23 protein-coding genes and 1 pseudogene are annotated in these 47,939 nt (G+C 62.3%); 13 read left to right on the top strand and 11 right to left on the bottom strand.

What is annotated here, in order from left to right:
* Positions 1-748: 748 nt before the first annotated feature.
* From VNV36_RS10735 to VNV36_RS10710, 6 genes are all read right to left on the bottom strand, one after another.
* Positions 749-1,711: an alpha/beta hydrolase gene (locus VNV36_RS10735; RefSeq protein WP_325717739.1), complete on the bottom strand. Its 963-nt coding sequence runs from the start codon at positions 1,709-1,711 to the stop codon at positions 749-751.
* A 66-nt stretch (positions 1,712-1,777) separates the two neighbouring features.
* A complete protein-coding gene (locus VNV36_RS10730) occupies positions 1,778-14,092 on the bottom strand; it encodes a non-ribosomal peptide synthase/polyketide synthase (RefSeq protein ID WP_325717738.1) in 12,315 nt (4,104 codons plus the stop codon).
* A 13-nt stretch (positions 14,093-14,105) separates the two neighbouring features.
* A complete protein-coding gene (locus VNV36_RS10725; protein ID WP_325717737.1) occupies positions 14,106-21,929 on the bottom strand; it encodes a non-ribosomal peptide synthetase in 7,824 nt (2,607 codons plus the stop codon).
* The gene (locus VNV36_RS10720) at positions 21,926-25,327 is read right to left on the bottom strand and encodes a non-ribosomal peptide synthetase (RefSeq protein ID WP_325717736.1); all 3,402 of its coding nucleotides are present in this window, start codon (positions 25,325-25,327) and stop codon (positions 21,926-21,928) included. Before VNV36_RS10720 ends, VNV36_RS10725 begins: the two co-directional genes overlap by 4 nt.
* Before the next feature lie 188 nt (positions 25,328-25,515).
* Positions 25,516-26,499: a TauD/TfdA family dioxygenase gene (locus VNV36_RS10715; RefSeq protein ID WP_325717735.1), complete on the bottom strand. Its 984-nt coding sequence runs from the start codon at positions 26,497-26,499 to the stop codon at positions 25,516-25,518.
* A 39-nt stretch (positions 26,500-26,538) separates the two neighbouring features.
* Positions 26,539-27,279 (bottom strand): thioesterase II family protein, encoded by a 741-nt coding sequence (locus VNV36_RS10710; protein ID WP_325717734.1) that lies wholly within the window; start codon positions 27,277-27,279, stop codon positions 26,539-26,541.
* 105 nt (positions 27,280-27,384) lie between these two features.
* Between VNV36_RS10710 and VNV36_RS25915 the strand changes: the two are divergent.
* A pseudogene (locus VNV36_RS25915) lies at positions 27,385-27,523 on the top strand (cupin-like domain-containing protein); the annotation flags it as partial.
* Positions 27,524-27,774: 251 nt separating this feature from the next.
* On the opposite strand, the gene VNV36_RS10700 reads toward VNV36_RS25915, so the two are convergent.
* Positions 27,775-28,953, bottom strand: coding sequence for an MFS transporter (locus tag VNV36_RS10700; protein WP_325717733.1), 1,179 nt, complete (start codon positions 28,951-28,953; stop codon positions 27,775-27,777).
* A gap of 232 nt (positions 28,954-29,185) precedes the next feature.
* Between VNV36_RS10700 and VNV36_RS10695 the strand changes: the two genes are divergently transcribed.
* The 5 genes from VNV36_RS10695 to VNV36_RS10675 all read left to right on the top strand — a co-directional run bounded on the left by VNV36_RS10695 (position 29,186) and on the right by VNV36_RS10675 (position 34,650).
* Positions 29,186-30,190: a family 2 encapsulin nanocompartment cargo protein terpene cyclase gene (locus tag VNV36_RS10695; protein WP_325717732.1), complete on the top strand. Its 1,005-nt coding sequence runs from the start codon at positions 29,186-29,188 to the stop codon at positions 30,188-30,190.
* Positions 30,191-30,279: 89 nt separating this feature from the next.
* A complete protein-coding gene (locus VNV36_RS10690) occupies positions 30,280-31,080 on the top strand; it encodes an SDR family oxidoreductase (RefSeq protein ID WP_325717731.1) in 801 nt (266 codons plus the stop codon).
* On the top strand, positions 31,073-32,899 hold the full coding sequence (locus VNV36_RS10685) for a glycoside hydrolase family 15 protein (RefSeq protein ID WP_325717730.1): 1,827 nt from the start codon (positions 31,073-31,075) through the stop codon (positions 32,897-32,899). The genes VNV36_RS10690 and VNV36_RS10685 overlap by 8 nt, the downstream gene beginning before the upstream one ends.
* Before the next feature lie 391 nt (positions 32,900-33,290).
* A complete protein-coding gene (locus VNV36_RS10680; protein ID WP_325717729.1) occupies positions 33,291-33,680 on the top strand; it encodes a hypothetical protein in 390 nt (129 codons plus the stop codon).
* Between the two features lie 82 nt (positions 33,681-33,762).
* The gene (locus VNV36_RS10675) at positions 33,763-34,650 is read left to right on the top strand and encodes an alpha/beta fold hydrolase (RefSeq protein ID WP_325717728.1); all 888 of its coding nucleotides are present in this window, start codon (positions 33,763-33,765) and stop codon (positions 34,648-34,650) included.
* On the opposite strand, the gene VNV36_RS10670 is transcribed toward VNV36_RS10675, so the two are convergent.
* Entirely contained in the window at positions 34,619-35,602 is a 984-nt protein-coding gene (locus tag VNV36_RS10670) for a GlxA family transcriptional regulator (protein WP_325717727.1), read from the bottom strand. The genes VNV36_RS10675 and VNV36_RS10670 overlap by 32 nt on opposite strands.
* 89 nt (positions 35,603-35,691) lie before the next feature.
* Here VNV36_RS10670 and inhA point away from each other — a divergent pair, with 89 nt between their 5' ends.
* From inhA to VNV36_RS10650, 4 genes are all read left to right on the top strand, one after another.
* Positions 35,692-36,378, top strand: coding sequence for an isonitrile hydratase (gene inhA / locus VNV36_RS10665; protein WP_325717726.1), 687 nt, complete (start codon positions 35,692-35,694; stop codon positions 36,376-36,378).
* A 227-nt stretch (positions 36,379-36,605) separates the two neighbouring features.
* Complete coding sequence (locus VNV36_RS10660; RefSeq protein ID WP_325717725.1) at positions 36,606-37,397, top strand: CPBP family glutamic-type intramembrane protease; 792 nt, start codon at positions 36,606-36,608, stop codon at positions 37,395-37,397.
* 102 nt (positions 37,398-37,499) lie between these two features.
* Positions 37,500-39,065: a methyl-accepting chemotaxis protein Aer gene (aer, locus tag VNV36_RS10655; RefSeq protein WP_325717724.1), complete on the top strand. Its 1,566-nt coding sequence runs from the start codon at positions 37,500-37,502 to the stop codon at positions 39,063-39,065.
* 294 nt (positions 39,066-39,359) lie between these two features.
* Positions 39,360-39,581 carry an EF-hand domain-containing protein gene (locus VNV36_RS10650; protein ID WP_325717723.1) on the top strand — a complete coding sequence of 74 codons (222 nt, stop codon included), beginning with the start codon at positions 39,360-39,362 and terminating at the stop codon, positions 39,579-39,581.
* Positions 39,582-39,854: 273 nt separating this feature from the next.
* On the opposite strand, the gene VNV36_RS10645 is transcribed toward VNV36_RS10650, so the two are convergent.
* A complete protein-coding gene (locus VNV36_RS10645) occupies positions 39,855-40,208 on the bottom strand; it encodes a DUF6124 family protein (RefSeq protein ID WP_325717722.1) in 354 nt (117 codons plus the stop codon).
* A 593-nt stretch (positions 40,209-40,801) separates the two neighbouring features.
* Here VNV36_RS10645 and VNV36_RS10640 point away from each other — a divergent pair.
* Together VNV36_RS10640 and VNV36_RS10635 are read left to right on the top strand one after the other, a co-directional pair.
* On the top strand, positions 40,802-41,038 hold the full coding sequence (locus tag VNV36_RS10640; protein WP_325717721.1) for a hypothetical protein: 237 nt from the start codon (positions 40,802-40,804) through the stop codon (positions 41,036-41,038).
* A gap of 6 nt (positions 41,039-41,044) precedes the next feature.
* Positions 41,045-41,464, top strand: coding sequence for a type II toxin-antitoxin system YafO family toxin (locus tag VNV36_RS10635; protein ID WP_325717720.1), 420 nt, complete (start codon positions 41,045-41,047; stop codon positions 41,462-41,464).
* Positions 41,465-42,180: 716 nt separating this feature from the next.
* On the opposite strand, the gene VNV36_RS10630 is transcribed toward VNV36_RS10635, so the two are convergent.
* Both VNV36_RS10630 and purL read right to left on the bottom strand, forming a co-directional pair.
* Positions 42,181-42,492: a YqfO family protein gene (locus VNV36_RS10630; protein ID WP_095050948.1), complete on the bottom strand. Its 312-nt coding sequence runs from the start codon at positions 42,490-42,492 to the stop codon at positions 42,181-42,183.
* Between the two features lie 5 nt (positions 42,493-42,497).
* Positions 42,498-46,394 carry a phosphoribosylformylglycinamidine synthase gene (gene purL / locus VNV36_RS10625; RefSeq protein ID WP_325717719.1) on the bottom strand — a complete coding sequence of 1,299 codons (3,897 nt, stop codon included), beginning with the start codon at positions 46,392-46,394 and terminating at the stop codon, positions 42,498-42,500.
* A gap of 288 nt (positions 46,395-46,682) precedes the next feature.
* Here purL and mltF point away from each other — a divergent pair.
* Positions 46,683-47,939: membrane-bound lytic murein transglycosylase MltF (gene mltF, locus VNV36_RS10620; protein ID WP_325717718.1), on the top strand; the 1,257-nt coding region annotated here is incomplete at its 3' end.

The following is a 47,939-nucleotide window of genomic DNA, read 5'->3' as shown; positions in this document are numbered from 1 at the left end:
ACCAAAAAGGCTTTGCCCCGGCGTACGGCCCGCTCGCTGGGGCTCGGGGTACCTTCGTTACGGGACCGATCCGGGCGCAGCGGCTCCGGTTGGCTTCGCTGCACCTACACTCGCTGTGTACGACTGCGTCGTACGGTCGCTGCGCTCCCACCCCCGGATCGGTCCCGTAACGAAGCCTGCCGAAGGGGCAAAAGATCAAAAGCAAAAGCCAAAGCAGAAGCCAGATCAAAAGATCGCAGCCTTCGGCGGCTCCTACAGTTGGATCGCGTGAATTCGATAGGAATTGGTTGCCTTGCATATCGCCATCGCGAGCAGGCTCGCTCCTACAATTGGATTGAATACATCAGCGAGAAACAGGTCGGCTGTCAGGGCGCCTTCGCGAGCAGGCTCGCTCCCAAAAAAAGCAGAATCAAAAGATCGCAGCCTTCGGCAGCTCCTACACAATGAGCGTTAGCTCGCGTGCTTTTGATCTTGATCCACGGGCGACGTCGGAAGGCTGAGTGGAGGGATTGATCCGGGGGTGGGAGCGCAGCGACCGTACGACGCAGTCGTACACAGCGAGTGTAGGTGCAGCGAAGCAAACCGGAGCCGCTGCGCCAGGATCGATCCCGCAGCGAAGGAACCCGAGCCTGCGAGGGCCGAACGCAGGAGCAAGCGTTTTTTTGCTTACTTTTTTTAGGCGTTTGTAAAAAAAGTGAGTCGCCGTAAGGGCGAAACCGCCAGCAGCAACACCAAAAAAAACGGATATTCACCCAATCCAAAAAGCCCGCGCAAGCGCCCCACCAACCCGCGAATAAACATCCAGAACCCCAGGCACCACCGCCCCCAACCGCAACAAATCATGGGTCAACCCGGCACAAACCTCGACCTCGACCCCCACCCCCTGCCCGCGCAGCTTGTCGACATAGGCCTGCCCCTCATCCAGCAACGGATCAAACCCGGCCAATACCACAATGGCCGGCGCAACCCCGCGCACATCCTCCGCCAGCAACGGCGAAAAGCGCCAGTCGAGATAATCCTCCGGCCCACGCGCGTAGTGCTGATAAAACCAGTCCAGCGTCTCGTTCTCCAGCAAATACCCCTCACCAAACAACAGCCGCGAATCATGCACCCGCGAAGCATCGGTCACCGGATAACACAACAACTGCGCCTTCGGCGCGATGGCCACCGTGTGCGGCTGCAGCACCGCCTGAATCGCCAGCACCGTTGCCAGCGTGGCGCCCGCGCTATCCCCGCCGAACGCGACTCGCGAACAATCCAGCCCCAGACTCGCCGCATTTTCGGCCAGCCACGACAAAGCGTCCTCGCCATCCTCCAGCGCCGTGGGAAAACGCTGCTCCGGCGCCAGCCGATAGCCGACCGAGAGCACCGCACAAGGCGTGCGCTGGCAAAACTCGCGGCAGACACCGTCGTGGGAATCCAGACTGCCAACGACAAATCCGCCGCCATGGAAATACACCAACACCGGCAGCGGCGATTCAACACCGGCAGGCCGATACAAACGCAACGCCAGCGCCGCGCCGTCCCGGGCCAGTGTTTCAATCTCGGTGACTTCAAGATCCTGCGGCGCTGGCCAGCGCAGTTGCGCGGTGGTCTGCTCGAATGTGGCGCGGGCCTCGCTCGGGCTCAGCTGGTGCATGGCCGGCAGGCCGGCGTCCTGGCTGTCTTGAGCCAAGTCCAGAAAAGCTTCCAGATCAGGGTGTAACGACATCGATAAGATCCTTTATCCGCAATAACCGGGCGCGCCTCGGCAGCGCCCGCACAAAAAACCGAGCGATCAACCCACCCGGGCCATGCAATGCTCGATCAACGCTTCAAGCTCTCGCTGGTAATCGCTCATCAGCGCATCCATGGTGCCGGCCCGGTAGCGCTGGCTGCTGTAAATGCAGCGCAAGGCCAGTTGACCGTCATAGACCTGACCGACGATTTCCAGCCAGTTGCCCAGGTTCGCCTTGAGGCTGTAGTTGTCGCCGGTTTCTTCCAGCGCCGGCACCAGCAACGCCTGTTCATCGAAGCTCTGGTCGAACTGCCCGAGATAGTTGAACGTCACCCGCGCCTGCGGCAACCCGGCCAGTTGCGCCGAGATCTGCGGGCCGGCCAGATGACGCAGCACGCCGTAGCCGATGCCCTTTTGCGGTACGGCCGCCAACTGCGCCTGCACATCGAGAATCGACTGACCAATGTCCTCGCTGTGCGGACGCAGACGCACCGGGAACATGCTGGTGAACCAGCCGAGGCTGCGGCTCAGGTCGATCGATTCGAAGAGGTCTTCGCGACCGTGCCCTTCGAGCAGGATCAGCGCTGACGGTTGCTGGCTCCAGCGGCACAGCGCGCGGCTGAGCGCCGACAACAGCAGGTCGTTGATCTGCGTGCCGTACACCGCCGGGGCCTGTTTGAGCAGTTGCTCAGTGTGCTCGCGAGACAGCTTGAGCCGTGCCTGCGCCTGTTGCCGCACGAGGTTCTTGCCGCGCGGGTTGTCGCACGGCAGGTCGACGCCCGGTTGATCCAGTTGCCCCAGCCAATAGCTCAGCTCCTGCTCGGCAATCACCGGCGCCTGCACCTGCAAGGCTTCGGCAAACGAGCGGTAACTGCTGGTGCGAATCGGCAGCTGCGGTGCCAGCCCCTGCACGCAAGCCTCATAAGCGACTTTCAGATCGTCGAGCAGAATCCGCCACGACACGGTGTCGACCACCAGGTGATGAATCACCACCAGCAAGCGCGCCTGGCCGTCCGGCAAGGCCACATGCATGACCCGCCAGACCGGGCCGTCATCGAGCGTGAGGCTGCGCTGCGCGAGGTTGGCCAGGGCCTCGACCTCGTCGCTGTTTTGCGCTTCACGGCGCCACAGCACTGCACCGTCTGACGCGCTGCTGCTGTAGCGCTGCAGCCAGCGCCCGCCGTCATTGGAGAAGCGCAGGCGCAGCGAATCGTGATGTTGCTCGATCAAGGCCAGTGCCTGTTCCAGTGCATCCAGATCCAGCGGCTGACGCGCACTGAGCAGCAACGACTGGTTGTAGTGGTGCGCCTCGGCCATGCCTTCGGCGAAGAACCACTCCTGGATCGGCAGCAGATTGAACGCGCCCTCTGCTGCCACTTGAGTCAGGTCCGGCAGCAAATGACCAGCGCCCTCCTTCGCCACTTGCTGCTCGACGATGCCGGCGATGGTCTGATATCGCATCAGGTCGCGCAGCTTCAGCTCCATTTGCAGCGTCGGGTGGTTTCTCACCCGTGAAATCACTTGCAGGCTGAGGATCGAGTCGCCGCCCAGTTCAAAGAAGTTATCGCTGATACCCACCTGCTCGACCTGCAGCACTTGCGCCCAGATTTCCGCCAGCAGGCTTTCCTGCTCAGTGCGCGGGGCAAGATATTCGTCGCTTTTGAACTCCGGTTCCGGCAGTGCCTTGCGGTCGAGTTTGCCGTTGGGCGTGACCGGGAACGCGCTGAGGCAGACGATCTGCGCCGGCACCATGTATTCCGGCAGCGAGGCGCGCAGCCCGGCCTTGAGTTCATCGCCGATGTCTGCACCGCTGGCGGTGACCACGTAGCCAATCAGTTGTTTGCCGGAAACATTGTCGCGAGCGATGACCAGCGCGTCAGTGACCGTCGGCAACTGACGCAGGCTGGCCTCGACTTCGCCCAGTTCGATGCGGAAGCCGCGCACCTTGACCTGATGGTCGATGCGCCCGACGTAATCGACGACGCCATCGGGGCGGCGGCGCACCAGATCGCCGCTGCGGTACAGGCGTTCGCCGGGGGCAAACGGGTTGGGCACGAAGCGCTCGGCGGTCAGATCGGGGCGCCCGTAGTAACCGCGAGCGATACCGTAACCGCCGATGTACAACTCACCGGCAAAACCTGGCGGCAGCGGGTTCAGATCGTCGTCGAGCACGTACAGCGAACGCGCACCGACGGCGCGACCGATCGGCGCGTACGCCGCTTCGCAGTGCTGGCTGATGGCGACTTTCCAGAGCATCGGCGTGACCACGGTTTCGGTCGGGCCATAACCGTTGGTGAAGTATTGCGGACGCAACGCTGCTTTCACCTGTTCGAAAGTCTGCTCCGGCACCGCATCGCCACCGAAGCAGTAGATGCGCACCGCTGGCGGCGCGATGCCGCTGGCTGCCGCGTACTCGGCCAGTTGCTTGAGGTAGGCCGGCGGGAAGCAGGCGATGGTCACACCGTAATCGTGCAGGGCCTGATAAGTCTGCTCCGGCGTCCACAGGCAACCGTCGCGGATCACCAGACGTCCGCCGCTGTACAACGTACTCAGCCAGCGTTCGTGGGCACCGTCGAAGGCGAACGACATGAAGTGCAATTCGCAACTGCTGGCATCCATTTCGTACAGCTCGGCGATCGCCTGGCAGTGCATGCTCAGCGGGCCTTGGGTGACGGCCACGCCTTTCGGCCGTCCGGTGGAACCGGAGGTGTAAACCAGATAGGCCAGACTCTGCTCGTGAACATGGCAGATCGGGGCAGCATCGCTGTAGAGACTGCGATCGAGCTGATCGATTTCCAGACGCAGCACGCCTTGCGGCGCCGGCAATGTCGTGCGCAGGCTGGTTTGCGTCAGCAGCAGGGCCATGCGCGAATCTTCGATCATGTACGCCAGACGCTCCGGCGGATAATCGATGTCCAGCGGCACGTACGCGGCACCGCTCTTGAGCACGGCGAGGAAGCTCACCAGCATTTCCAGCGAACGCGGCAACGCCACGCCGATCACCACTTCCGGCCCGGCACCGTGGGCGATCAGGCACTGCGCCAAACGATTGGCCTGCCGCTCGAGTTCGGCGTAGCTCAGGCTCTCGCCGGCGCATTGCACAGCGATCGCGTCGGGTTGCCGGTGCGCGTGGCGGCTGATCAGCTCCGGTAACAGTTGCGGCGCGTGACGGTGCGCCGGCTCGGCACTCCAGGCCTGCGCCGCGTGCCATTGTTCGGCGGACAACCGCTGCAGATTGCCCAGCCGTTCATACGGCGCGGCCATCATCGCCGCAAGGGTGTTTTCCAGGGTCAGGCGAATGCCTTGCACCGCTTCGGCGCTGAAGTGGCTGCGCAGGTACAGGTACTCGATCGACAACTCGTCGCCGAGCATCACCGCCAGGTCCATCGGCACGTTGGTCACGCCGTGGCCGATGGATTTGCCGAAGGTCAGCTCGGTGTCGGTTTCTTCCTGCAAGCGCTCGTCGATCGGGAAGTTTTCGAACACCACGATGCTGTCGAACAGCGCCTGACCGCCGAGGTTCGACCAGCGCTGCACATCCGCCAGCGGTGCCTGAGAGTAATCGCGGATGTCGAGGTTGTAGGCCTGCACTTCGCCCAGCCAGTCGGCCAGGCGCTGATCGGCCTGCGGGGTCTGAATGATCGGCAAGGTGTTGATGAACAGGCCGAGCATGTTGCCGACGTTCGGCAGACTTTCCGGACGCCCCGATACGGTGGCGCCGAAGGTCACCGTCTGCTGCCCGGTATAACGCTGCAACAGCAGCAGCCACGCACCCTGAATCAGCGTGTTGGGGGTGATGCGCAAGTCGCGGCAGAACTCCAGCAGACGCGCCGTTTGCGCCTTGTCCCAGTTCGAATAGAGCGCATCGTGACCGGTAACATCGGCGCTGTGGCGCGGATGCATCGCCTGGCTCAGCGCGGTCGGTTCGTTGACCACCGCCAGACGCGCCCTCCAGAACAGCTCTTGCGCGTCCTGATCCTGTGCCTGCAACCAGGCAATGAAGTCGCGATAGCGGCCGTTTTCGCCAGTCACCTGGCCCGTGGAGTAATACTGCAAGACCTCGCCGAACAGCCGCGAACTGCTCCAGCCGTCCATCAGAATGTGGTGGCTGGTCCAGATCATCTGGTACTGCTCGTCGCCCAGGCGCAGCAAAGTCACCCGCTGCAAACGCGCCTCGGACAAATCGAAACCCAGCGCACGGTCGGCGCTGGCGAACTCGGCAATCGCCGCTTCGCTGCAGTCCTGCTCACGCCAATCGAGCACCTGCATCTGCAACGGCGCATGGCGATGCACGACCTGCAACGGCTTGGCCAGCCCGTCCTGCCAATGGAAACTGGTGCGCAGGATCGCCTGACGGACGATGACGAATTCCCAGGCCTGGCGGAAGCGCTCCACGTCGAGGCCGTTGATTGGCAGGCTGACCTGTTGCACGTAAAGGCTGCTGCCGTTATCCGACAGCGTATGGAAGAGCATGCCTTCCTGCATCGGCGACAGCGGATACACGTCTTCGATCAATTCGGCCGGCACCGGCAATGCATCGAGCTGCGCCTGATCCAGTTGCGCCAACGGATAGTCGACAGCGCTGGCGGATTGCGCGTCTTCAAGCGAAACCACCGCTGCCAGTTTTTGTACGGTCTGCTGCTGGAACAGGTCTTTGGGCGTGAAGCAAATGCCCTGCTGGCGCGCGCGGCTGACCAACTGAATCGAGATGATCGAATCACCGCCGAGGGCGAAGAAGTTATCGGTCACCCCGACCCGCTCAAGCTTGAGAATGTCCTGCCAGACCTCGGCCAGTTGCTGTTCCAGCGGCGTCGACGGTGCCACGTAATCGCGTTGCGACTGGCTGGCGTCCGGCGTCGGCAAGGCCTTGCGATCGAGTTTGCCGTTGGGCGTCAGCGGCAACTGCTCGAGGAACAGCCACTGCGCCGGCACCATGTATTGCGGTAATTCAGCCTTGAGCGCGGCTTGCAGCCCGGCACTCAGCTCATCCAGTTGCGCGAGGCTCTGATCGGCTGCGACCGGCACCACATAGGCCACCAATTGCTGACCGCCAACGCCGTCCACCGCCAGCACCACGCTTTCGCGCACGCTGGTTTGGGCCAGCAGACGCGCTTCGATTTCGCCCAGTTCGATGCGGAAGCCGCGCACCTTGACCTGATGATCGATACGCCCGACGTATTCGATACGGCCGTCATCCAGGAAACGCGTCAGGTCGCCCGTGCGGTACATACGCTCGCCGTTGTTGGACTGCGGGTTGGGCACGAAGCGTTCGGCGGTCAGGCCCGGGCGCAACAGGTAGCCGCGGGTGATGCCGTCGCCGGCCAGATACAGTTCCGCTGCGACGCCCAGCGGCGCTGCCTGCAACTGTTCGTCGAGCAGGTAGGCAGTGGTGTTGCGCAGTGGCCGACCGATATTGGCCTGGCCAGCGGCTTCGCGACGGGTCCAGGTCGAATACGTGGTGTCTTCGGAAGGCCCGTACAGATCGTAGACGTGGGCCACCGAGGTCTCGCGGTACAGCGTGTCGACCAGCGCCTGCTTGAGCGGCTCGCCGGCCAGATTGATGATGCGCACACCAGGCGGGATCTGATCGATGCGGTGCAATGCGGCAATCGCCGACGGCACGGTGTTGATCAGGCGTACCTGATCGCGCTCGGGCAAGTCCGGCAGCTCCAGGGCGTTGCGCGCCATGACGATGGATCCGCCACGCGCGAGGGTGACGAAAATCTCCCACACCGACAGGTCGAAGCACACCGACGTCGAGGCCAGCACGCCTTGCAGGTCGTCTTCGCTGTAGACCTCGGCGGACCAGTGAATCAGCGCTTGCACGTTGCGGTGAGCAATGGCCACGCCTTTCGGTTTGCCGGTGGAGCCGGAGGTGTAGATCACGTAAGCCAGATTGCTCGAATCGGCGCGCGCCGGCAGGTTATCCGGCACCTGCGCGGCGAACGCCTCACCGCCAGCCTCGACCAGCACCAGCTGTGCTTCGGTGGCCGGCAGTTGCGCCAGCAACCCTTGCTGGGTCAGCAGGACTTTCGCCTGGCTGTCGTCGAGCATATAGGCCACGCGGTCGGCCGGGTAATCCGGGTCCAGCGGCACGTAGATGCCACCGGCCTTGAGCACCGCCATCAGGGCGATCACCAGTTCCGCCGAACGCGGCAGCGCCACGCCGACGCGCACTTCGGCCGTAACACCAAGCGTCAACAAATGTCGGGCCAATTGGTTTGCACGCCGATTCAGTTCGCCGTAGCTCAGGGCCACGCCGGCATGACTCATCGCCAGTGCCTGCGGATGCGCCGCCACCCGTGCTTCAAAGCTCTGCGAGATCAGGCGCTCGGCCGCATAAGCCGCATGATTGTCGTTCCACTGCGCGAGGATTTGCCGCTCGGCGAACGGCAGCAGACCGATCTCACCGAGTGCCCGCTGCGGCGCTTCGATAAATTGCTCCAGCACCTCGCGCAGATGCGCTGCCAGACCCAGCACACTGCGCTCGGCAAAGTGCTCGGTGAGGTAGTTGAAGTCGAGGTTGAGCACGTCGCTGGCGCCAGCGATCAGGGTCAGAGCGTAGTTGGTCTGCTCGCGATGCTCCAGGCCGGAGAAACGCAGCCCGCCCGGATTGGCCTGCAGCGCTTCGGAGACCGGGTAGTTCTCGAACACCAGCAAGGTGTCGAACAGCGCTTCGCCGCTCAACGCGGCCAGACGCTGAATATCCTGCAACGGCGTCTGTTCGTAGTCGCGCAGCAGCAGGTTCTTGCCCTGCACGCTGCGCACCCAGTCACCGACACTGAGGGCGGCTTGCGGGCTGGCGATCACCGGCAAGGTGTTGATGAACAAGCCCAGTTGTTCCTCGATGCCCGGCAGATCCACCGGACGCCCCGACACGGTGGCACCAAACGCCACGCTGGCCTGACCGGTGTAGCGCTGCAGAACCAGCAGCCACGCGGCTTGCACCAGACTGTTGAGGGTCACCTGTTGTTGTCGGGAGAAGTTGTTCAGACGCTGGGTAAAGGCTGCATCGAAATGCAAACGATGCATCTGTTTGCCCGGCCCCGGCACGGTGCGCCCGTGGCAGGCCGACGCCAGTCGGGTCGGTTCGTCGAGCTCGGCCAGTTGCCCGCGCCAGAAGTCCTGCGCGGCAGACTTGTCCTGGCCTTGCAGCCAGACCAGAAAATCCCGATAGCGACCCTGCGCGCTCGGCACCGGCTGACCGGCGTAATCCTGCAACACCTCGCCGAACATCCGCGAGTTGCTCCAGCCATCCATGAGGATGTGGTGGCAAGTGAAAATCAGGCGATGGCGATCGTCGGCAGTGCGCAGCAGGCAGAGGCGCAACAGCGGTGGATTCTGCAGATCGAAGCCGCGTTCACGGTCGGCCTGCGCCCGCGCTTCGAGCACCGCCGGCAGATCGGCGGCATCGCGCACATCGATTTCCGGCATTTCCAGGCTCAGCTGACGATTGATCACCTGCAACGGCGCGTCGAGGCCATCACGGCCCCAGATGAATCCGGCGCGCAGCACTTCATGGCGATCGACCACGCGCTGCCAGGCTTGCTGGAACCGCGCGACGTCGAGGCCGTCGATGTCCAGCAGCATCTGATAGACATAGGCGCTGGCGTACGCGTCGTACAGGCTGTGAAACAGAATGCCCTGCTGCATCGGCGCCAGCGGATAGATGTCCTCGATGCGCTGGGCGGCGATCGGCAGGCTGTCCAGATGCGCCTGGGACAAACCGGCCAGCGGCACATCGGACGGCGTGAGGCCGCCGGAATGACTGAGGCAGTGGTCGATCAACTCACTCAGCGCCACTTCGTAAGCACGGGCCAGAGCGGTGATGGTTGCCTCTTCAAAGACATCGCTGCTGTAGGTCCAGGTCAGGCTCAACTGGCCCTGATAAACCCGGCCATCGATGGTCAGCCAGTTGGCCATCGGTGCGTTTGCGTCCTGACCGGCGCCCTTGTCCTCGGTGGCCGGCCGCCACAATGCGTCTTCGTCGAAGTTGTTGTCGAACTGGCCGAGGTAGTTGAACGTCACCTGCGGTTGCGCCAGTTCATGCAGCGCCGCTTGTGCGTCGGGCGTGCCGAGATAACGCAGCAAACCATAGCCGATGCCCTTGTTCGGGATCGCGCGCAGTTGCTCCTTGATGCCTTTGATCGAGGTTTCCAGACTCGCATTGGGCGTCAGGCGCACCGGGAACATGCTGGTGAACCAGCCTACGGTGCGGCTCAGGTCGATGTCATCGAAGAGGTCTTCGCGGCCATGGCCTTCAAGCTGCACCAGCGCACTGTCACTGGCGGTCCACTCACACAAGACGCGGGCCAGCGCGGTCAGCAGCAGGTCGTTGACCTGGGTGCGATAGACCGCCGGGGCCTGTTGCAGCAACTGGCGGGTGCGTTCGGTGTCCAGACGCGTGTCGACGCTGCGTTCGAAGCGGTTGTTCAACTGGCCCTGCGGATTGTCCAAGGGCAAACCGACCGGGGCGTCGCGCAACTGCTCGCGCCAGTAGGCCAGTTCACTGTCCAGCGCCGCGCTGCGGGCATGGGCTTGCAGGCGCGAACCCCAATCCTTGTAGGCGCTGGTCTTCGCCGGCAGGCGCACGCTCTGCCCGCTGCTGATCTGCTGATAGGCACTTTGCAGATCCTCCAGCAGAATGCGCCACGACACGCCATCGACCACCAAGTGATGAATCACCAGCAGCAAGCGCTGACTGGCGTCCGGTAAATCGACCAGCGCCGCGCGGATCAGCGGGCCGTTTTGCAGATCGAGGCTGCGTTGCAGGTCCAGGCACAGCGCTGGCAATGCCGCGCTGTCGTCCAGGGTAAAGGTGCGCAACAAGTCCAGAGGCTGATCCGCCGCACCATGGCTTTGCTGCCAACCCTGCTCGGTCTGGCGATAACGCAGACGCAAGGCGTCATGCTGTTTTTGCACCTGCGCCAAGGCCTGTGCCAGCGCAGCAGCTTGCAGAGTTTTCGTCGGGCTCAGCAGGATCGACTGGTTCCAGTGATGCCGCGTCGGGATGTCACTGTGGAAAAAATACTGCTGGATCGGCGTCAGCGGCGCTTCGCCGAGCACCGCACCCTGCTCCGTTTGCACGGCGTCGCTCTGTTGCGCGACGGTCGCCAGACGCTGCACGGTCTGGTGCTGGAAAATGTCCTTGGGCGTGAAGCGAATGCCAGCCTGCCGGGCGCGGCTGACCACCTGAATCGAGATGATCGAATCACCGCCCAGCTCGAAGAAATTATCGTGAAGGCCGACCCGTTCGACCTTGAGCACGTCCTGCCAGATTTCGGCCAGACGCTGTTCCAGTTCACTGCTCGGCGCCGCGTACGCCTCTTGCACTTGCGCAACGTCCGGCTGCGGCAGTTGCTTGCGATCGAGCTTGCCGTTGGCGGTCAGTGGCAGCCGTTCGAGGAACGCCCAACTGACCGGGACCATGTAATCCGGCAGGGTTTCGCGCAGGTGCGCCTTGATCGAATCGCGCAGAGCACCCTGCTCGTGCGCATTCAAGGTCTCGACGGGCACGACCCAGGTCGCCAGTTGCTGGCCGCTGAGGCCGTCCACCGCCAGCACCACCGCTTCGCGCACCTGCGGGTGCTTGAGCAGTTGCGCTTCGATTTCGCCGAGCTCGATGCGGAACCCGCGGATCTTCACCTGATGGTCAATGCGACCGATGTACTCGATCACCCCGTCGCCGCGCAGCCGTGCGAGGTCGCCGGTGCGGTAAAGACGCTGGCCGGCCTTGCGGTTGAACGGATCGGGCACGAAGCGGGTGGCGGTCATACCCGACTGATTAAGATAACCACGAGCCAGACCGGCGCCGGCGATGTACAACTCGCCGATGCAACCTTGCGGCACCAGGTTGAGCGAGCTGTCGAGCAAGTACCACGACAGGTCGACAATCGGCGCGCCGATCGGGCTGCTAAGGCTGCTGTGCAGATCGGCCAACGACAACGGCCGGTAGGTCACGTGCACGGTGGTTTCGGTGATGCCGTACATGTTGATCAGCCTCGGTGCGCAATCACCGAAACGCTCGAACCACGGACGCATGCTTTGCACTTCCAGCGCTTCACCGCCGAACACCACGTAACGCAGGGCGTTGCTGCGGGTCGACTCACAGGCCACCTGCATCAAAGGCTTGAACGCCGATGGCGTCTGGTTCAACACCGTGACGTTTTCATCGCACAGCAGGGTGTAGAAATCGTCCGGCGAACGACTGACGTCGTGGGGCACGACCACCAGTTTGCCGCCGTACAACAGCGCGCCGAAAATCTCCCACACCGAAAAGTCGAAGGCGTAGGAATGGAACAGCGTCCAGCAGTCCTGCGGGCCGAAATCGAACCAGTGCCCGGTGGCGCTGAACAGGCGCATGACATTGCTGTGCGGCAACAAGGCGCCCTTGGGTTTGCCGGTGGAACCGGAGGTGTAGATGACGTAGGCCAGATTGTCCGGCGTGGTCAGACACGGCGGATTGCTTTCGATAGTGTGTTGGGGCGCTTGATCCAGATCGAGGCACACCAGCCCCGGCGGAATCGGCAATCGCCCGAGCAAGTGGCCCTGGATCAACAGCAACTGAATACCGCTGTCGTCGATCATGTAGCGCAAGCGGTCATCCGGGTAGCCCGGGTCCAGCGGCACGTAGGCACCGCCGGCCTTCAACACCGCGAGAATAGCGACGATCATCTCCAGCGAACGCTCGACCGCAACGCCGACCCGCACGTCCGGGCCGACGCCCTGCTCGATCAGCGTATGCGCCCACTGATTGGCGCGGCGATTGAGCTCGGCGTAGCTCAGGCGCTGTCCGGCGCAGGTCACCGCCACGGCATCTGGATGCCGAGCGGCCTGAGCCTCGATGGCTTGCTGGATGCACTGCGTCAGCGGCTGCTCGACCGACACTGGATTCCACTGGTCCAACAGTTGTTGCTGCTGATCGACATCGAGCATCGGCAACTGGCCAATGCGCTGGGTCGGCTCGGCGACGATCGCCTGCAACAGCGCAGTCCAGTGTTGCGCGAGGCGCTCGATAGTCGCCGCGTCGAACAGGTCGGTGGCGTACTTGAGCACCGCTTCGATGCCGTGGGCCTGTTCGGTGGTGTTGAGGGTCAGGTCGAACTGCGCGGTCTGGCTCTGCCATTCCAGCGGCGCAATGTTCAGGCCGTTCAGGCGTGTCGCGACGCTCGCGCGGCGCTCGGCCTGGTGGTTGAACATGACCTGGAACAGCGGACTGTGACTGAGGCTGCGGCCTGGTTCCAGCGCTTCGACCAGTTGCTCGAAGGGCAAGTCCTGATGCGCCTGCGCCTCCTGCGCGGTCTGTTTGACCTGACGCAGCAGCTCGACAAATGGCAACTCGGCGTCGACATCCGCCTTGAGCACCTGGGTGTTGACGAAGAAGCCGATCAACCGCTCGATTTCCACCCGGCCACGGTTGGCCACCGGCACACCGACACGAATGTCGTTCTGACCGCTGTAACGGTGCAACAGCGCCTGGAACGAGGCCAGCAGCAACACGAACAGGGTGACGTTTTCCTGCCGGGCAAAGGCCTTGAGGGCATCGCTAAGCGCCGGGTCGAGAATCAGGTTATGGCTGGCGCCGGCGAAGCTTTGATCGACCGCTCGCGGACGATCCAGCGGCAGCTCCAGTACCGGTTGTTCGCCGCCGAGTTTTGCCTGCCAGTAGGACAGTTGTCGCTCCTGCTCACCAGCCTCCATCCATTGGCGCTGCCACAAGGCGTAGTCGGCGTATTGAATCGGCAATGCCGGCAGACCGGCATCGTGACCGAGGTTGAAACCGGCGTAGAGCTGCACCAGTTCCTCGATCATCACTTGCAGCGACCAGCCATCGGAAACGATGTGGTGCAGGGTCAGCACCAGCACATGCTCAGCGGGGTTGACCTGTAGCAACGCGGCACGCAGCAACGGGCCGTGCTGCAGGTCGAAAGTCTTCTGGCTCTGGGTCTGCACGAAGGCCTGGATCGAAGGTTCCGGGTCGTTCGCCGGCGCAGTGCCCAGCTGATGAATCTCGAGAGCAAAAGGTCCTGCGGGCAGGACCACTTGCAAGGGTTGTGCACTGTCTTGAGTGAATACGGTGCGCAAGGTTTCGTGGCGTTCGATCAGCGCCTCGATGCTGCGTTCCAGTGCCGGCACATCCAGCGGTCCCAGCAAGCGCAGGGCCGTCGGAATGTTGTAGGCGGCGCTGTGCGGTGCCCACTGCCAGAGGAACCACTGGCGCTGCTGAGCGTAGGACAGCAGCAACGGCTCTTCAGCCGTGCGCTTGAAAACCGGGGCAATGTCAAAGAGGTTGACGCCTTTCTGCTTGAGCAGAACCGCCAGAGCCTTTCTTTGCTTAGCCGAAAGTTGTCCTACCGACTCGATTAACTCTTGCACGCGTTTTTCCCTCTCAAGAAATCAGTTTTTCCAGATCATCGAGGGATAGACGTTTGAGGGCCTCCAGTGATTTAGCCAATTCATCCTGAACGGGCGACATTTCGACGCGCAGTGCTTCGATCCGCGCACAGAAATCCTTGAGGGTGTCGGTTTCGAACAGCGCCTTGAGCGGCACCTTGTCGCCGAGGCGCTCCTGCACTCGGGTCACCACCAGCGTCGCCAGCAACGAATGCCCGCCGAGCTGGAAGAAGTTGTCCGCCAGCCCTACCCGCTCGATTTCCAGCACCTCCTGCCAGATCGTCGCGACCTCCCACTGCAGATCGCTTTGCGGCGCCTGGTATTGCTCCTGTGTCGGGGCCTCGCCCAAAGCCATCAGGGCCTTGCGATCGAGCTTGCCGTTGGGGGTCAGCGGGATAGCGTCGATCAGGTGCAGGTGCCCCGGCACCATGTGCGCCGGCAAGCGACTGGCCAGTGCATTGCGCACTCGCTCGGTCAGGGTCGACCGCTCGCTGTCCGGCGCGGCGACGAGGTAGGCATGCAGGTGTTTGCCAGCGGCGCCCTCCTGCGCCAGTACCACCGCTTCGCCGATATCGTCGAGCTCCAACAGGCGCGCCTCGATCTCGCTGAGTTCGATGCGGAAGCCGCGAATCTTCACCTGATGATCGGCGCGACCGATGTATTCAATGTTGCCATCCTCGCCCTGGCTCACCAGATCGCCGGTGCGGTACAGACGCTCGCCATTGCTCGCGTACGGATTCGGCACGAAGCGTTCGGCGGTCAGCCCGGCGCGCCGCAGATAACCGCGCGTCACCCCGGCCCCGCCCAGATACAGCTCGGCCGGCACGCCCGCGGGCAGCACCTGCAACTGACTGTCGAGCAGGTACGCCACGGTGTTGTCCAGCGGCCGGCCGATGTTCGCCCTGCCCTGCGACGTGCGCAGGGTGAAGGTCGAATAGGTGGTGTCTTCCGACGGCCCGTACAGGTCGTAGACCTGCTGCACCTGGGTACTCGCGTAGAGACTGTCGACCAGACCCTGCTTGAGCGGTTCGCCGGCGAGATTGATGGTGGCGACCGAAGACGGAATCTGCCCGGCTCGCTGCAACGCGGCGATCGCCGACGGCACGCTGTTGATCAGCGTCACTTGATCGCGGGCCGGCAAGTCGGCCAGTGCCAGGGCGTTATCGGCCAGCACCAGACAGCCACCGCAGGCCAGGGTGACGAAAATCTCCCACACCGACAGGTCGAAGCAGATCGAGGTCGAGGCCAGCACACCGCGCAATTGTTCTTCGCGGTACACACTAGCCGACCACTGAATCAGTGCCGACAGGTTGCTGTGGGTGATGGCCACGCCTTTCGGTTTGCCGGTGGAGCCGGAGGTGTAAATCACGTACGCAAGGTTGTCCGCGGCGAGGTTGACCAGCGGCGCAGTGGACGGGCATTCGCTGGCGGCGCTCTCATCCACCAGCAGCACCTGCGCGCCCAACGACTCGGGTAGCATCGCCAAGGCCGCTGGCTCAGTGAGCAGCACGGCGGCGCGGCTGTCGTCGAGCATGTGCAGCAAGCGCTCCTGCGGATAATCCGGGTCCAGTGGCACGTAGGCGCCGCCGGCCTTGAGGATCGCCAGCAAACCGACAAGCATCTCCGGCGTGCAGCGCATGCACACGCCCACGCGCACCTCCGGCCCGACGCCCATGCCTTGCAGCTTGTGCGCCAGACGATTGGCCCGGGTATCGAGGCTTTGGTAGTCGATGGACTGCTCAGCGAACAGCACCGCGCTCGCTTGTGGCTGTCGCTGCACCTGCGCAGCGATGTGCTCGAGCACCGTGCGTCGATCCGGCGCGATAACCGGCGCCTCGCCCCATGCGATTGCCTGCTGGCGTTGCGGCTCGGCGAGCAGTTGCAGCGCGCCCAGCGGTTGCGTGGCGTCGGCGAGGAACTGCTCGAGCAGGCCTTGCAACTGCGCACTCAACGCACTGATCGCTGGAGCGTCGAAACTGGCCTGATCGTAACTCACGCCCAGGCTGAGCTCGCGCCCGGTGACCGCCACCAGCGTCAGCGGATAGTGGGTCTGTTCCTGACGACGGATCGCCGAAAACTTCAGGCCAGTCTGCGGGCCCTGCGCCAGCGCTTCGGCCATCGGATAGTTTTCGAACACCAGAATGCTGTCGAACAACGCCCCGGCACCCGTCCCGGCCCAGCGCTGAATGTCATACAGCGGCGTGTGTTCGTGCTCGCGCAAGGCCAGGTTGAGGTCCTGCACATTTTGCAGCCATTGGCTGACGCCGATCTCCGCCGATGGCGCTGCGACCACCGGCAAGGTGTTGATGAACAGGCCGATCTGCTGTTCGACGCCCGGCAGATCGGTGGGCCGCCCGGCCACGGTGGCGCCGAACGCTACGTGATCCTGGCCGGTGTAGCGCTGCAACAGCAGCAGCCACGCTGCTTGCACCAGCGTGTTGAGGGTAACTTTCTGTTCGCGGGCGAAGCGGTTCAGTTCGGCCGTCAGCTGTTCGCTGAACACATGCTGGTGATCGGCATAACCGCTGGCCGCGTGCCTGACCGGCAAGGCGCTGGCCAGTCGCGTCGGCTCTTCGAGATCCGCCAGCGCCGTGCTCCAGAACTGCCGACTGGCCTGCTGATCGCGCTGCCCGAGCCATTCGATGTAATCGCGATAACGCCCCGGCCCTGCGCTCGGCGTGATGCCGGCGTAGCGTTGCAGCACTTCGCCGAACAATCGCGAAGTGCTCCAGCCGTCCATGAGGATGTGATGACAGGTGTAGATCAGGTGATGAGTGTTCGCATCGGTGCGCACCAGCGTCACGCGCAACAGCGGTGCCTCGAGCAGATCGAAACCGTTGTGCAGGTCTTCAGTGGCCAGATGATTTAGCGCTGAATCGAGGCCATCGCGACCGCGCCAGTCATGCACTTGCCACGGCATCTGCACACGGCTGCGCACCACCTGCACCGGCGCGGCGGCATCCTGCGGCCAGACGAACGCCGTGCGCAAAATGTCGTGAGCCTCGAGGATCTGCTGCCAGGCCTGGCGGAAACGCTCGGCGTCGAGCTGCTCGACGTCTACGCGCAGCTGATTGGTGTAGGCCGGGCTGTCCGGCTCGCTGCGGCTGTGGAACAGAATGCCCTGCTGCATCGGCGACAGCGAGTACAGATCGACGATGTCACGCGGCGCAATCGGCAGCGCCGACAGCTGCGCTTGCGTGAGATTCGCGAGGTTGAAGTCCGACGGTGTCACACCACCCACGCCGCTCTCGCAGCAATGTTCGATCAGGCGTTCCAGTTCGCGGCGATAGGCCTCGGCCAGCGCCTCGATGGTATCGGCGCGGTACATGCCGGTGCCGAAGGTCCAGCTCAGTTCCAGCTCACCATTGAACACCTGACCGTCGACACTCAGCCAATTGCCCAGCGGCGCCTGCTCATCCTGGTTGGCGCCGCTGCTGTCGGCGCTTGGCACGAATAACGCGCCTTGCTCAGCACTGAATGCGCCGTCGAACTGCCCGAGATAATTGAAGGTCACCCGGGGTTGCACCAGCGCCTGCAACTCGGCGCAACGAGTGAGGTAACGCAGCACGCCGTAACCGATACCTTTGCCCGGTACCGCGCGCAGTTGCTCCTTGACGGCACACAGCGAGGCACCAGGGTTCGCCTCAGGCGTCAGGCGCACCGGAAACAGGCTGCTGAACCAGCCGACCGTGCGGCTCAGGTCGATGTCGTCGAACAGATCTTCACGACCATGGCCTTCGAGCTGGATCAACACCGAAGGCTGCTCGCTCCAGGCACACAGCACCCGCGCCAGCGCGGTCAGCAACAGGTCGTTGATCTGTGTGCGATACGCCGCCGGGGCGACTTTCAGCAGCTTGTCAGTGAATGTCTGGCTCAGACGCGTACTGGCACGAGCGGCCTGTGCGCGGGTCTGGCTGTCCACGGCAAAATCCCGTGGCAGTGACGCATCACCCGCCGCCAGGGTCTGACGCCAGTAATCAATTTCGCCGGCCAGCGCATCACTGTGCACATAGCGGTGCAATTGCTCGGCCCAGTGGTGCAGCGAGCTGCTTCGGCCCGGCAGCAGCGGCGTCCTGCCTGCCGCCAATTCGCGGTAAGCCTGCTGCAGATCTTCGAGCAGAATCCGCCACGACACGCCATCGACCACCAGGTGATGAATGACCAGCAACAAGCGCTGCTCGGCGTTTGGCAGATTGACCAGCACCGCCCGCAGCAAATGCCCGCGTTGCAGATCGAGGCTGCGTTGCGCCGCGTCGGCCAGCGCAGGCAAGGCATCGAGACTTTCCAGCTCACGGACCCAAAGCAGTTCTGCATCGCGCTGAGTCTGCGGCAACGCCTGCCAGCTATCGCCCGACTGCACGAAGCTCAGGGCCAATGCCTCGTGCTGCTCCACCAACGCTGCCAGCGCCGTACGCAGATGCACGGCGTCCAGCGCCAGGGTCGGTTGCAGCATCACCGACTGATTCCAGTGCTGGCGCTGGGCAATCGGCGTGTCGAAGAAGCGCACTTGAATTGGCAGCAACGGCAAAGGCCCGCGTGCCGCTGGTGCGGCGACAGCCGCCGGTTTGGCGTCGATCAGTTTGGCCACGGCGGCCAGTTGGCCGATGGTCTGTTTTTCGAACAACTGCTTGGGGCTGAGCTTGATGCCCTGGCGCTTGGCCCGGGCGATGATCTGCAAGCTGAGGATGGAATCGCCACCCAGTTCGAAGAAGTTATCGCCGCTGCCGACCTGCTCGAGCTTGAGCACCTCGGCCCAGATCGCAGCGAGTTTCTCTTCTATCTCGCCGACCGGCGCGACGAATTGCCGGGTGACCACGCCCGGCACCGGCAAGGCGCGCTTGTCGAGCTTGCCGTTGGCGGTCAGCGGCAAGTGTTCAAGCAACAGCAACTGCGCCGGCACCATGTAATCCGGCAGGCGCGTCTGCAACTGTTCGCGCAACTCCTGCGCATGCACGTTCGCGCTTGCCACCGGCACACACCACGCCAGCAGTTGCAGACGCGCCGGATCGTCGTCCAGCGGCAACGCGAGCACGGCGGCTTCGCTGACGCCATCGAGGCTGAGCAACACCCGCGCGACTTCCGCCGGCTCCACGCGATAGCCGCGTACTTTCACCTGATCGTCGGCACGACCGATGAATTCCACAGTTTGCTGGCGGTTGCGGCGTACCCGGTCACCGCTGCGGTACATTCGCGCGCCGGGCGTCCCAAACGGATCCGGCAGGAAACGCTCGGCGGTCAGCCCCGGCTGATTCAGGTAGCCAATGGCAACGCTGTCACCGCCGATATACAGCTCACCGGCGACCTGATCGGCCACCGGGTTGAGCACATCGTCGAGCACATGGACATGGGCACCGGCCAGCGCCGTGCCCACCGGCACGCTGCGCGCTTGCGCGGCAAGCGCTGCGACCTCATGGGCCAGCACGCCCACGGTGGTTTCGCTCGGGCCATAGTGGTTGATCAGGCGGCAGCCCGGTTTGAGCTGGCGTACGCGTTCGACCAGCGCCGGCGAACAGGCTTCGCCACCGACGATCAGCGCATGTTCCGGCAGCACGTCGGCTGGCTTGGAGGCCTGCAACAGCGCGGCGAGATGCCCGGGGACGATTTTCAGCACGCCGACGCGATGGCGGGCCATGTATTCGGCAAACCGGTCCGGGTCGAAACCGAGCTCTTCCGGCAGCACATGCAGCAGTCGGCCGGAGCACAACGCGCCGAACAGCACGGTGAAGCCGAGATCGGCGGCAATGGTCGAGACCAGCGCCATGCTCGCCTGCGGCTCTAGCGCCAGACGCTCGAGTACGCCGCGCACATAACTGCTCAGCGCAGCGTGGCTGACCAGCACGCCCTTGGGTTGCCCGGTGGAACCGGAGGTGTGAATCACGTAGGCCGGCGACTGCGCATGCAGCGTCAGCTCTGGCGCGGACGTCGGCAGCGACTGCCATTGCCCCGGCGCAAACTCCAGCCCCTGACAGCCCTCGACCGCCAGTTCGCAGACCCGCGCGTCGCCTTCAGCACCGATCAACGCCCGGGCCTGCGCAGCGCCGAGCATCGGTTGCAAGCGCGCGCTCGGCGCCTTGACGTCGAGCGGCATGTACACCGCGCCGGCCTTGAGAATCGCCAGCACGCACGTCAGCCAGTCCAGCGAACGTTCCAGCAGCACTGCCACCGGTTCGCCGACGTTGATGCCCTGCGCACGCAGATAATGAGCGAGACGATTGGCTTCTTGGTCCAGTGCCTGGAAAGTCAATGTCTGCTGGAGATCACGAGCGGCCAGCGCTTGCGGCTGCCGGGCCACTTCCCGCGCCCAGTGCTGCAACACGGTCAACGCCGGCTCGCGTTGAATGGCGAGCGCAGCAGGCCGTTGCGTGGCGACCGTGTGCAGCGGCGCCTGCGGCGCATCAAGCAATTGGCCGAACAGGTCGAGCAACATCGGCACGAAAGCGGCGACGGTTTCCGCCCGGTAGAGATCGCTGGCGTAGGTCATCTGGCCGTGGATCAGCGCGCCGTCATCGGTAATGTCCAGCGCCAGATCGAAATGCGTGCCGTCCTTGGTCAGCGGATATTCACTGACGCTCAGGCCGGGCAAGGCCATCGAGCGCTGTTTCTGCATGCCGACGTTCTGGTTGAACTTGGCCTGGAACAGCGGGTTGTGGCCCAGCGTACGTTCGGCCACCAACTCTTCGACCAATTGCTCGAACGGCAGCTCCTGATGCGCCTGCGCACCGAACGCCGCTTCGCGCACCTGCGCCAGCAGATCCGCGAAACTGCCGCGCTCATCGACCTGGCAGCGCAGCACTTGAGTGTTGACGAAGAAACCGATCAGCCCTTCGACTTCGGCGCGGCCACGGTTGGCATTCGGCACGCCGACACGAATGTCGCGCTCGCCCGCCAGACGCGAAAGGAACAGCGAAAAACCGGCGAGCACCAGCATGAACAGGCTGATGCCCTGGCTGCGGGCAAAGGCATTCAGTTGTCGCGACAGGTCGGCGCCGAAATCGAAGCTCAGGGTCTGCCCTGCGAAGCTCTGCGTCAGCGGCCTCGCAAAGTCCGGCGCCACTTCCAGCAGCGGATGCTCGTCACCCAGTTGCTGACGCCAGTAGTCGAGTTGCCGTTCGCCCTCGCCGGCCTCCAGCCAGCGCCGCTGCCAGATCGCGTAGTCGGCGTACTGCAACGGCAACGCCGGCAATTGCGGCTCGCGCTCCAGGCTGAAGGCCTGATAGCACTGCACGAATTCCTTGACCATGACGTCCATCGACCAGCCGTCAGAGACGATGTGATGCATGCTTACCACCAGCACGAATTCGTCTTCGGCCAGGGCAAAAAGACTGGCGCGTAACAGTGGGCCCTGGCGCAGATCAAACGGTTGCGCGGTGACGTCCTGCACGTGTTGCGCGAGCACTCGCTCGCGCTCATGCGCCGCGACGCCGGTCAGATCGAAGCGCTCCAGCGCAATACTCTGCTGCTCGAGAATCACCTGATGCGGCTGATCGCCGTCAGTGTGAAATACCGTGCGCAACACTTCATGACGTGCCAGCAAATGATCGAAAGAGCGGCTCAGCGCCGACTCGTCGAGCCGGCCTTTGAGACGCAAACCGGCGGCCATGTTGTACGCCGCGCTGTGCGGTTCCAGCTGCCAGAGAAACAGCAGGCGCTGCTGGGCGAACGACAGCGGAATCTGCGCGCAGGCGTGGCGACTGACCGGCAGCGGCAACAGGCTGAAATCCTTGCCCTCCTCGCGCAGTTTGGCGAGAAACAGCCGACGCTGTTCCAGCGGCAGGCCGACGAATCTTTGCGCAATACGTTCCGCCATCGTGCCGCTCATACTTCTTCTCCTTGCAAAGCATTCATGAACTGGTCCATGTCGGACCAGTCGTCGTCGCTGCCGGCCTCGGCCAGTTGCGCCAGCACCCCGGCCAGATCCGCCAGCAGCGGTTTTTCGAACAGACTGCGCAGCGGCAGCACCACGCCCATCTGCTCCTTGATCCGCGCGATCACCTGCGCGGCGAGCAGCGAATGGCCGCCCATCTCAAAAAATTGATCGTCCAGGCCCACACGCGGCACCTGCAGCACCTCGGCCCAGACCTGCGCCAGACATTGCTCGGCCGGCGTCTGCGGAGCGCGATAGTCGCCCTGCAACTGCGCTGGATCCGGAGTCGGCAAGGCTTTGCGATCGAGCTTGCCACTCGGCGTCAGTGGCAGATTGGCCAGCAACAACAGATGCCCCGGCACCATGTAATCCGGCAGGCTGGCTTGCAGCGCGGCGCGGGTCTGCTGACGGAACGTCGCCTGCGTCGCTGCACTGGCGAGCACTGCCGGTTCCGTCAGCACGTAGGCGACCAGTTGCGCACCGCCAGCGAACGGCACCGCCAGCACCACCGCCTCACGAACGCCCGGACATTGCTGCAGGCGCGATTCGATCTCGCCGAGCTCAATGCGGAAACCGCGAATCTTGACTTGATGATCGACCCGGCCGACGTACTCCAGCGCGCCATCGCCACGCAGTCGCGCACGATCGCCGGTGCGGTACAGGCGCTGGCCGTCGGCGAACGGGTCGGCAATGAAACGTTCGGCGCTGAGGCTCGGCTGATGTTGATAACCACGGGCCAGCCCCGGGCCACCGATGTACAACTCGCCCACTGCGCCTTGCGGCAGCAGATTCAGATCATCGTCGAGCACGTACAGGCGTCGCGCCGCCAGGCCCTTGCCAATCGGCATGCCGCGCCACGACACGTCCTGCGCCGCCAGCCCGGTGCAATCATGAATCGTCGAGACCACCGTGGCCTCGGTCGGGCCGTAAGTATTGAGCAGGCGCACATGGCCGAGCCCGGCCTGTTGCCACAAGCGCAAACCGTCCACGGCCATGGCTTCGCCGCCGACATGAATCTGCCGCAGCGCACCAAAACTCGCCGGGGGCTTCGCCGCGTATTCCTGCACCAGCCAGTACCAGTAGGCCGCGGGCAGGTCGGCCAGGGTGATGCCGTGATCGATGATCACCTGATGCAACGTCGCGCTGTCCCATAGCGGCGCATCGCGTATGACCACGCTGGCGCCATGGCACAGCGGAGGGAAAAACTGCTCGACGAAACCGTCGAAACTGCTGGTGGCGAACTGCAGAACCCGGTCGCGTTCGCGCAGATCGCTGTAATCGATGGCGCGGGCGATGAACTCGCTCAGCGCGCCATGGCTGACCGCCACGCCTTTCGGCCGCCCGGTGGAGCCGGAGGTGTAGATCACGTAAGCGAGGTTGCCTGGATCGACAGTGACCGGCAGGTTGTCGCTCTGCCCGCTGTCGGGCAATTGCTCCAGACACAGGCACTCGATGCCGTCGAGGGGCGGCAGGCTGGCGAAGCTTGCACGGTCGCTGAGCAACAATTTCAAACCGCTGTCATCAAGCACATGGCGCAAGCGTTCGGCTGGGGTTTGCGGGTCGAGCGGCACATAGGCACCGCCGGCCTTGAGCACGGCCAGCAGCGCCACCGCCAGTTCCAGCGAGCGCCCCAGTGCGACGCCGACCAGCACGTCCGGGCCGACACCCTGTGCGCGCAACTGATGGGCCAGGCGATTGCTGCGAGCGTTGAGGTCGTTGTAATTGAGTGAGGGCGAAGGCGCGCTCGCCAACAGCACCGCCTGCGCCTGCGGGGTGCGCGCAACTTGCGCTTCGAACAGGTTTTGCACGCTGCAGAACCGAGGCGTTGGCGCAGTGGCTTGAATCAGCCCATGGCGTTCGCTGTCGGCGAGCATCGCCACGTTGCCGATCAACTGCTGCGGGTCGCGGCACACCGACTGAAGAATGTTGCGCCAGTGCCCGGCCAGCGCGGCGATGGTCGCGGCGTCGAAAATATCCGTAGCGTAGGTGAACGCGGCAAAGAGTTGCTCGCCCTCCTCGCGGGTATCGAGCATCAGGTCACTGGTGGCCGCGTGTTGCCGAGCGCTGCCGGCCAGTTGTTCTTCACTCAGATAACCCACGCGCAAGCCTGAAGCCAGTTGCACCTGCTGCAAGTCAGTCACCAGCGGCTGGTGGTTGAACATCACCTGAAACAGCGGATTGTGGCTCTGGCTGCGCGCCGGTTGCAGCGCCTCGATCAAGGCGTCGAATGGCAGATCCTGATGGGCCTGAGCGCCAAGTGCGGCCTGGCGCAGGCTCTGCAACAGCTCAGTGAACGGCGTCTGCGCAGTGACCGCGCTGCGCAGAATCTGGGTGTTGACGAAGAAGCCGACCAGGCCTTCGGTTTCACTGCGGGTGCGGTTGGCGATCAGCCCGCCGACACGAATGTCGGTCTGGCCGCTGTAGCGATGCAACAGGGTCTTGAACGCCGCCAGTAACACCACGAACAACGTCACGCCCTGGCGCTGGGCGAGGTTTTTCAGCTCATCGCGCAGGGCTGCATCAATCACCGTTTCCAAACGTGCGCCCTGATGGCTGGACTGCGCCGGATAGGCGCGGTCGGTGGGCAATTCCAGCACTGGATGCTCGTCGCCCAGTTGCGTGCGCCAGTAGTCCAGTTGCCGCTCACGCTCGCCAGCCTCCAGCCAGCTGCGCTGCCACAGCGCGTAGTCGCGATAGTGCACGGTCAGCGGCGCCAGCGTCGGTTCGCGCCCGGCCACCAGCGCATCGTAAGTGCGCATGAACTCGTCGATCAGAATGTTCATCGACCAGCCGTCGGCAATGATGTGATGCAAAGTCAGCAGCAGTACGTGTTGCTGCTCGGCCAGGCGCAACAGGCGCAGACTCAGCAGCGGGCCGTTTTGCAGGTCGAAGGCCTGGGTCGCCTCGGCCCTCATGTGCTGCTGCGCCACTGACCAGCGCTGGGCTTCGGGCAACACGCTCAGGTCAGTGACAGGCAATTTCAGTGGCTGCGGCTCGGCCACGCGTTGAAAAGCGCGTTCACCGTCCTGGCCGAACGTGGTGCGCAAACATTCGTGACGCGCCGCCAGACGGCCGAATGCCTGCTCCAGTGCCTCGACTTGCAGCTCGCCATCCAGACGCACTGCCATCGGCAGGTTGTAGGCTGCGCTGCTCGGCTCCAGTTGCCAGAGAAACCACATGCGCTGCTGGGCGTAAGACAGACCGTCACGCTCGGCGATGCCGTCGCAGGCGGTCATGGGCAACTGCGCAAAATCGATGCCTTCGCGGGCCATGCCGGCGAGAAACAAACGGCGTTTGTCCTGGGGCAATTCGATAAAGCGGCGGGCTAGTTTCTGTGCGTCTGCGGCATTCATGCGTGGAGTCCTTGCTGATCGGCGGCGTGACCTGGAGACCCGGTCGTATCAACAAGAACGAATGGCCCGCGCAACGATTTAGCACGCCAGCGGCAATCGCGGCCCGACGGTACGAACGCCAGACAGACAAATGCCGAAGCCCGGTACAGGTCCGGCTTCGGCATTCAAATTGAAGCGTTGCGATCCGCTCAGCGCGCGTCCTGCGAATGCCCCTCGGCCATCGCCACGATGACTTTGCGCGGCCCTTCGAACGGTGAGCGCGCATGGGCCGACAGCATGTTGTCGAGCATCAGCACGTCGCCCGCCTGCCACGGAAAACTGATCGCACAGTCATCGAGCACCGCACGAATCTGCGCCAGCACTTCGTCTTCGATCGGTGAGCCGTCGCCGTAGTAGACGTTACGCGGCAGGTCTTCTTCATCGACGATGTCGAGCAGGCTTTCGCGCACTTCCGCTTGCAGGTTGGAGATGTGAAACAGGTGCGCCTGATTGAACCAGACGTGGTCGCCCGTCACCGGGTGCACCGCCACCGCCTGACAGGTCTGGCGGGTGCGCAGCTCACCGTCGTCCTTCCACTCGCAGACAATGCCGTGAGCCTGGCAATAGGCTTCAACAACCTCGCGATCGTCGGTGTTGAATACGTCTTCCCACGCGACATCGAGGCCGTTGCCGAAGTTGCGCACATACATCAGGCCTTTGCTGACGAAGCGCTCGCGAATCGCCACCGGAATGCGTCGATAGACTTCGCGACTGTCGGCGATCGGCGTCTCGCCACCGGACTTCGCTGCGATCATGCTGTAGAACCAGATCTTCATCGGCCAGTCGCGGGAATAGGCCTGCTCGTTGTGCAGGGGAATGCTCTGGTGCGCCGGGTATTCGGTGGAGGTGTACACCCCTTGGGTGACGTTGGTGCGCGGCGTCGAGCCAAATTCGTAGTTCAAAAGCGGATGGCCGAAACTCGCGGCGAACTGGCGGAACTGCTCGGCGCCGTCGAGGCGAAAACCGCGAAACAGTACGCCACCGTCGCGCAGCAGATGCTCGTCGACCAGCTCTTTCAACTCATCGAATACCGCCAACAGACCGGTCTCGGCATCGGTCGCCTCGACCAGCAGCGGCAAGCGCCCGCGCTGCGGCATTAGTGGCCGAACGGAAAATCCCAGAGCAACAGCCATGACTGGCCTCCTGACTATGCGTGATAGATGAATCGCGTCTCAGAACGCCGGTTGCGCCGCCTGCGCAAGGCGCCGGTGATGCACTTCCAGATGGGTCTTGATCGTGCGGATGACCCGGGCTTCGTGCTCATGAATGAAGAAATGCCCGCCCGTCATCATGTCCACCGAGAAACTGCCCAGGGTCTCTTTGCTCCAGCCGATCAGTTGTTCGGTGGTGGCACGGTCTTCCTTGCCGCCGAGCACATGCACCGGGCAATTGAGCAACGGTCGCTCGGCCGGCGTGAAACGTCCGCACATCATGAAATCGGCGCGCAATACCGGCAGCGTCAGGCTCATCAGCTCTTGGTTGGCGAGGACTTCTTCGCTGGTGCCCTGGAAGGTGCGCAATTGCTCGATGAGTTCTTCATCGCTGCGCGGTTCGGCAAAGCCTCGGTCGTAGTCGCTGCGCATGGTCGGTGCGGCGGTGCCGGAGGCAAATAGCGCCAGCGGCTCCGACACACCGAGTTCGCGAAAGGCATGGGCCATTTCACAGGCAAGCAACGCACCGAGGCTATGTCCGAACAACGCATAAGGGCCTTGCAGGCCCGGTTTGTGCTCGCGCGCCAGTTGCTGCGCCAGCGCGCGCATGTCGGTTTGCAGCGGTTCGTCGAACCGCGCGCCGCGCCCGGGCAACTCCACCGGTTGCAATTGCAGCCACGTCGGCAGTTGCCGCCGCCAGCGGCTGTAAACCATTGCGCTGGCGCCCGAATAGGGCAGGCACAGCAATGTCAGCTTGGTCACCGCGCTTTCCTTGAAAAATGTGTCTGCAAGAAAGACGGATCACTGGCCGGACAAATTAGTCGCCGACCGCTCGTTGCCTGTTCAGGAAAAAAACAATCGCGAGGGCGAAGCGCGGTTTTTTTGCGCGTGGCGCTGGAGGCCAGGGATCTGCTGCTCTTGCCCGAGGGCTGGTTCCATCAGGTCGAATCGGTGTCGACCTCGTTGTCGGTGAATTTCTCCGGTTAACTCTGGCCGCGGCTGGTAACCCGATCCTTTGTAGGAGCTGACGAGTGAAACGAGGCTGCGATCTTTTGACTTTTAAAATCAAGATCAAAAGATCGCAGCCTCGTTGCACTCGTCAGCTCCTACAGAGGTGGCGATAACTCTTGATCGCGGAACCAAGCACCACCGCCCCCGCCGCATCATCGTGAAGCGCTGGGCACCTGGTCGACCTCGCTGTCAGTCAACTTCTGGGTCAACTCTGGCCGCGGCCGGTAACCCGATCCTTTGCACTCGTCAGCTCCTACAGAGGTGGCGGTAACTCTGGATCGCGGAAGCAAGCACCACCGCCCCCGCCGCAATCGCCAGCCAGAATCCGCTGCGCGCACCCGACGCATCCACCAGCGCGCCCGCCCCGGCGGCGCCGATTGCCACGCCAATGCTCAAGCCGGTCACCAGCCAGGTCAGGCCTTCGGTGAGTTTGGCCGGCGGTACGATGCGCTCGATCAACGCCATCGCCACGATCAGCGTCGGCGAGAAGAACAGCCCGGCGATGAATACCGCTACCGACAAACCGAGAATATTGCTCGCCAGCAGCAACGGCAGTGTGGTCACCGCCGTCGCCACGCCGCCGTAGAGAAACAGGCGTGGCAGGGGCAGTTTCGAGCGCATCGCGCCGAAGGCAATCCCGGCCAGGCACGAGCCGATGGCATATACCGACAGGACAATGCTCGCCGCCGCCGGCTGGCCCTGTTGCTGGGCAAACGCCACGCTGACCACATCGATAACGCCGACGATAACCCCCATCGCCAGCATCAGCGCCAGCAGCCATTGCACGTCAGTCGAGCGAATGATCGAGCGCTGATCCGTCGATTCATGCGCATGCACCGGCGGCTCGGTGCTGCGTTGGGCAACGAAGATGCTGACACCGATTGCCAGCATCAACAGCGCCGCCAACGGCCCGGCCTCGGGAAATACCGCGACGGACAAACCCACCGACAGCGGCGGCCCGACAATAAAGCACACCTCATCGAGGACCGACTCCAGCGCATACGCGGTCTGCAATTGCGGCTGGCCTCGGTAGATTTCGGTCCAGCGCGCCCGCACCATCGCCGACATGCTCGGCATGCACCCGGCCAGCGCGGCGAAGATGAACAACGTCCAGTTCGGCGCCTGCAACCGCGTGCACAACAGCAACATCAACAACCCGCCACCACCGGTCAACGCCGCCACCGGCAGAATCCGCCCCTGACCGTAGCGGTCGACCAGCCGCGACACCTGCGGCGCACAAAACGCCGTGGCCAGGGCGAACGTTGCCGCCACGCCACCGGCCAACGCATAACCCCCCGTCAGCTGCGAGAGCATGGTGATCAGGCCGATACCGGTCATCGAAATCGGCATGCGCGCCAGCATCCCAGCCAGGACAAAACTGCCCGCGCCGGGTGCGTTGAACAATTCGCGGTAGGGATTTGCCATCGGTTGCAGCCTCATCAGGGGCGGCCAAGTTGCCATAGGCTTGAATGCCGTGGAAGCGCGCAATTGTTGGTGGAATGTGAAAGCCCCTGATCTTTCCAGCGCTGAAAGACAATGACCATTGGTCGAAAACCCACACTGACCTGTCAGACCTGACAGGTGCGCTTGGTTGTCGTTTGCGCTCTGATGCACGCGTATCACCGTGGCCCCCTCGAACGCACTCAGGAGTCTCGCCATGGACGAATCGTCAATGCAGGTCTCACCCGAAGCGGAAAAGGCGCCGTGGGCCGTGCCCGTCCTGTACGGCCTGGCGCCCTTTCGAATCGACCCCGCGCTGGCGGCAGCGGTGGACGACCGGCTACTGCCGTGGATCGAGCAGGTCGGCATTTTTCCGGGGCGGCACGACAAGGTTCGCGCCATGGGTTTCGGCCGCTTCGCGATGCTCTGTCATACCGACACCGACGAGCCCGAGCGGCTGTTGCTGGCGGCACAATGTTTTGCCGCCCTGTTCGCCGTGGACGATTATTACTGCGACGATGAGCGCACCGGGTCTGAGCCGAAAATGGTCGGGCCGCGCCTCTCCCTGGCGCTGGCAGCGCTGGAGCCGGTTTACTTGTGCGAGCCGTTCCGCCTGGGCCTTGAGCAGGCATTGCACAGCGATCCGGTGTTGGTGGCGCTGCGTGCCTACATGACGCGGGTCGAGACTTTCGCTACAGCGGCGCAGGTTGCCCGCGTACGCCATGAAATCATTGCCATGTTCGTCACCATGACCGCCGAAGCGGCGTGGCGTATCGAGGGGCTCTCGCCCGCGCTCTGGGAATATCTGGCTCAGCGTCAGGTCAACAGTTTCCTGCCGTGCCTGGCGCTGATCGACATCATCGGCGGCTATGAATTACCCGCCAATGTGTACAGCGCACCGGACGTGCGACGGGTCACGACGCTGGCCGCCAGTGCGACGATCATTGCCAATGATCTGTTTTCCGCGCTGAAGGAACAGCAGGCCGGTATCGGCGATTTCAACCTGCCCCTGTTGTTGATCCGCGAACAGGGTTGCTCGCCCGCACAGGCAATGGCGCAGAGTGCTGCCATCCACGACGAGATCATGCATCTGTATGAGGCTGCAGAACGGGCGGTATTGCCGCACGCTTCACCGCTGCTCAAACGCTATCTGTACGGAATCAAGAGCTGGCTGGCCGGCAATGTGGAATGGCATCGCACCAGTGGCCGCTATCAGGTCTGAACTGGCGAACTTTTCATGGTTGCAGATGAACTCTCGCTGCCGGCCATCAGTCAGCTAGGTAAGTCTCTCGAATCAGGGCGTTGATCGTCATGCAGATTTCCCTTGCTCATCAGGTGGCGCTGGTCACCGGCGCCAGTTCCGGCATCGGCCATGCCGCCGCAAAAGCGCTGGCCGCTGCCGGCGCAGCGGTAGTGATCAACTACAACAGCAGCGCCACACCCGCCGAAGAACTCGCCGCGCAAATCATCGCCGAAGGCGGCAAGGCACTGGCCATCGGTGCCGATGTGTCAAAAGAAGACGAGGTCGAACGTCTGTTCAGACAGACCGTCGACGCCTTCGGCTCGCTGGATATTCTGGTCGCCAATTCCGGTCTGCAAAAAGACGCAGCAGCCGTGGACATGACACTGGATGACTGGAACACGGTGATCGGTGTCAACCTCACCGGGCAGTTTCTCTGCGCGCGCGCGGCGTTGCGTATCTTCCAGCGCCAGGGCGTACGCGAAGGAGTGTCGCGCGCTGCCGGCAAGATCATTCACATGAGCTCGGTGCACCAGCGCATTCCATGGGCCGGGCACGTCAACTACGCGGCGTCCAAGGGCGGTGTCGATCTGCTGATGCAGAGCCTCGCCCAGGAAGTCAGCCACCAGCGCATTCGCATCAACAGCATTGCACCGGGGGCGATCAGCACCGCGATCAACGCTGAGGCCACTGCGGGCGCGGCGGGCGAAAAGCTCCTGGAGCTGATTCCCTACGGCCGCATCGGCGATGTCGAGGATGTCGCCAACGCGGTGGTGTTCCTGGCCTCTGACCTGTCCGACTACATTGTCGGCACCACCCTGTTCATCGACGGCGGCATGAGTCTCTATCCGGAGTTTCGCGACAATGGCTGAGCATCAAATCGAACGACAAAGCGCCATCGGTGCCCACGGCATCATCGGCGACATGCGCAGCGCCGCGCTGGTCAATGACAAGGGCAGCGTGGATTTTTTCTGCTGGCCGGAGTTCGATAGCCCGTCGATTTTCTGCTCGCTGCTCGACACCCCTGAGGCTGGCATTTTCCAGCTCGCGCCGGACTTGCCCGATGCGCGCCGCGAACAGATTTACCTGCCCGACACCAACGTCCTGCAGACGCGCTGGCTGAGTGAACATGCGGTGGTGGAAATCACCGATCTGCTGCCCATCGGCGACGACGCCGACGCCCTGCCGCTGCTGATGCGCCGGGTGCGCGTGGTCAGCGGCACGGCGACGTTCAACATGCGTTGCGCGGTGCGCCATGACTACGGCCGTGCCAGCACCAAGGCGCAAATGGACGAACGGGACGTCACGTTCAGCGCGGCCGACCAGCCGTCAATGAGGTTGTCTTCGGATCAGCCGTTGAACATCGACGCGCAGGCAGCAGTGGCGCAATTCACCCTCAGGCAGGATGAAACCGCCGCGTTCATGCTCGGTGGCAAAGACGATCCGCGCTTTGCTGAAGGCGCTGGCGAGTTGTGCATGCAGCGCACGTTGAATTACTGGCGCGGCTGGATTGGCCAGTCGATCTATCGCGGCCGCTGGCGGGAGATGGTCAACCGCTCGGCCCTCGCCCTGAAGCTGCTGACCTCACGCCGCCACGGCGCAATCCTCGCCGCCGCCACCTTCGGTCTGCCGGAAACCCCCGGCGGCGAGCGCAACTGGGATTACCGCTATACGTGGATCCGCGACGCGTCGTTCACGGTCTACGCGTTCATGCGTCTGGGCTTCGTCGACGAGGCCAACCACTACATGCAATGGCTGCGCGGTCGCGTCAGCGATTGCTGCGGCAAACCGATGAAACTCAACATTCTCTATGCCATCGATGGTCAGCAGGAGTTGCCGGAAACCGAACTGACGCACCTGTCCGGCCACGGCGGGGCAAAACCGGTGCGCATCGGTAATGGCGCTTACGAGCAGATCCAGCTCGACATCTTTGGCGAGCTGATGGACGCCGTTTATCTGGTCAACAAGTACGGCGACGCGATTTCCCACGAAGGCTGGCGGCACGTTGGCGAAGTGATCGATCAGGTCTGCGAAACCTGGCAGACCGAAGATGTCGGCATCTGGGAAATGCGCGGTGAGACCCATCATTTCCTGCACTCGCGGTTGATGTGCTGGGTGGCGCTGGACCGAGCGCTGCGTCTGGCCTCCAAGCGTTCGCTGCCCGCCCCGTTCGCACGTTGGGATCAGACCCGGCAAGCGATCTACAGCGACATCTGGGAAAACTTCTGGGATGAGCAACGTGGGCATTTCGTTCAGTACAAGGGCGGCACCGCGCTGGATGGTTCGATGCTGTTGATGCCGCTGGTGCGTTTCGTCAGCGCCAAGGACCCACGCTGGCTGTCGACCCTCGAAGCGATTGAAAAAAACCTGGTGCGCGACGGCATGGTCTACCGCTATCGCAATGACGACGCCAATATCGATGGCCTCAGCGGCACTGAAGGCGCGTTCGCGGCATGTTCGTTCTGGTACGTCGAATGCCTGGCCCGCGCCGGACAAGTGGAAAAAGCCCATCTGGAGTTCGAGCAATTGCTCAGGTACGCCAATCCGCTTGGGTTGTACGCGGAAGAGTTCGACAGCCATGGCCGGCACTTGGGCAACACGCCGCAGGCACTGACGCATCTGGCGTTGATCAGTGCGGCGAGTTTTCTTGATCGCAAATTGAGCGGTGAGAAGAGTTCCTGGCAGCCCTGACTGTCATCAAGGACTGTAGGAAACAGCCTTGATCAGCTCCGAATTGTAGGTGCCAAGTGTACGGAAACCAGTCAGTTCCCCCGCCCGGCGTGGCGAGGGAGCTTGCTCCCGTTGGGTCGCGAAGCGGCCCCGTCACTTGACTGCCCACTGACTGAAAGCCCCGCAGGCACTGGCTTTGCGCCTGCTGCGCCGCCGAGCGGGAGCAAGCTCCCTCGGCACAGTTTCAAGCGTGGGACGCTGCCGTGTTGGTTAAACAGAGGCTACGGAGGCTTACCCGGCAACGTACGCTTACACGCCGAAATACCTTGTTGCCAGCCGAAACATCCACACCTACCATCCAACGCAACGGGCACAGCGGAGCTGTCCAACAACCCGAACTCAAGGAACCGGAATGCCTCACCACGTCCAGCGCAGCATCGACTCCCCTCTTCGCACCGGGCTGACCCGCACCCAGCTCTGGGAAGGAGCCGACAAAGGCCTGATCAAATGCTGGGAAATCGGCCGCCAGCGCGCCGAACGCTTCCCCGAACTAACCCAGCGTTGCCTGGCCGGTGAATTGCCGGTGCTTGGCTGGAAGGGTGGCGTCAGCCGCAGTCTGAAGAAAAACGAGAAATACGGTTCGCTGAAGTATCTGGCGCAGTGGCAAGGCTTGCGCGGCGAGGATCTGGATATAGATCTGGCGCAGGAGCGTTCGCTGACGTGCTCGCGGACGAAGATGAAGGTGACATTTACCCCGGACCGGACGAAGTATTTCAATCAGGTGGCGGAAGTCGAGGCTTGATGCGTTTCGTCGGCTGACTTGAGCCGGGCAGCCTGTGCGCTGGTCGAGGATCTTGCATGCGATTTAAATGGAGAGGTTAGTCATGATCGAGTCCATCCTCACCCCGACCCTGACCATCGCCTACGAACACCATGGCCCGGATCACGGTGAACCAGTGATTCTGCTCCACGGCTTCCCCTACTCCCCGCGCGCGTTTGACGAAGTCGCTCCGGCGCTTGCTGCTCACGGCTACCGCGTTATCGTGCCGTACTTGCGCGGTTATGGCCCGACGCGTTTCAACAGTCCGCAAACATTGCGCTCTGGCCAGCAAGCAGCGCTCGCGCAGGATTTGCTCGAGCTGATGAATGCGCTGGGTATCGAGCAGGCGACGCTGTGCGGTTATGACTGGGGTGGCCGGGCGGCGTGCATTGTCGCGGCGTTGTTTCCGGCGCGGGTGCGTGGATTGGTCAGCGGCGACGGCTACAACCTGCAGGACATCCCCAACTCGATCCGACCGCTGGATCCCGAGACCGAGCATCGGCTGTGGTATCAGTATTACTTCCATTCGCCGCGTGGCGTGGAGGGGCTGAGGCAGAATCGTCGGGCGTTTTGTCTGTTGCTCTGGCACCTGTGGTCGCCGACCTGGTCGCGAATCGACGAACGCTACCCGCTGACCGCTCCCGCATTTGAGAATCCTGATTTTGTCGACGTGGTCATTCATTCCTACCGGCATCGCTTCAGCTACGCCTCGGGCGATCCGGCGCTGGAATGGATGGAAGAGGCGCTGGCCAAACAGCCGGTGATCAGCGTGCCGACCCTTTCGCTGTGCGGCGCCGACGATGGTGTAGGCCCGGCTCCGGTGGTCGATGACGATGCCGGGCATTTCAGCGGTTTCTATGAGCGGCGCGTGTTGGCGGGCGTCGGGCACAACATTCCCGAGGAAGCGCCGCAGCAAACCCTCAAGGCATTACTGGATCTGTTGCAGCGCTGACCGAAAAGCGCTCGCGATAGGCCTGCGGCGTCACGCCAATGGCGCGTAGAAAACTTCGCCGCAATGTCTCTTCGCTGCCGAATCCGCAATTGGCCGCGATCCGTTTCACCGGCAGGCCGGTGTCGCTGAGCAGTCGCCGCGCCGTTTCGACGCGAATCAATTCGATCGCCCGCGCCGGGGTCTGGCCGGTGTCGGCGCGGTAGTGACGTATGAAACTGCGTTCGCTCATGCCGGCCTGTTCGGCCAGGGTCGGGATGCCAAGGTCGCAGGTCAGGTTTTCGGCGATCCAGGCGTGCAGTTCATCAAAGCGATTGCCGTTCTGTTGCAACGACAAGGTCACACTGAACTGCGACTGGCCGCCCGGACGTTTGAGGAACACCACCAAGTGCCGGGCCACGTCGAGGGCGATCTCGCGTCCAAGGTCTTCTTCGACCATGGCCAGCGCCAGATCGATACCCGCCGTGACCCCGGCCGAAGTCCATACCGGGCCGTCGTTGATGAAGATCGGATTGGCTTCAACGCGCAGATTCGGATGCTGCTGCGCCAGTTGTTCGCAGCGCGTCCAGTGGGTTACCACGCGGCGGCCGTCGAGCCAGCCGCTGGCCGCGAGCAGAAAGGCCCCGGTGCACACCGAAGCCACGCGGCGACATCCGCTCGCATGTTCGCGTACCCAGTCGACCAGTGGCAAATCTTCCGATGCCGAATAAATGCCCCAGCCACCAGCGATGATCAAGGTGTCGCTGGGCGCTTGCGGCAACGGTTCGGCCAGCACTGCCAGGCCCGCCGAAGACATCACCGCGCCGCCACCGCTGGCAATCACGCTCGGCGCATAAGGCACCGGTAAACCGCGCTGGCGGGCGAGGTCGTTGGCCGAGGCGAACACCTGCAACGGCCCGGTGACATCGAGAATCTGCATGTTGGCAAATGCGAGGACATGGATGGCTTTAGGCATTTGGCGTAATTGGTGGGGTGATTGGCGTATGCGCCAGAAGCTACGCGCCTAAAGTGAAGTCGTCCACTTCTTTGATCGGAGCCACAACGATGACGCTGCAGATCGGTTTTCTGTTATTTCCACAGGTTCAGCAACTCGACCTGACTGGCCCTTACGACGTACTCGCCTCGTTGCCCGGCGTGCACGTGCATCTGGTCTGGAAGGATCTGATGCCGGTGACGTCCAGCACCGGCCTTCTGTTGAAACCGACCACGACCTTCGACGAGTGCCCGGATCTGGATGTCATTTGCGTGCCCGGCGGTAGCGGTGTCGGGGCGTTGATGGAGGATCAGCAGACGCTGGATTTCATCAAGCTTCAGGCCGCGCAGGCGCGTTACGTGACCTCGGTGTGCACCGGTGCGCTGGTGCTTGGCGCGGCCGGGCTGCTGCAGGGCAAACGCGCGACCACGCATTGGGCTTATCACGAGTTGCTACCGAAGCTGGGGGCGATCGCGGTGAAGGACCGGGTGGTGCGCGACGGCAACCTGTTTACCGGTGGCGGGATTACCGCCGGGATCGATTTTGCCTTGGTGCTGGCCGCTGAACTGGTCGATGCCGACACAGCACAACTGGTGCAGTTGCAACTGGAATATGCCCCGGCGCCGCCCTTCAACGCCGGCAGCCCCGAGGTAGCACCGAGGGCGGTCGTCGAAGAAGCGCGATTACGCGCGGCGCCTTCGTTGAAGCTACGCACGGAGATCACCGAGCGGGCGGCGGCGAACCTGAAGCTGCGCTGATCCCCAGCCGAATGCAAAACATGTGGGAGCGAGCCTGCTCGCGAAGACGGATTGTCAGTCGCCACTGATGTCAGCTCGAAAACCGCTTTCGCGAGCAGGCTCGCTCCCACAGGCTCCGTGTCGACCATAGCTTTGAATTGTCCCGGTTTATCGCCACACCTTCACTTGTCCCCACCCGCCTCCCCCGTGTAGAAAGCCCTCTCCAAAAATTCGCACAAGGATTTTCGATGAAGGCGCTGCCCTGGCTCTATCTCGTACTGCTCGGCCTTGGCTACGGATTGGCCCTGAGCTACGGCCAGCTCGGCTGGCTGGCATTGATCTGCGTGGGGCTTTTGCTGATTGCCGCGTTCGCCGTGCGCCAGCAGCAGCTGCCGGTCGCCCGCTGGCTCGGGCATGGTCTGTTCATCGTGCTGGCCCTGGCGCTGGCGATGCACTGGCTGCCGGGTTTCGCCAACGGTCGGGCCATCGCCCCGCAACGCTTCACCGACAATGCCGTGCCGTTCGCGATGTACCTCAATCTCGACAAACCGCTGATTGGCTTCTGGCTGCTGCTGGTGTGCCCGTGGATTGTCGCGCGGCGTTCGTTACGCCTGACTGTTTATGCCACCGTCCTCGCCCTGACGCTGTGCGCGATTCTTGCCCTCGGCGGTGCGCTGATGCTTGGCGTGATCGCCTGGGCGCCGAAGTGGCCGGATCAGGCCTGGCTATGGGTGCTGAACAATTTGCTGCTGGTGACGCTCGTCGAGGAAGCGCTGTTTCGCGGCTATATACAGGGCGGACTCAGCCGGCGCCTCAAGCACCTGCCCTACGGCGACAACCTCGCGCTGCTGTTGGCCTCACTGTTTTTCGGTCTGGTGCATGCCGGTGCTGGCTGGACCTGGGTGTTGCTCGCGGGACTGGCCGGGGTCGGCTATGGTCTGGCCTACCGTTTCGGCGGCCTGGGCGCGGCGATCGCCACGCATTTCGGCCTGAATCTGCTGCACTTCGGCCTGTTCACTTATCCGATGCTGGCCAGTTGATGCAAGCGCGGTTCTGCGACGCCGTACTTAATTCTGAAAAAAAACTTCAATAAAAACCTGTCAGCGCCGACAACCTTTCAAAGCCTTGCGGATTGAAAAACCATGCGTAACAACCAGCCCATTACACAACGCGAGCGGACCTTTCCGGCTCAGCAACGGTTGATTTCCACCACCGATGCCAAGGGCGTGATCACCTACTGCAACGACGCGTTCGTTGAAATCAGCGGGTTTTCGCGGGAGGAACTGATCCGCGCGCCGCACAATCTGGTCCGTCACCCTGACGTGCCGTCGGCGGTGTTCTCGCACATGTGGGGCACACTGAAACAAGGCTTGCCATGGATGGGCATTGTCAAGAATCGCTGCAAATCCGGTGACCATTATTGGGTGAATGCCTATGTCACGCCGGTGTTTGATGGCAGCCAGGTGATCGGTTACGAGTCGGTGCGCGTCAAACCCACTGCCGAACAGATCCGCCGCGCCGAAGCGCTCTACCAACGCATCAACCAGGGCAAGTCAGCGATTCCTTCGACGGATAAATGGCTGCCGATCCTGCAGGACTGGCTGCCGTTCATTCTGGTCAGTCAGTTGAGCTTCATGATCGGCGCAACACTGAACTCGCAGTGGGGCTTCGCCCTCGCCGCCGGTCTGTCGGTACCGCTGGGCCTGATGGGCCTGCGATGGCAGCAACGCGGGCTCAAGCGCCTGCTGCGTCTGGCCGAACAGACCACTTCCGACCCGCTGATCGCGCAGATGTATACCGACAGCCGTGGCGCCCAGGCGCGTCTGGAGATGTCGATCCTCAGCCAGGAAGCCCGCCTGAAAACCTGCCTGACCCGCCTGCAGGACACCGCCGAACACTTGACCGACCAGGCCAAGCAGTCCGACGCCCTGGCGCACAACAGCTCGACCGGTCTGGAACGCCAGCGCGTGGAAACCGAACAGGTCGCCACCGCCGTCAACCAGATGGCCGCCACCACCCAGGAAGTCGCCAGCCACGTACAACGCACCGCTGACGCCACCCAGGAAGCCAATCGCCTGACCGGCCGTGGCCGCGACATTGCCGGGGAAACCCGCGAAGCGATTCAGCGCCTGTCGGTCGTCGTCGGCGAAACCGGCCTGACCGTGACGCAACTGGCCAAGGACAGCGACGAAATCGGCGGCGTGGTCGACGTGATCAAAGGCATCGCCGACCAGACCAACCTGCTGGCGCTCAACGCCGCCATCGAGGCTGCACGTGCCGGCGAGATGGGCCGTGGTTTTGCCGTGGTGGCTGATGAAGTGCGTCAACTGGCGCAGCGCACCAGCGAATCCACCGGGCAGATTCATGCCCTGATCGCCAAGTTGCAGCAGACGGCTTCAAGCGCCGTACAAACCATGGAAGCCGGGCATCGTCAGGCCGAAGAAGGCGTGGCGCGGGTATTGGAGGCGGATCAGGCCTTGGTCGGTATCAGTGAAGCGGTGGCCAACATCACCGACATGACCACCCAGATCGCCGCCGCGACCGAAGAGCAAAGTGCAGTGGCTGAAGAAATCAGCCGCAACATCAGCAATATCTCGGAGCTGGCGGATCAGACTTCGGAACAGGCGCATAACTCGGCGTTGTTGAGTGAAGAGCTGACGAAAACGGCGAATACGCAGTATTCGTTGGTGGAGCGGTTTAACCGCTGATTGGATGGTTGAAATGAAAAAACCCGGATGGCGTGAGCTTCCGGGTTTTTTGTTGTGGAATACCGCTAGATGCCCGAAGGTTTCAGATCCCGAGTTCGACTCGATGTCAAATCGAACCGCAGCACTGAGTATAAACGCTTAAAGACCACGCAAATGGCGTCAACTGTCAACTGTCAACTGTCAACTATGACAGTTGACGGCTTTTTCAGCAGTTATTACTTTGCGTCTTCAGGCCGGCTACTTAAAGCCTTTACTCTAATGAGTTTCCATTTGACCTTTCAGGACGATAAAAAAATGACCAAGCTGACGAATGAACAAGTTGAACGAGCTCAAAAAGCTTTCAACCAATACGACACCAATAATGACGGCCGTGTCACTGTTGACGAATTTACCGAAGTGGTCGAAAAATTCTTGACACCTGAAGATACTGAGGCCTTGCTGGAAGAAGTAAACCCCAATGGTGACGACGAGATCAGTTGGGAAGAGTTTCTCCAGGATTATGAGAATGACCTCTGATTGCATAAATCGCGAGCAGGCTCACTGCCTTCGGCAGCTCCGCACGGTCACTGTAGGAGCCGCCGAAGGCTGCGATCTTTTGATCTTGGAATCCCGGAAGCGCAAGCGTCAGGGCTATTTATTGCCTGTCTGAATTTGATGTCGCTTGGCAGATCGCTTTCGCGAGCAGGCTCGCTCCCACAGGGGATCTTTGTCGAGCACAAAGAAGGTGGCCACCGCCAATCCAATGAGGGAGCGAGCCTGCTCGCGATGAGGCCATAACAGTCAGCGAAATTATTGAGGCAACTTGAGCTTGTCCAGCAGTCGATTGACCAACAGTTCGTTCAACATGATCACCTGTTGCAGCGCCAGCAGTGGTTTGCGTTCCGGGCCGCCTATGGAGTTGGCGATGTTACCGGCCATGGCATGGGCGTAGGAAAGCGACTCGCAGGCCTCGACCAACAGGGTTTCGTCATCCAGCGTCGGGTCTACAACATAGACGGGGCGATATTTTGGCGAACTTGGCGGGGCTGCAAGGTCTTCGGGTTTGAGGTAATAGTTGAGGGCGCGGTCGGTGGCTTCTTTGACTTTTTGCGAGTCGAGCGCGGGGTCGTGGGGGATTGGCGGGTTGGGGGTTACTTTGAACATGATGAAACTCCTATTGCAGATTCAAGGAGCCGTCACCTTCGCTACCAAACGAGGGTGGCGGCCATACGCGGGTTGGTAGACCGGCTGCAATAGGAACCCGGCGCCCGCGAACGAGCCCCACGCATGACCACCATATAAACCGAGCCCCAAAAAAAGGACGGTCTGAAGGCGGAGACATACGGCCATTACAGACGGGCTACCAAACCCGATCACTGCTGTTTGTCAGTGACCGAGAAACGATATAGCCCACCTCATGGCCGCGTAAGCCGGCGGATTCTGGCGTACGCGTAGGCAACGGCGCAAGGAGTTGTAGCCGGGATGGCGTAACGGATCGTGTAGTTTAAACGTGGTTATTTGATGACGTTTAATCTGAGGGGATTGCCTCTGACAGGCAAGTGGTTTGATGTCGTCTGGAAGGGAGCTTTCGCGAGCAGGCTCGCTCCTACACCGGATTTGCGGTGATCACAGATTATGTGCCTGATCACGAGCCCCTGTAGGAGTGAGCCTGCTCGCGATGAGCCCTTCGCTACCGGTGACAATGTCGTGCAGGCGATGCTGATACTGCCTACATCCGCGCCAGAATGTGCCGACTGGTGCTCGTTGCAAACAGCCTCTATCGTTTGCCGGTCGAAACTTATTCACATAAGCTGGTCAGCATGAATACACATCCTTCGGAGGCTCCGATGGCCACCACTCGAAAAACCGACAAACCCAGCAAAAAGGAAGTTCGTGAAGAACTGACGTTCCTCGATGTTCGGCAAGCCGCGCGTGATGGGCAGAAAGTGTTCGATAAATTTGTGATCACTGGCAGGCTACCGATCACAAAGTAGGCCTGAATGCCAGCCATCAAAATCTCTGCACTTTTTGAACAAATCAATAACTGGCAAAACTTCGCTGCACATTTCTACAACTACAAAATCTGCGATGAATTACCGGCGATTTTCGGGCGGGATGAACGACTTGATCTGAGCGACATGCACCATATCCACCTTGCCAGTACACAGGCACTGCAGGCTCGATGGGCAAACATCAATCGTCAGTATTACCGGACAGCATTGGTAAATGATGCTGACAATGACTTTTGGCTGATTTATGCCTATGACGCTTTTCGGGATGAGTATTTGCTACTGACAATCATCGGCCCGGATGCCCATAACCGAATAGAGTGGGGATCTTTTTTGCGCAGCATGCATTGCGACATCGTTGAACCTTGGACGCTTGGCAGGATTATCTTCCCTGATCTGGATAATCTGTAACCAGTCCAGGCCGGTAGAAAGCGAGATTCACAGGCCGGACTGGGTGATCTCTAACTGTCTTCGGCAGCTCTGATCGGGGTTATTTGATGATGTTTAAGTGCAGGGATTGCCTCTGACAGGCAGGTGGTTTGATGTCGTCTGGAAGGGAGCTTTCGCGAGCAGAGATTGGTCGACTGGGAGGTCGCCATCGCGAGCAGGCTCACTCCTACAAGGGGGCCATGTACATCAGGAAGAATCAGGTCGACTGTCAGGCCGCCTTCGCGAGCAAGCTCGCTCCCACAGAAAGGCAAGGTCAAAAGATCGTCCGAACGCGGCCCGAGCCTTCGGCAGCTCCTACACGATGAGCGTTAGCTCGAGTGCTTTTGATCTTGATCCACCGGCGACGTCGGAAGGCTGAGTGGAGGGATTGGTCCGGGCGTGGGAGCGCAGCGACCGTCTGGCGCAGCCAGACACAGCGGAAGGAGGTGCAGCGAAGCAAACCGGAAACGCTGCGCCCGGATCGATCCCGCAGCGAAGGAACCCGAGCCTGCGAGGGCCGAACGCAGGAGCTAGCCTTTTTGGGTACTTTTTCGGCGTCTGGAAAAAGTGCCTCGCCGTAAGGGCGAAACCGCCAGCCGCCACACCCCAAAAAACGGATATTCACCCAAATCAAGCCCAACAAAAAACCCGCAGACAATCCCTCATCTGCGGGTTTCCCGTTCAAGCAGCAAAGAAAATCAGAAATCTTCCAGCCGCCACACCTCATAAGCCGGCGTCTCGTATGGATGACTGAGCTTCAATGCCGCCACAACAGCAACAATCAACTCATCCGCCACGACAAGCTCAACCTTCCATTCCTCAACCCGCTCAACCTGCCCCGCCTCACCGATAAACGGCTGACTGCCGTCCAAAGGCCGAAACTGGCCAGAGCCAAGCACCTGCCACGCACAGTGGTCATAGTCACCGATCCGCCCACCACCGGCAGCGAACACGGCCCCTTTGACCACCTCGACATGGCTGTCGGGAACAAAAAAGGCAAGCTTGTACACAGGCCTTAGTTAACCCAGACGCGGGCATTGCGGAACATGCGCATCCACGGTGCGTCTTCGTTCCAGTCTTCCGAACGCCACGAGTTCTGCACCGCGCGGAACACTCGCTCCGGGTGCGGCATCATGATCGTCACGCGACCGTCACGGCTGGTCAGGCCGGTGATCCCGCGCGGCGAACCGTTCGGGTTGGCCGGGTAGGCTTCGGTGACCTTGCCGTGGTTGTCGACGAAACGCATCGCTACGCAACCCGACAGATCCGCTTCGAGCAACGCTTCTTCGCTGGCGAACTCGGCGTGACCTTCACCGTGGGCGATGGCGATCGGCATGCGCGAACCGGCCATGCCCTGCAGGAAGATCGAGTTCGATTCCTGGATCTGCACCATCGCCACCCGCGCTTCGAACTGCTCGGAGCGGTTGCGCACGAAGTGCGGCCAGAACTCGCTGCCCGGGATCAGTTCGTGCAGGTTGGACATCATCTGGCAACCGTTGCATACGCCGAGGGTGAAGCTGTCGTTACGTTCGAAGAAGCCCTGGAACGCGTCGCGAGCGCGGCTGTTGAACAGCGCTGACTTGGCCCAGCCTTCACCGGCGCCGAGCACGTCGCCGTAAGAGAAACCACCGCAGGCCACCAGGCCCTTGAACTCGTTGAGGTCGACACGACCGGCGAGGATGTCGCTCATGTGCACGTCGATCGCGCTGAAACCGGCGCGGTCGAACGCCGCAGCCATTTCCACCTGACCGTTGACGCCCTGCTCACGCAGCACGGCAACCTGTGGGCGGATGCCTTTTTTGATGTAAGGCGCGGCGATGTCCTGATTGATGTCGTAGCTGAGCTTGACGCTCAGGCCCGGGTTGTCTTCTTCCAGCAGCGCGTCGAATTCCTGCTCGGCACAGTCGGCGTTGTCGCGCAGACGCTGGATCTGGTAACTGGTCTCGGCCCACTGACGTTGCAGCAGACGACGCTGGCCTTCGAACACGGTGTCACCGTTGAAGGTGATGTTGATCTGGCCATTGTTGATCGGCTGACCGATCACCGACACGCAGTCGCCCAGACCGGCGGCGCTGAACTGCGCGAGGATGTCTGGCGTCGCGTCCTGACGAACCTGAATCACTGCACCCAGTTCTTCGTTGAACAGGATCGCGGCGATTTCGACCGAGGATTCGGCAACGCTGTCCAGGTTCAAGCTCAGACCGCAATGGCCGGCGAAGGCCATTTCCACCACGGAGGTCAGCAGACCACCGTCGGAACGGTCGTGGTAAGCCAGCAGGTGACCGTCGGCGTTGAGGCCCTGGATCACTGCGAAGAACGCTTTCAGGTCTTCGGCGTCATCGACGTCCGGTGCGTGCTTGCCGAGTTTGCCGTGGACTTGCGCGAGGATCGAAGCACCCATGCGGTTCTGGCCGCGACCGAGGTCGATCAGGATCAGATCGGTGGTGCCCTTGTCCATGCGCAGTTCCGGGGTCAGAGTCTGACGGATGTCAGCCACTGGCGCGAAACCGGTCACGATCAGCGACATCGGCGAAGTCACAGTCTTGTCTTCGCCGTTGTCGTTCCAGCGCGTGGCCATGGACATCGAGTCCTTGCCCACCGGAATGGTGATGCCCAGCTCAGGGCACAGTTCCATGCCGACCGCTTTGACGGTGTCGTACAGACGCGCGTCTTCGCCCGGGTGGCCGGCCGCCGACATCCAGTTCGCCGACAGTTTGATGTCAGAGAGCTTGTTGATGCGCGACGCGGCAATGTTGGTGATGGTTTCGCCGATGGCCATGCGGCCCGACGCCGGGGCGTCGAGCAGGGCCAGCGGAGTGCGCTCGCCCATCGCCATCGCCTCACCGGTGTAGACGTCGAAACTGGTGGCGGTGACGGCCACGTCGGCTACCGGCACCTGCCACGGGCCGACCATTTGGTCACGGGCGACGAGGCCGGTGATGGTGCGGTCGCCGATGGTGATCAGGAAGCTTTTGCTTGCCACGGCCGGGTGATGCAGAACGCGTTCAATCGACTCGCTGATATTGAGGTTCGACGGATCGAAGTCATCCCCCAGCTCGGCTTCGCGAACCACCGAACGGTGCATGCGCGGTGCCTTGCCCAGCAAGACTTCCAGCGGCATGTCCACCGGGTTGTTGCCGAAATGGCTGTCGGTCACGGTCAGTTGCGGCTCAGCGGTGGCTTCGCCGACCACCGCGAACGGGCAACGCTCGCGCTCGCAGATCGCCTGGAAGCGCTCGAAGTCTTGTGGGCCAACCGCCAGAACGTAACGTTCCTGGGATTCGTTGGACCAGATTTCGTGCGGGGCCATGCCCGGCTCGTCATTCGGGATGTTGCGCAGTTCGAAACGACCACCGCGGTCGCCGTCGTTGACCAGTTCCGGGAAGGCGTTGGACAGACCGCCCGCGCCGACGTCGTGGATGAAGCTGATCGGGTTCTTGTCGCCCAGCTGCCAGCAACGGTCGATGACTTCCTGGCAGCGACGCTCCATCTCAGGGTTTTCACGCTGCACGGAAGCAAAGTCGAGATCCGCCGAGCTGGTGCCGGTGGCCATCGAGGAAGCGGCGCCGCCGCCCAGACCGATCAACATCGCCGGGCCACCGAGCACGATCAGCTTGGAGCCGACAACGATTTCGCCTTTCTTGACGTGTTCTTCGCGGATATTGCCCATGCCGCCAGCGAGCATGATCGGCTTGTGGTAACCGCGCACTTCGTCGCCGTGCGGGGTGCTGATCGACTGCTCGAAGGTACGGAAGTAACCAGTCAGCGCCGGACGGCCGAATTCGTTGTTGAACGCAGCGCCGCCGAGCGGGCCTTCGATCATGATGTCCAGCGCGGTAACGATGCGCTCAGGTTTGCCGTAAGGCACTTCCCACGGCTGTTCGAAGCCCGGGATCTGCAGGTTCGATACGGTGAAACCGGTCAGGCCGGCCTTTGGCTTGGCGCCGCGGCCGGTTGCACCTTCGTCACGGATCTCACCGCCGGAACCGGTCGATGCGCCCGGGAACGGGGCGATTGCGGTCGGGTGGTTGTGGGTTTCGACCTTCATCAGGATGTGCACCGGCTCCTGCACCGCGCCGTACTGGCGGGTTTCAGGGTTCGGGAAGAAGCGGCCGGCAACGTTGCCGACGATCACCGAAGCGTTGTCCTTATAAGCGGACAGCACGCCTTCGCTGTGCATCTGATAGGTGTTCTTGATCATGCCGAACAGGCTTTTTTCCTGGCTCTGGCCGTCAATGTCCCAACTGGCGTTGAAGATCTTGTGGCGGCAGTGCTCGGAGTTGGCCTGGGCGAACATCATCAGTTCGATGTCGTGCGGGTTGCGCTTGAGCCCGTTGAAGGCGTTGACCAGATAGTCGATCTCGTCTTCGGCCAGGGCCAGGCCCAGCTCGGTGTTGGCCTTTTCCAGCGCGGCGCGACCGCCGCCAAGGATGTCGATTGCGGTCAGCGGCTTGGGTTCGGCGTGGCTGAACAGACCGGCAGCCTGCTCGAGGTTGGCCAGCACGATCTGGGTCATGCGGTCATGCAGGGCGTCCGAAATCAGCTGGGCTTCGGCTTCGCTGAACTGACCCGCCACGTAGAAGGCGATACCGCGCTCCAGGCGCTGGATCTTGTTCAGGCCACAGTTGCGGGCGATGTCGCTGGCCTTGCTCGACCACGGCGAGATGGTGCCGAAACGCGGCAACACCAGAAACAGACGGCCGGTCGGCTCTTGAACCGGAACACTTGGGCCGTACTTCAGAAGGCGCGCTAGCACCTGCTGTTCGTCGCCGGTCAGGACGCCGGTGACTTCGGCGAAGTGAGCGAATTCAGCATACAGGCCACTGACAGCTGGAACCTTCTGGCTCAGTTGCTCAAGGAGTTTGCTGTGGCGAAAGGCAGAAAGGGCAGGAGCGCCGCGCAGGATCAACATCTTCGGGACAGCCTCGGGAAGGGGGTGTGCTTTGAGGCCGTGCATTCTAGCCTAAACCGCCGGCAACGGCACCCGAAACGGCACGCGCAATGCAGGCCGAATGTCGGTCTTTGCGCCAACGGCCCGGTTGGGGGCCTATTGCCATGACCCTGGCGAGATATTTTTCAGCGGTGCAAAGCGCGTCCCACGCCGGCCCGCCTGCGTTACAGACATGTTTTGCAACGGCTAGCAGACTGGCCTTTTGCTGTCGAGATATGGCGGCAGGGGCCGTTTGCGTATACTGCGCAGATGTTTTCCCCAACGGCTTTGCGTCCGCGGTACGCCAAATGGCTGATCGCAACCGGACTCTTCCTGGTGCTCAGTGGTTGTGTTGAGAAACCCAACACACTGGAGCGCGTAAAGGAGGATGGCGTGCTGCGGGTGGTTACCCGAAACAGCCCTGCCACCTACTTTGAGGATCGCAACGGTGAAACCGGCTTCGAATACGAGCTGGTGAAGCGCTTCGCCGACGATTTGGGGGTGGAACTGAAAATCGAGACCGCCGACAACCTCGACGACCTGTTCAACCAGATCGGCAAGCCCAACGGCCCGGTGCTGGCGGCCGCCGGCCTGGTCAGCAGCGAGCAGCGCAAGAAACAGGTGCGGTTCTCCCACTCCTATCTGGAAGTCACCCCGCAAGTCATCTACCGCAACGGCCAGTCCCGCCCCACCGACGCGGCGGCCCTGGCCGGCAAGAAGATCATGGTGCTCAAGGGCAGCACCCACGCCGAACAGCTGGCGCAACTGAAACAGCAATATCCAGGCATCGAATACGAAGAATCCGACGCGGTTGAAGTGGTCGACCTGCTGCGCATGGTCGACGAGGGCCAGATCGACCTGACCCTGGTGGACTCCAACGAAGTGGCGATGAACCAGGTGTATTTCCCCAACGTACGCGTAGCCTTCGACCTGGGCGACGCCCGTAGCCAGAGCTGGGCGGTGGCCTCCGGCGAAGACAACAGCCTGCTCAACGAGATCAACAGCTATCTCGACAAGGTCCAGAAGAACGGCACGCTGCAACGCCTGAAAGACCGTTATTACGGGCACGTCGATGTCCTCGGCTACATGGGCGCCACCACCTTCGCCCAGCATTTGCAGCAGCGGCTGCCCAAATACGAGCAACACTTCAAGGCCTACGCCAAGAAAGAGAAAGTCGATTGGCGCCTGTTGGCCGCGATTGGCTATCAGGAATCGCTGTGGCAACCGGCGGTGACGTCCAAGACCGGCGTGCGCGGCCTGATGATGCTGACCCAGAACACCGCCCAGGCAATGGGCGTGTCCAACCGGCTGGACGCCAAGCAAAGCATCATGGGCGGCGCCAAGTACCTGGCCAGGATCAAAAACGAACTGGACGACAGCATCGCCGAGCCGGATCGCACCTGGTTCGCCCTCGCGGCCTACAACGTGGGCACCGGCCACCTGGACGACGCGCGGCTGCTGGCAAAAAAAGAAGGCTTGAACCCGAACAAGTGGCTGGACGTGAAAAAAATGCTGCCGCGCCTGTCG

The organism is Pseudomonas sp. (assembly GCF_035554175.1).
Lineage (GTDB): Bacteria > Pseudomonadota > Gammaproteobacteria > Pseudomonadales > Pseudomonadaceae > Aquipseudomonas.
Note: the sequence above shows the minus strand (reverse complement) of the source record. Positions and strands in the feature narration are given on the sequence as shown.

Bases quoted from the DNA above. Each gene is read 5' to 3' on its own strand.
- VNV36_RS10735 (WP_325717739.1), bottom strand. From the start codon at position 1,711: ATGTCGTTACACCCTGATCTGGAAGCTTTTCTGGACTTGGCTCAAGAC.
- VNV36_RS10725 (WP_325717737.1), bottom strand. From the start codon at position 21,929: ATGAGCGGCACGATGGCGGAACGTATTGCGCAAAGATTCGTCGGCCTG.
- VNV36_RS10720 (WP_325717736.1), bottom strand. From the start codon at position 25,327: ATGAATGCCGCAGACGCACAGAAACTAGCCCGCCGCTTTATCGAATTG.
- VNV36_RS10715 (WP_325717735.1), bottom strand. From the start codon at position 26,499: ATGGCTGTTGCTCTGGGATTTTCCGTTCGGCCACTAATGCCGCAGCGC.
- VNV36_RS10700 (WP_325717733.1), bottom strand. From the start codon at position 28,953: ATGGCAAATCCCTACCGCGAATTGTTCAACGCACCCGGCGCGGGCAGT.
- VNV36_RS10695 (WP_325717732.1), top strand. From the start codon at position 29,186: ATGGACGAATCGTCAATGCAGGTCTCACCCGAAGCGGAAAAGGCGCCG.
- VNV36_RS10690 (WP_325717731.1), top strand. From the start codon at position 30,280: ATGCAGATTTCCCTTGCTCATCAGGTGGCGCTGGTCACCGGCGCCAGT.
- VNV36_RS10685 (WP_325717730.1), top strand. From the start codon at position 31,073: ATGGCTGAGCATCAAATCGAACGACAAAGCGCCATCGGTGCCCACGGC.
- VNV36_RS10680 (WP_325717729.1), top strand. From the start codon at position 33,291: ATGCCTCACCACGTCCAGCGCAGCATCGACTCCCCTCTTCGCACCGGG.
- VNV36_RS10675 (WP_325717728.1), top strand. From the start codon at position 33,763: ATGATCGAGTCCATCCTCACCCCGACCCTGACCATCGCCTACGAACAC.
- VNV36_RS10670 (WP_325717727.1), bottom strand. From the start codon at position 35,602: ATGCCTAAAGCCATCCATGTCCTCGCATTTGCCAACATGCAGATTCTC.
- inhA (WP_325717726.1), top strand. From the start codon at position 35,692: ATGACGCTGCAGATCGGTTTTCTGTTATTTCCACAGGTTCAGCAACTC.
- VNV36_RS10660 (WP_325717725.1), top strand. From the start codon at position 36,606: ATGAAGGCGCTGCCCTGGCTCTATCTCGTACTGCTCGGCCTTGGCTAC.
- aer (WP_325717724.1), top strand. From the start codon at position 37,500: ATGCGTAACAACCAGCCCATTACACAACGCGAGCGGACCTTTCCGGCT.
- VNV36_RS10650 (WP_325717723.1), top strand. From the start codon at position 39,360: ATGACCAAGCTGACGAATGAACAAGTTGAACGAGCTCAAAAAGCTTTC.
- VNV36_RS10645 (WP_325717722.1), bottom strand. From the start codon at position 40,208: ATGTTCAAAGTAACCCCCAACCCGCCAATCCCCCACGACCCCGCGCTC.
- VNV36_RS10635 (WP_325717720.1), top strand. From the start codon at position 41,045: ATGCCAGCCATCAAAATCTCTGCACTTTTTGAACAAATCAATAACTGG.
- purL (WP_325717719.1), bottom strand. From the start codon at position 46,394: ATGTTGATCCTGCGCGGCGCTCCTGCCCTTTCTGCCTTTCGCCACAGC.